This window comes from Helicobacter sp. 23-1048 (genome assembly GCF_053654545.1).
This window is the reverse complement of sequence record NZ_JBSIUT010000003.1, coordinates 1-57671: the sequence shown is the minus strand read 5'-3', so window position 1 is coordinate 57671 and position 57671 is coordinate 1. Positions and strand designations below refer to the sequence as shown.

Below are 57671 nucleotides of genomic sequence, written 5' to 3'. Positions count from 1 at the left end.
ACTCAATCGCCCTGCCAGCAGTGCGCCCAAGCGTGCTAAAAAGATGTGCAGGAGTTAATCCTGTCTTAGAGAGCAATGTCTCAACCACAGGTGTAATGTAAGGATTCTTACTTGCAAATCCCACTACCACGCTTGCAAGCGGTCCTACTTCCATAGGCTCATCATCATAACGCGGAGACTTAATCCACGAATATTTGCCCTTTTCATCAACGATTGGATTATTAACTTGCTTGCCATCAGGTCCGATAGATGGACCTTCAACAAACCCTGTATAATTTGGATTTGTCTTACCCTCATAAGGGTGGAATGGTCCATTATCAGCATACCAGCTATGTGTGGCATCTTCAGCGATTTTATCTGTATCCACTTCATACACCTTGCTTAAATCCCCGTCTTTAACGATACCACTACTTAGCAACCATTCATCTGCGCCGACTTGCATTTCTTTATAGCTTAAGAAATTTTTAAGTCCGCAACCTTTGAGCACAGAATCTTCTTCTTTGTATGCTTCAGCTGCCATTACAATGTCTGCCCAATACGCGCGATTGACAAAGTCGCCTACATCTTTAAACTTACTAAGCCACTCACCCAATCTACTTGGGTCTAAAATATCCATTACCGAAGTTACGCCACCAACGGTTAGGCTTTGTGGGTGTGGTTGTTTTGCACCAAAAATCGCCATCATTTGTGCCACTACGCGTTGAACTTCAAGCAAGTGCAAATAATGTGAAACAACAATAAGGTTTTGCTCTGGGCTAAAGCGGTAAGTCTTGTGTCCCCAATACGCATTAGCAAATGGTCCAAGCCCTGAAGTATCTTTAGCAAATTTCGTTACGCGCTCTTTAATGGCTTTAAGCTCATCTTGTCCTGTAAATATAGGATTGTTGGTATATTTAAAAGCAAGTTCGCTTGCCTTTTTCTCATCTGCGCTAAGCGCGCTTACTATATCGCACCAATCAAGCCCGTGCAATGTATAAAAATGCACCAAGTGGTCGTGTAAGAAAAGTGAAATATTCATTAGCGTGCGCACCAAAATCGCATTAAGCGGAGGAGTGATTCCAAGTGCTTTTTCTACCGCGACAATGCCTGCCTTGTAATGCGAGTAAGTGCAAACACCACAGATTCTTTGCACTAAGAATCCAGCATCGCGTGGGTCTCTACCTTTTACGATATTTTCTAAACCTCTCCAAAGCGTAGAGCTAGAAAACGCATCTTGAATGACATTATTCTCATCTACAACAACTTCAATCCGTAAATGCCCCTCAATCCGTGTAATTGGATCCACTATAATTCGTTTTGTCATCTATGCCTCCTTATTCGTCTTCTTTTTTCTTAGTTGCTGAGCTAAGCACCGCGTGCGCGGCGATACCCACCGCAGTTGCACCTAAAATCACGCCACCGATTATATCCGCTGTCTTATCCGCACCCATACCTGAAAAAGTGGTATCAAACAAACGATTGCCTATTGGCTCTTCAAAAGGTTTCATTGTGTCCCAGAAGTTTGGCTCTGAGCAGCCGATACAGCCGTGTCCAGCTTGGATAGGCCAGCTTGTGTGTGAGTTAAAGCGCAATTTTGAGCAGTTGTTAAATGTGTATGGTCCCTTACAACCAACTTTGTAGAGGCAATAACCATTTTTTGCACCCTCATCACCAAAAGATTCTACAAATTGTCCAGCATCAAATCGCCCTCTGCGCTCGCATAAATCGTGGATTCTCAATCCATACGCCCAAGTGGGGCGATTATACGCATCAAGTGTTGGTAAATCATCAAACAAAATAAAGTGTAGCACATTGCCCACAATGTTTTTCTCGCTTGGCGGGCAACCGGGCACATTGATGATAGGCTTTTCATTTGTGATGTTTGAGAGTGGTTGTGCGTTAGTAGGATTTGGATATGCCGCTTGCACGCCACCAAAGCTTGAGCAAGTGCCGACAGCAAAAACTGCTAGAGCATTTTTAACCGCTTGTCTCGCTTCTTGTGCGCCTGTCGTGCCTTGTGCGCCAATAGTGAGATAAAATTCGCTCTTGCCAGCTGGGATTCCACCCTCTACCATAAGGATATAGCCACCTTTATGGATTGCATCGTGTAATGACTTGCTTGCTTGATACCCCGCTGCTGCCATTACCGTCTCGTGGTAGTCAAGGCTAATGTAATCAAAGATAAGAGAATCTATGCTAGGAGATTCTGTGCGCAATAAACTCTCCGAGCACCCTGTGCATTCTGCCATATGGAGCCATACCACAGGTGTCCTATTTGCTACCTCTGCGCTTTTAGCCACAAGTGGCGTAAATGTAGCTGGCAAACCTAAACTTGCTGTCATAGCACCAGCCCATTTCATAAAATCTCTTCGGCTAAACCCTTTTGCTTCTAATTCTGCAACGAGATTCCTCTCTGCGTTATGAGCTGGGAGAGATTCTAATTCTTTAAGCCTTTGTTCTGCCTTCGCAAGCAAACTATCGCTCACAATTTGTGCTTTCATTGCTTCCTCCTTTTTCCTTCATTGTTATTACTTGTTGTATTTGACAATGCCACCTTAGCACCTTAGCAATGTAGCATTGAGACCTCCACCATCACCCCAAATCTACTCATTTTAAAGATTTTAAGCAAATAGACACCTACATAAAATCCTTAATAGCGATTCTACTACAAAAAACATATTTTTAGAATTTAAAGTTCTCAAAAACACTAACTTTTTACGAAAAGTAACCTGTAATTTTTGTCTAATTCTGCTTCATATATCAAGGTTATTTAACAAAATACAAGTCAAATGTCCCATTTTGTGATATTTATACACAAATTATTAGAAAATTATTGACAAACCACGAGTGTTTTTGGGTATCATAAGGCATAAAACGAAACTTTGGAGGGGGTTATGGATACAAAAATTCTCAAAAACATCGGCAAGGCAAATCGTGAGAATATCAATGATATTATCAAAATCGCGATAGTGCTTATATTCTTCTTTATTGCTTCGCTTATCGCTATATTCTTTGGCGCGAAACACAGCATATTGCTACTCGTGTTTGCTACGCTTGTGGGAGCATATATGGCGATGAATATCGGTGCAAACGATGTCGCAAACAATGTAGGACCAGCAGTGGGCTCAAATGCTATCTCACTTTTTGGAGCGATTTTTATCGCCGCCGTTTTTGAATCACTTGGCGCGATTGTCGCAGGAAGCGAAGTGGCAGACACAATTAAATCAGGGATTATCTCGCCTGATGCTATTGCAGATTCTAAGATATTTATTATGCTAATGCTTGGGACATTGTTAAGCTCGGCGGTTTGGTTGCACTTAGCCACTTTTATTGGTGCGCCTGTATCTACCACGCATTCACTTGTGGGTGGGATTTTAGGAGCTGGGATTCTCGCTGGTGGCTTTGGCGTGGTGAATTGGGGTGAGCTTGCGCGAATTGTCTCAAGCTGGATTATCTCGCCCGTTATGGGAGGTGCGATTGCGATGATATTTTTATTTGTCATTAAGCGCACCATAACTTACAAGGACGATAAGAATCAGGCTGCTAAAGTCGCTGTGCCTATCCTTGTATTTATTATGTCGTGGTCATTTATCGTGTATCTTGTGATTAAGGGATTAAAGAAATTTTTTCCTATAAGTTTTGGATTAGCGGCTCTTATAGCGTTTGGGCTAGCGTTGATTATATTTTTTGCCACGCGTCCATTCATTGTGAAAAAGGCTCAAAGTCTCTCAAACTCTAAAGAAAGCATTGGTGAGCTTTTCACCATACCGCTTATTTTTGCCGCAGCGATGCTAAGCTTCGCACACGGCGCAAACGATGTCTCAAATGCCGTAGGACCACTCGCTGCTATCAATGAAGCCCTCAATGACATCGCTACGCAAGCGAGTGAAGCCACAGAAGAAGTCATACGAAGTAAGGCGAGTGTGCCATTTTGGATTCTCCTTATAGGAGGGCTTGGAATCTCCATTGGTCTAGCATTATATGGACCTAGACTTATCCGCACGGTGGGAAGCGAAATCACTGAATTAGATAAAATTCGTGCCTTTTGCGTGGCGATGAGTGCAGCCATAACCGTCATTATCGCTTCGCAGTTAGGATTGCCCGTAAGCTCTACCCATGTAACCATTGGGGGAATCTTTGGCGTGGGATTCTTGCGCGAATATCTCAAAAAGCAATATTATCAAATGCAACAAACCATTATCCAAGCTCATAGGGGGAAAGATTCTCAAGAAGTGGAGCGATTTTTGGACGCCTTTAACAAAGCAAATATTAAGCGCAAGGGAGAAATTTTAGAATCTATAAAGCAACAAAAGATTAAAGTTACACTTAATTTCTCTAAAAAAGACAAAAAGGGACTGAAAAAAGCGTATAAAAATGAGCTTGTCAAACGCAGTGCGATTAACAAAATCGTAGCTTCTTGGCTCATTACTGTGCCTGTATCAGCACTTCTTGGAGCACTTAGCTTCTTTATGCTTACATTTATTGAGTTTGATATTTAATGCACCAAAAGATTCCCAATGTGGGAATCTAGCTCAAAAATTAGATATGAGAAATCGCTAAAACTTTTATTCGCTTAAGCAGTTTTTAAGGGGGGGGGGCAGTATCATTCCTTATTACATTTTAAAGGAATGCAAATGGAGCAAGAAATCAAAACCGCACTCAAACCACTCATCGAAAAGATAAAACAAAGTGACAAAGACAAGATTCACACCGAAGAGGAAGTCAAGCAATCTTTCGTCCTGCCATTTTTACACGCTTTGGGTTATAATGTCTTTGATACGAATGTCATAAAGCCCGAATACACCGCAGACATTGGCACAAAGAAAGGCGAAAAAGTCGATTATGCGATTTTAAGTAACGGCGCACCACTCGTGCTTATCGAAGTCAAGCACCACAAAGAAAATTTAGACAATCACAACAACCAGCTTGTGCGATATTTTCAAGTTTGCGCGGGGAAATATGGCTGTCGTTTTGGGATTTTGACAAATGGTATAGAGTATCGCTTTTTCTCTGACATTGAAAAAGACAATGTGATGGACAAAACACCGTTTTTAACAATCAACTTTGAAAAGCCAAAGGATAGAGATATAGCCGAATTGCAACGATTTGCCAAAGATTCGCTCAATGTCGATGAGATTAAAAAAGTGGCAAAGACAAATCTCTATCGTCAGCAGATTCAAGAGATTTTCAAAAAAGAGATAGAAAATCCTAGCGATGATTTTGTAGAGTTTTTTGCAAGGCAAATCATTGGCGAATCGCGCAGAGTTACGCAAAGTGTAAAAGATGAGTTTAAAGAACCCATTAAGAAAACCTTGCGAAACTTAATCAATGATTTAGCAAATGACAAAATCACAGAAATTAAAAACGAAATAGCCCAAGCGCAAAGTCAAGATTCAAGCGAAGTAGTTGAAAACGAGGAAAGTGGCATAGTTACTACAGAAGAAGAGCTACAGGCATTCTACATAGTCAAGGGTATTTTCGCCGAGCGTGGCGACATCGCACTTGAACAGATAAGCTACAAAGATACACGAAGTTATTTTGGTGTGCTCTTTGATAATAAAGTAACGAAATGGATTTGTAGATTTTACCTTGATGGTGGCAAAAAATACCTTGTAGTAAGCCTAGAGAGTGAAAAGCGAATCGATATAAATCACATTGATGAAATCTATAAATATAAAAAAGAGCTTAATGAAGCACTAGATAGGCGAATGAAAAATCTTTAGATTCACATAAATTCGCACTTCATTAGCTCGGGATTTGTTTAGGACAGAATTTTGTAAGTGCGTTTATGATTCGCGCCTTTTTACGATATTTGATTGCGATAAATCGCCTTTCAAATTCTTTGTATAACTACAATACGGATAGCCATTGCAAGAAATAAATTTGCCATACTTACCAAATCTTACGCGCAGATAATCCCCACAATCATGGCAAGACAAATCCCACAAGACAGAATCAATATCAAAAATCACATAATCGCAATATGGATAATGCTCACAACCATAAAATGGCTTTGTCGTGTCGCTGTTTCTTGTGCTTCGTAGTTTCAGTTTGCCACTGCAATGCGGACAAGTTTGCAACGCAGAATCTGCTTTGGCGTCCTTTATCGTGCTATCAATTTCTTTGACAAAGATTGATGGATTGTTTTGATTTGATAGCACATAGACAATACTTCTTGTGCGCGTCAAAGCCACATAAAATAACCGCCGTTCTTCTGCATACGGGTATGTATCCTTTTTGCCTAAGACTAATTCCAAAAGTTTATCGTCCTCTATGGTATTAGGAAATCCACCTCGCCCACCATCGCCGTTGAGTAAAATCACAAATTCAGCCTCTAATCCCTTTGATTTATGCACGGTTTTAAAATCTAGATTCAAGTTGGTATTGCGTTTTAAATGAAATAATGCTCGAGAGATTTTGTCCTCATCTTTATTATTTCTGCCTAGCACTAGCACTTGCGCATTTTTGTTTAGATTTAAAATCTCATCACAAGCCTTTTTAAAAGCGGATTCTATGTCATTATTATGATAGAGGATTCTTATGGGATTTTCTTGGCTTTTTTTAGAGCGGATATGTTTGCTGATTTGTTGCGTATTTGCTGTGATAAAAGGCTCGATAATATCTTGGAGTTCTTGTGAGTTTCTATGCGTAGAAGTGATATAGCAAATACTTACATCGCTAAAATACGCGCTAAAATCTAAAAAGATATTTATATCACAGCCTGCGAAGCGATAAATCGCCTGCCAATCATCACCCACAGCAAATAATTTAGAATCCCCATTTTTGATTAAGGTTTGCAAAAAGCGTGTCCTACTTTGTGAAATATCTTGAAATTCATCTACGATAATGTATTTGTAGCGATAATTTTGCAGATTTGGGATTATCTCAATAGCGCGCATTATCATATCATCAAAATCGATTTTCCCCTCACTTCGCAGATTTTCATAATAGCCCTCATAAAAATACTTGCAAATATCCAAAAACAACCGCGCTCGTTTGTTGTCATAATCTAAGCCTTGATTTTGGTTTTTGAGCGTTTGGAAATTTTGGGCGTTAGGATAACGAGCTTTATAAAGATTTAAAAAACTTGCAATGAGTGTAAAAAATGATTTTACATCATAGCTTTCATAAATGTCATTGAGTGCGTTTGAAATCTGCTCTTTATTAAGCGGTTTAAGCGTTACGCCATTATCTTGCAATTTTTGCTTTAATGATTCAAAGATTTTGCCTTCGCTAAACTCATACGAATAAGTCTCTATGCAAATCGTGCCATTTTCTTTATGCGTTTGTCGCTTCCACGCCATTGCTTCTTTATACTTTAAAGCATCTTTTGGTGGATATTGTGGCGTTTCGCCATTTTTGTCAATGCCATAATGCTCCAAATATATATCATAATCTTTAAGGTAAAAATCAGGCGTATATTGCCGTTTGTGCGGGGTGGCAGTGTCGATTTTATAGGGTTTTTCGTAGTCATATTCCACGCCATTTATAAAAAGAAAATTTGCGATGATTAGCTCCTCATAGCTTTTTACGCGCTCTTTTTGCAGAGTTTGGAGTCGCTTACTTGAATGTGTGGGCGTTGAGAGTATATCTTTTAGCGTAGTGAAATTTGCTTGTTTCAAAAAGGCAAATTTTTCGCCTAGCGTTTGATAAGTCATCTCGCTATTGCCAAGCGGATACAGCGTGCAAAATCGAAAAATATCCCATAATATATGCCAATTTTTAGATTCTGCAAAAATCTTGCGAATATATACAGATATATCTTGCTCCTCTATAAGTGGCTTTGTGGATAGATTTTGACTAAGGATTTCTAATCCTAGCGAATGAAAGGTTTTGACTTTTAGATTAGGATTTATCAAATGCGCTTTTTCTTGCAAATCTTTAGCTGAAGCGCGAGAATATGACAAAAGCAAGATTTCGTTCTCGCTTGCTTTTCCACGCGAAAGTAGCCATTTTAGCTTGCCACAAATGGTGAGTGTCTTGCCTGCCCCTGCCCCAGCGATTGTAAGAATTGAGCTACTATCAGTTAGCACAGCCCTCCTTTGGTCTAAATCTAAACTCCTGCCGTTAATGTTTTCAAAAATGCTATCTTTTATGTGCCTTTCTATAAAATCCTCATTATGTCGCTTGATTAGTGCTTCGGTGCATTTGGGCGTGGCGTAAAATTTTGTCCCAAAATCTTGTATATTTTTGATTAAATCAAGCATTTTTTTCGCATTTTTGCCATCGATAAATTCATCTTTTAAGCACAAATCAAGGTTTTGAAAATCTTTGATAAGACTATGTTGTTTTAATATCGTGTTGTAGTTATCAAAAATCTCGCCAATATCGCGCATATAACGCAAGTAACTATCTTTTTGTGTGAGTGAATTTGGCAATTTATATGTGGCGACTTGCAATGCGATTTCATTTATAGCGCGGATTCTCTCCAAAGGGTAGCTATCGATATTTTTTAAAATCTTCTTTGTGCTGTGCTTTGTGAGTGCCTCATTTAGATTTTGTGTTAATCGCGCGAATGCGTCATTATGGCTTTTGACAAGCAAAGTAGTGTGATTAAAGGCATTGAGCGTTTGCGTGGTTTTGGCATTATGTGGCAAATGCGTGGCTAAATCTTGCGCTAGAGTGTAAATCTTTTCATCAATTTCAATTCGTGCAAAGATTTTAAGATTGCTTTCTAATCGCGCTATATTTTTACGCAAAATCGCTCTTTTTCGCATAATCCCAAAGCCAAAGAATGCAAGTAGCGTGTCGATAAAATTTGTATTTATCATTAGCTTAACTTAATTTTCTCTAAAAAATCTTAAATCTACAAAAATTACCTATCCACTTCCCAAATGATTTTTACGATTTCATATAAAAGTTTTGTGCGCTCGTGTAGTGCGACTTTATCAAACTTTTGATATGGTTTAAATTTTATATCTTTGCTTCCAAAGACTTTATTGTTAAAATCTATAAAACCCTTGTGTGTCGAATGATAGAAATCATCGCAAAGTGAATGTCCCCAAACAAGTGAATTACTATAAGTTTTTAGTTTATCGGTATATTCCTCATTGCCCGATGATATATTTTCTTTTCCTTTTAGCAATAAAAGCCCACCAAGTAAATTTCTTTGCGCTTCAAATTCCTCATCACTTTCAAAGTAACCCCTATTTGTTTCATTGCGTGATAAAATATGCTCTATGTGGTAGCCCGTTTTGTCCCCTGTCTTTGTTGCAATATCAAAAACACTACTTTGTGGTGTTTGATTTATATTATCGCAAATGTATTTTTCAACCCTTGCAAACAAATATCGCAAGGAACGCGTTTTAAGGTTTGTATAGTTTCTGTTTTCAAAACTTTTATAATCCAGCAACGAATTAACTTCTATAACACCCTTTGTCTCTTTGATGGCTTCTTTTATCAAATCATCAAAGATATTTTTGTAATTTTCAATATCCACACCTTTTAGAAGTTCATTTAACTTATAAGAAATTTCTTGGAATTCATTGCTATCATAGATTCCATTAAGGTTTAGCAAAACCCACAATCTATCATATTCTTTGGCTATCAACTCAATTTTTTCTTGTTCTTGCTTGTCATTTATAACACAAGCAGAGAGTATATTTTGATATTGACCAGATAGCTCATTTATGTCAGTGTATTCTAAAAATTCATTGTCAATTTGAATAATTTTTGCATAAAGCTTTGCATAGTAGCAAATATCCTTGTCAATAAAATTTTTAATATTTTTTATGTAATTTTCATTTTGTTTGTGAAAACCTAATTTTTGAGCTATTTCATTATTATCAAAAATATATCTGTGATATTCGTTATTTATGGATTTTTCCATAGCAGAATTTCGCTTGAATACAAACTTTGACTTGATTAAATCGCTGAAAAAGTCATCTTCAGATTCAGATTGTGCCAATGGCGATAGTGCATTATCCCATTTTGCACAAAAACTCTCTACATCACTTTTTGGTAATGCGCCTATAAGTTTGCCTTTTAAAATTTCGAATGGTTTTAATGCTTCGCCTCTATCGTTAATAACTTCAAAAACCATAGGCGTGTCATTTTGACTAATGTCTAACTCAACCAAAACTAGCCTTTCTAAAAAATACAAAACAAACAAACGCAATTTCTTAGAATCTGCTTCATTTTTAAATTTATCATCAATATATTTTGATATATCTTTGTAGCGTTCAACAAGCGTTTCCTCTGTTTTGTTTTTAAATTCAGTTGGTAATTTTTTGTCTTTAGAGTTGTCAAATATACAATCCATAACCCTATGTCTTTTTTCATTATCCAAGTTAAAAATATCCTCAAAGCCGTCATTGCTAAATATGCAATCTTTTAGTAACGACTTGAAATTATCATTATCTTGCAATTTATGATAAAGTTTTGTAGCGATAAGCGTTAGCGTAGATAGTCGTTGCTGTCCATCGACAATATAAACCTTTCCTTCTACTTTATTTGTGATATATACATTAAGATAATACCAGCTGTATTTTTCCATAATATTTTTGCTTATTTCGCTGTCTTTGTGTTGATTGTAGCTTAACTCAAAAATATAGAAAATATCATTAAGTAAAGTTTGCGCTGTTTCCTTGCTCCAAACATACTCCCTTTGGTAAAAATCTATATAGTAAGATTTTCGACTCAAACAAACTTTTACACTTTGTTTTTCAGGCTCTATGGTTTTGCTCATTTTTTATCCTTTCAATTTTAAAATTTGCAAATGTTATCTAAAAAATAATAAATGCGTCATTTATTAAAATACTCACTATCCAAAACCGCTCCATTACTTGCATTACTTACGAGCTTTTGATATTGTGAGAGCCAGCGAGAATGCAGAGGCTTTTGTAAGGGCGTAAATTTCGCTTTGCGCTCCGCGATTTGCGCCTCGCTTAATCTCGCATTGATTTCATAGCTATCCACATCAATGTCGATTATATCGCCGTCCTCTAGTAGCCCGATAAGCCCTCCCTCTGCGGCTTCTGGGCTTATATGCCCTATGCTTAGTCCCCGTGTCGCCCCGCTAAACCGCCCGTCCGTGATGAGCGCGACATCAGCACCCAAGCCCATTCCCATAATCAAACTCGTTGGGCTTAGCATTTCTTGCATTCCAGGACCCCCCTTTGGTCCCTCATAACGAATCACGCACACATCGCCTTTTTGCACTCTGCCTTTGATTATGCCCTTTATGGCGTCTTCTTGGCTATCAAAGCACACGGCTTTTCCGCTAAATTTTCGCGCTCCTGTGATTCCCGCAGTTTTTATCACGCAGCCCTGCTCTGCGAGATTGCCAAATAAAATCGCTAGTCCGCCCACTTGTGAGTAGGCGTTCTCTACCTTGTGAATGACTTTTTCATCTTTGATATGTGCGTCTTTTACGCGCTCGCCCAAGCTCTCACCCGTGATTGTGAGCGCGTTTAAATCTAGCAGTCCGTTATCACGCCGTGAGATTTCTTTGATTACCGCGCTTATGCCTCCTGCGCTCCCAATGTCTTCCATCGCCACTTCGGGCAGACTCGGCGCGACTTTGGCGATATGGGCGATTTTTTTGCTTATGTCGTTGAGTTCTTTTATATCAAGCGGTGCGCCAGCCTCGCGCGAAATCGCAAGCATATGCAAAATAGTATTTGAGCTTCCACCCATAGCCATATCCACCACCATTGTATTGCGAATGGAGGCGCGATTGATGATATTGCGGATTTTAAATCGCTCCGCTTTGTCAGAATCTGACGCCGATTCTAGCGCGATTTCACAGATTCGCCTTGCCGCTTGTCGCAATAAATTTTCTCTCTCTTCACTAAGTGCTAACGCCGTGCCATTGCCACTTAACGCTATGCCTAATGCTTCACAGAGCGAGTTCATAGAGTTTGCCGTAAAAAGCCCCGAGCAAGAGCCGCCGCTAGGACAGGCTTTGCACTCTATGTCTTTGAGCTCAGATTCTGTGATTTTTTTGACTTCATACGCGCCCACCGCTTCAAAGACGCTATTTAGCGTGAGTTTCTCGCCTTTTGCGCTAAATCCAGCTCTCATAGGTCCCCCGCTCACAAAGATAGTCGGCACATTCACGCGAAGCGCACCCATAAGCATACCCGGCGTGATTTTATCGCAGTTTGGGATACAAATCAGCGCGTCAAGGGCGTGGGCGTTCATCACGGATTCTACTGAATTTGCGATGATTTCACGGCTTGGCAGGGAGTAGAGCATACCGCTATGCCCCATCGCTATGCCATCATCGACACCGATTGTGTTAAATTCAAAGGGCACACAGCCATTTTTGCGGATTTCATCTTTGATAATCCGCGCATATTCATTCAAATAAAAATGCCCGGGGATTATGTCAATGTAGCTATTTGCCACGCCGATAAAGGGCTTATCAAAGTCCTCTTCGCTTAGCCCACACGCGCGTAATAAAGAGCGATTTGGGGCTTTTAAGTAGCCTTTTTTAATCACATCACTTCGCATTTTCTCTCCTTTTGTTTTTGGTGTTTGGAAAGCAAAAGTATAGTGAAAATTTTATTAAAAAGCCTATATGATTTATCAAAGCGCGATTTGCGAATAAATTTTGACTATTTATCAAATTTAAGTGCTAAAATGCACAAAACTCCACGCCCATAGCACACAAATCGCTACGAAAATAAGCGCACAGATAAGTTTTTTGCGTTTAAAAAGTGTGTAAAGTCCTGCCAAACTTAATGCCACAAAAAGCCCTGATAGTGTGCGCCAGAGATAGATTTCATTATCGCCTACGAAAGTGCCTTTGTCGCGCGGTGCTTCATTAAAAAACGAAAAAATATTAGACGCTGCAATGCCGATAAAAAAGCACACATAAGGATAAAAAAGCCAAAAATTTGGGAATTTTTTATGCAAAATAAGACTTGCCAAACCCACGATACAAAGCATTATCGCAAATGTAAGGGCAAAAAAGTCCCTTAAATCTAGCCCTTTAAGCGGAATGACTAAAAATGTCTCAAACAACGCGTAGTCAAAAATGCAAAGCCAAAAGACCCAAAAAATGCCAAGTAAGATTTTTGCGCTTCGCCCTTGCGTGTAAAGCGTCCAAGCCCCAGCGACAACGAAAAATAGCAAAAAAATTAAAGCTAATAAAAAATCCATAGATTCGCCTTTATCTTAGCACTCGCATTTGTTATTTTTCATTGTTAAAATTTTGAAAGACAAATTTTATCAAAAATTAAACTAAAATCTTGCTTGATGATGTGCAAACATATTTTAGAGAATCTTAAGATTCTCTAATCTTTTTGCTATTGACATCTTCTAGGATTTCATCAGCTATATCATTTACGCGTTTAGCGATTTCGTTTGTGCTATGGACTACCTCGACATTTTCTTGTGTGGCACTCTCTAGTTGTGCGATTGCATCATTGATTTGGCTTAACCCGCTAGTTTGCTCTTGGATAGATTCACTCATTTCATTGACAGATTGCACGAGGACATTGATGTTTGCTTCGATTTCACCGAGTGAATGTCCTGTGCGCTCCGCGAGCTTACGCACTTCATCAGCCACTACGGCAAATCCTCGCCCGTGCTCGCCCGCCCGTGCTGCCTCAATGGCTGCATTAAGTGCAAGCAAATTCGTCTGGTCGGATATTTCTCGTATCACGCTTACGATGTTTCTTATATCTTGGGCTTGTTGTGTGCATTCATCAGTTTTCTCACCCACTACTTGCATAGAGGAGCTTATCTGTCCCACAGCAGCGGCAGATTCCTCAAGTGCGGTGGCTTGTTTTTGTGAATGCTCGGTAAGAGTTTGCATAGAAGATTCTAACTCATTGCTTTGTGTTTCTAACTCTTTAGCAAAGCTCGCAGAGTGCTTGAGCATATCTGTGATAGAATCTCCAAGCTCATTTATATCATTTTGGATTCCTTGAGGATTGTCTATGCGTGTGCTAAAGTCATTTTTGCGATAGGAGGCAAATGCTTGTGTGGCGATTGAAAGTCTTTCTCCCACGAGATTACAAAGTGTTTGACTCATTTCATTTAGCCTCTCTTTAAGGGAGTTTGTTTGTGGATTTGGACTGCTTAGCGCGATAGTCTTGCCAAATCGCCCTTGCTTTGCTTCATTTACCACTTGGGTTACTTCACTCACAAGCGCGGAATCTTGCTTAATGATTTCTTGTGTGCGTATGATATTTTTATCAATCTCCCCGCCCATTATGCCAAATTCATCTTTGCTTGTGAGTTTGAGTGGCTTTGGTGCTTGGTTTATCTCATAGTTTAAAAATGCAAAGAATTTATGCAAACTATGCTGTATCGCGCCAAGTGGCTTAAAGAAATATTTAATGGCAAAAAACAACCCCGCCCCGCCAAATCCTAACAAAAGGAGTGATAAAATGCTAGAAGCAATGAAATTTTCATTGATTGCCTTTGTGAGGTCAGATTCGTTTGCTTCTGCAGCGATTACCCAACCAAAAGGCATTTGCCTATAAAATATGATTTTATTCTCTCCCATAAAGTTTGTATAAAACTTGCCATCAGGGCTTTGCTTAACTTTAGATACGATAGCATCGCCAAGTGGCTTTAACTTATCCTTGCCAAGTTTCTCTAAATCCTCGTGGGAAAACACCTCACCATTAGAATCTATAAGCAAAACTTGCAAACTTGGCAACTCCTCACGGCGGAAGTTTTTAAACCTATCTTGGAATCCATCTACCGCAATATCCACCGCAATCACACCCTCAAACTTGCCATTACGGAAAAATGGCATAGCCGCAGTGGCAGAAATGGTCGCTTCCATTCCTGCGACTTTTGACTCATAGGGCGCAGTTACGAAAAATTCCTGTGTGTTTTTAGCTGCTTGATACCACCCCCGCGTGCGGAAATCAAATGTGCCATCATCAGGGGAGCTTGATAGGCGATTTATATCGCTTGTGGGCATACCTGAAATCATTCTGCCATCGCCATTTTCATACACGATAAACGCCGCGTCATATTGCACAAATTTAGCAAGACTTGCAAGAATCTTTCGTTGTGCGATAAGGTCGTTTCTATCTATACTCGCAAGCAAGCTGGCAAGCTCGCTTAGATGTTGTTTGGATTCCACGCCCATTGTGATGTTTATAGTTGTATAAGAGGAGTTGAGCGCAAGCTGCTGTAAGCCTCCATACACATCAGTTATCTCTTGGGAAGTTCGCTGATAATTTACCACACTCACAATCCCAATCATAATGACAAATATGCCAATAGCCAGCGTGAGAATCTTTGAAGCAACGGTTTTAAACATTGTTGTGTCTCCTTAGTTTTATTTTTTCTTAAGATTGAATTATAGCACAAAAATCGTTTTTTTTTTTTTTGTATTGTGCGAAAATCCTAAAAATTACATATTTTTTGCGTAGCAAAAGAGATTTTTTGATGAAAATCTCGCTTTTTCTATCCTTAATGATTCCCCATAATGGCAAGATTAGAGGGGATTTGATATGTGAGTTTGCGTATGCAATAACAATGTGATACTTTTTTACAATTTCACTTGCCAAACTTACTCAATTCTTTAAAGCCTGCTATAATTGCCAAAATAAAATCACGCAAAATTTGCAAAACGGAGTAAGCGTATGTGTGGAATCGTTGGCTACATTGGCAATAATGAAAAAAGGGAGTTTCTCTTAAGTGGGCTAAAAGAATTGGAATATCGAGGCTATGATAGCGCGGGAATCGCTGTGCTAGCAAATGATGAACTCAAAAACTTCAAAGCCGTTGGCAAACTCATAAACTTAGAGCAAAAGTGCAAAGATTTTAGCTCAAGTGGGTTTGGGCTTGCTATTGGGCACACGCGCTGGGCGACACACGGCAAGCCAACTGAAGTCAATGCTCACCCACATTTTGCCGAGTTTAGCTCAATCGTGCATAATGGCATTATCGAAAATTATGCCACCATTAAAAAAGAATTAGAATCTAAAGGACATCAATTCATCAGCCAAACGGACACCGAAGTCGTTGTCCGTCTTTTTGAGGAGAATCTCAAAAATCTCACACCCATAGAAGCCTTTAGTAAAACGATTCAATCACTAAATGGAGCGTATGCGATTTTGCTTATCACAAAAGCTGATAAAAACGCTATTTATTATGCTAAAAAGGGCTCGCCACTTATCATTGCTAAAGGCGATAATGGCGTGTATTTTGCGAGCTCTGATGCACCGCTCATTGGACTTGCAAACAAAGTGCATTACCTTGAGGATGGCGACTTTGGGCGAATGGATTTGCAATCTTTTGAGAATCTACCAAGCACACAACCCTTAAGCACGACAAAATCCTATGCTCAAAAAGACGGATTTAGATTCTTTATGGAAAAAGAAATTTATGAGCAACACAAAGTCCTACTTGAGACGATGATGGGTAGAGTAAGTGATGAATTTATCGGCTTTGAGGAAGTAGATAAGGGCTTCTTTAATGGTGTTGATGAGATTATTATTTGTGCGTGTGGGACGAGTTATCACGCAGGACTTAGCGCGAAATATTTACTTGAACGGGTAGCAAAAGTGCGCACAAATGTGGTTTTTGCTAGTGAATTTCGCTACGCTAATCCTGTGCTACGAAAAAATGAGCTTTTTATTTGCATTTCTCAAAGTGGCGAAACGGCTGACACACTCGAAGCTCTCAAACTTGCTAAAAAAAATGGCTTAAAAACGCTAGCGATTTGTAATGTCGATAACAGCTCGATTGTGCGTGAAAGTGATAGAGTGATTCTCACGCGAGCAGGGATAGAAAAGGGAGTTGCAAGCACCAAAGCCTTTGCCACACAAGTTATGGTGCTGTGGATTTTAAGCGTGCAAATTGGGAATCTTAATGGTGAAGTTACGCAAACCCAAATCAAACAATACGCCAAAATTATGCTAAATGCAAGCAAACTTACCAAAGTAGATTCCACTCTGCACGATAGAATCAAGCGATTATCCAAGCGATATTTACACGGGCACGGATTTTTCTTCATCGGGCGGGATATTTTTTACCCCCTTGCATTAGAGGGCGCACTCAAACTTAAAGAGATTAGTTACTTGCACGCAGAGGGCTATCCAAGCGGAGAGATGAAGCACGGACCAATCGCGCTTGCAGATTCTTTGCTTTTTTGCGTGGCATTGATGCCCAAACACTTGCTTTTTGATAAAATTAAAAGCAATGTCGAAGAATTAGGGGCGCGTGATAGCACGATTTGTGCGATTTGTAGTGAGAATGTCGAGGGGGCTGATGATATGATTTATCTCCCAGAGACTTCGCATTATATGGAGGAATTTTACTCTATGATGATAGTGTTACAACTTTTAGCCCTAGAGATTGCTATAAAAATTGGCAATGATGTTGATATGCCAAGAAACCTCGCAAAATCCGTAACGGTAGAATAAATCATAAAGGACACACAATGAATAACACAAATGATATAGAAGTTACACTGCTCCACTACACGCCACTTGAAGTCTGTGTGAATGCCATAAGAACCTGCTGGCAGAGCTTTGATAAAAGTGATAATTGCGGGGAAAAAGACCTCGCTCTCATTGATAGAGTGGGAAACAAAAATAAGCACAGCTCGACTTTAGAGCATTTGTATTACAACTTTTACATCAAAGGCATTTCTCGGGCCTGCCTCCAAGAGCTCGCGCGTCATCGTATCGCTTCATACAGCGTGAAATCATCGCGCTACACGATTAAAGAACTTAAAGATGAGGCGAGCTTTTTACCGCTAGATTCCCACAATATAGAGCGTGCGCGTAAGTTTATAGTGCTATGCAAAAACGAGCGCGTAAATGAAGCAAGCATAAAGGCCTTAGAAAATTTGAGAATCTTGACCGCTGAGGGAATAAGCAATGATTTGGTAAAATTTTGTATGCCAGAATCCTATAAGACTGAGCTTTCTTGGAGTATTAACGCGCGAAGTTTGCAAAATTTCCTTTCACTAAGAAGTCCAAAAACCGCGCTTTGGGAGATTAGAAACTTAGCAAAAGCCATATTTGAAGCCCTACCACAAGAACATAAATATATATTCACACCGCATTTATGGCAGGAATCAAACGACTAAACTTCTATGAAAGAGGATTCTCTACATAGAAGTTGTGTGGTTTTGACTCTCTCCAAATTTTGCTTTGATGATTTCGCCAAGCTGGGCGATGAAGCTCCAAAATAGCGGGATAAAAAAGATAGCGATAAATGTCGCAGCGAGCATTCCGCCGATGATACCCGTGCCGATAGCGTGGCGTGCTGCCGCCCCTGCCCCGCTTGATAGCGCAAGGGGAAGCACGCCTATACTAAATGCCAAAGAAGTCATCACAATGGGGCGAAATCGTAGTTTGGCTGCTTGTATGGCGGCTTGCAGTATGCTAAGTCCGCCCTCTTCGCGCAAATGCTGGGCAAACTCCACAATCAAAATCGCATTTTTCGCACTAAGCGCGATAAGCGTAACTAAGCCCACTTGGAAATAAATGTCATTTTCTAGCCCCCGCACAAACACCGCCGCACTCGCACCAAACACCGCAAAAGGCACAGCAGTAAGCACGGCTAATGGCATAAGCCACCGCTCATATTGCGCACATAAAATCAAAAACACAAACACGAGCCCTAGCCCAAATGCCACAAACGCACTACCGCTACTTGCCTTTTCTTGGTAGCTCATTCCAGAATGTGCAATGGTATATTCGCTTGGCAGGATTTCGCGGGCGACTTCCTCGATTGCCCTTAGCGCGTCTCCGCTAGAGTAGCCCTCATTTGGGCTTCCTGTGAGCTTGGCTGCGGGGAAAAGGTTAAACCGCTCGATAATATCTGTATTTACGATTCGCTCAAAATCCACAAGCGCGCTTATGGGGATAAGGTTGCCATCGTTTGATTTGACAAAGACGCGGTTAAAATCCTCTGGGCTTTCTCTAAATTCGCTTTGGGCTTGGAGTTTGACTTGATAAGTGCGCCCATAGAGGTTAAAATCATTGACATAATAGCTCCCAAAAGTGCTTTGCAAAGTGGTAAAAACATCGTTGATATTGACATTAAACGCTTTTGCTTTTTCTCTATCTAGCGTGATAAAGTATTGGGGAATCGTAGCGTCCAAATAGCTTCTTACCGTCATTGGATTTAGCTCTGGGCGTTTGCGTGCTTCAGCGACAAGCATATCCGCATTTTTTTGTAGCTCTTTTATATCGCCGTTGCCACGATTTTGCAGATAGACTTCAAAGCCCCCTGCTAGCCCCATACCCATTATCGCAGGGGGATTTAGCACAAAGCCACTTGCTTCTAGCTTGGCATTAAACTCCCCTGTAAGCATTCCAGCCACACTAAAAGAATCCTGCCCCGCACCTTTGCGCTCACTCCAAGGCTTTAGCTGTATAAACGAAGTAATCACATTGCTACGCACTGATGAAGAGAGCATATCATAGCCGATAATCATCATCACAGAATTGACATTTGGGTTGTTTTGTAAAATCTCTAGCTCTTTGTCTGCTACGATATTTGTCCGCCATAGCGCACTCGCAGGAGGCAAGCGCACAGAGGCTATCACATCGCCTTTGTCCTCATTTGGCACAAGTCCTGTGGATAGAGACTGAAATAGCCCAAAAGTCGCCACCAAAATCGCCACAAAGATAGCTATCATCATAACCGCCCTGCGCATCGTAAAAGCAATCGTTTCCCCAAATCTATGCGTGAGTCTATCAAAGACTTCGTTAAATTTGCGCACGGCTAGAAATGGCGTTGGCTCTTTTTTCTTTAGAATCGACACGCAAAGCGCGGGCGTGAGTGTGAGCGCGACAAAGCCAGAAATCACCACTGAAACGGCAATAGTAATGGCAAATTGTTTGTAGATTTCGCCACTAAAGCCCCCGATAAATGCCACAGGGATAAACACCGCGCACAGCACTAGCACGATAGCAATCACAGGGCTTTGCATTTCGCCCATAGCTTTTATCGTGGCTTCTTTTACGGTTAGATTTTCAGCTTTATCGTGCAAGATTCTCTCCACATTTTCTATTACGATGATGGCGTCATCTACCACGATTCCGATGGCTAAGATAAGCCCAAACAAAGTTAGCAAGTTGATTGAAAATCCTAGCGCGTATAGCCCGCCAAATGCCCCGATAATCGACACAGGGATAGCAATCACAGGGATAATCGTAGCGCGGAAATTTTGCAAGAAAAAATACATTATCACCACGACTAAGATTATCGCTTCGATGAAAGTTTTTGCCACTTCTTTAATTGAAATTGAGACAAATTTAGTCGTATCATAGCTTGTGGTGTAGTGCAATCCATCAGGGAAATTTTTAGATAACTCTTGGAGCTTTTCCTCTACGGCTTTTGCGGTGGCAAGCGCGTTTGCCCCGGGCTGTAAAAACACCCCAAAAGATTCCCCTGCTTTGCCATTGATTTTGGCATCGACATCATAATACTTCGCTCCTAGCTCGATAGTAGCGACATCTCGCACGCGCAACGCGCTCCCATCAGAATTTGAGCGGATAATGATATTGCCAAATTCATTTGGATTTAGAAACCGCCCCTGCGTGCTTATAGAGTAAGTGAAAGCGACTTTGTTTTTCATAGGCTCTTGCCCAAACTGCCCTACGGCAAATTGCGCGTTTTGCTCTTTGATGACTTGGGCGACTTCGGCGGGAGTGAGGTTGTTTTGGGAAAGCTTGTCTAAATCTAGCCAAATCCGCATCGAATACGCCGACTCCCCAAAGGTGCTCGCATCGCCCACGCCCTGCACGCGCTTAATCTCATCGACAATATTTATCGCGGAGTAATTATAAATAAAAAGCTGGTCGTGCGCGGGATTATCCGAATACATCGTATAAACTGCGAGTATGGTAGAGCTTCGCTTGCGGACATTTACGCCTAGTCGCTGGACTTCTTCTGGGAGCTGGCTAAGCACTGCTTGGACGCGGTTATTGACATTGATAGTCGCCATATCGGGGTCAGTGTCGTTAGAAAAAGACACATTGATAGAAAAACTCCCGCTAGAAGTCGAGGTGGAGCGCATATAGAGCATTCCCTCCACGCCGTTAATGGAATTTTCTAGCACGCTGGCCACTGTGTTTGCGATTACCTCCGCACTCGCCCCGCTATAAGTGGCTGAAACCACCACTTCCACAGGGGTAATCTGCGGATACTCCTCCACACCTAGCTTAAAAATGCTAATAAGCCCTGTAAGCGTGATAATGATAGAAATCACCATAGCAAGCACAGGGCGATTGATGAAAAATTTGGAGAACATTATTATGCCTTTATTTTTGTATTTTTACTCACTTTTTTCTTTAGAAACACTCACTTGCAATGCGTTCTGTGCCGAAGTAGCGACAGGGGTATCTTGGCTTAGCTTTGTAAGATTTGTAGTGATAAGTGTATCGCCTGTTTGTAGTCCGCTTGGGACAAGCACTAAGCCATTTTTAAGCGACTTACCAAGACTTACGCGCGCGATACTCGCTTTGCCGTCTCTTACTACATACACATAGCTCCCTACTGAATCTTGTAAGATTGCACTTTGTGGAATCGCTATGGCATTTTGTGCTTGAAATCCTTTGATATTCACCCGCATAAACTCATTTGGCACAAGCACAAAACTTTCATTATCAAAAATCGCGCGCGCCTTGACCGATGAAGTTTGAGAATCAAGCACAGAATCAATAAAATCAATTTTACCCTTTTTTTCATACACCACGCCATTACCCATAATCGCCTCGACTATCATATTTTCATCACGCAAATTTCGCATATAATAAAAGTCATTGCTAGGGATTGCAAACTCCGCATAAATGGGACTTAACTGTGTGAGTGTGGTAAGGATACTATCATTGCCCTTACCCACGAGATTCCCAACATCATAACGGCGCATTCCAACTCTCCCTGTAAAGCTTGCCACTACATTAGTGTAATCCAAATCGATAAGCGCGTCATCTAGGCTTGCTTTTGCGCTATCGACATTTGCCTGAGCGGATTGGTAGTTATACAGTGCGTTATCATAAGCATCAACGGTGAGCGCACCTTGCTTATATAATCGCTCCGTGCGCTCCCAATCTTTTTTTGACTTTGAAAAATTTGCCCGTGCAGTATCATATTGCGCTCTAGCCATAGTTACGCGTGCTTGATAGCGTTTAGGGTCGATTTGAAATAATGGCTGTCCCTCTTGGATAATATCACCTTCTTTAAAATTTTGACTAAGCAAGATTCCCTCTACGCGTGCATACACATTCGCACTTTGCACACTTTTAAGCCTTGCGGGGTATTCAAACTCTAGTGGCGTATTTTGCTCTTTAATTGTTATGACACTCACAGGGACTTGTGGCTTTTTGTTGCCATCTTCCTCCGAGCCACAAGCAAGAAACAATAATGCTAGCACGCCAAAAAATAGTATTTTACTTTTGTTATAATATGCTTCCATTCATTCTCCTTAAAAGCTAGACTAAGATTCTAAAATCATCATTGATAAGCGATTTTAATGCCATAATGCTTTGTATCAAACCTGACAAATCAAATTATGGGAGCGCATTATAGTATAAAAATATTACTATACCATTTACTTTACTATTTTTGCTCTATAACCTCTTTAATTTTTTCGATAAAGTCCATTGGGTCAATGATTGTGTTGTTAATCACTATACCAAAATGCAAATGCGCTCCACTCGAACGACCTGTATTTCCGCTTAATGCAATTATTTGCCCCTGCTTTACGACATCGCCCACTTTCACTTTAAAACTCTCTAAGTGAAAATACACACTATACACACCCTCTCCGTGGTCTATCATCACACTATTGCCAGATAAATATCGTTCTTTTGCGAGCACTACTACACCATCATTACTCGCTGGCACGGGTGTATTCATCGCCGCACGAAAGTCTGTGCCCGTATGGAAACTTTGCAATTTTCCGTTGAAGATTCTCGCATTGCCATACGCACTTGTAATCACAGAATCAAGTGGTGCGACAAATGGTTTGCTCCAATAGCGTGTGGGCGTAAAAGTATTATAAATTTTAGCAGATTCTTTGCGCTCAGATTCTATGCGATTAGCGATTTTTTGGTTATATTGGACCTTATTTGGTGGGACAGAGATTTTCTCTTGATTATAGGGTTTTTGTGTGATAGCGATTTGTCCGATGGGTTGCTTTTTGGCTTTTTTTTCATTTTCTTTTGTGTAAAGGATTATATTGCTCTTTTGACGATAGGGAATGGGAATCATAGCGATAAACTCGCCATCTTTACTCGGGTGAGAAAGCCACGCATAAGTTTTATGCTCGCTAAAAATTGGGATTTGGTGTTTGCTTTGTAAAATAAAGGTCGTGCCATTATGCACGACTTTATCCGTAATAAAAGGCAAATCCTTTTTTTCACTCTCCTTTGACGCGCCAAGACACACGCCAACACACAAAAAAAATGTGTAAAGAATCTTTAAATTGGGGGATTTTTTCATTTTATCGCTCCTTAGGAATGAAATTTTTTTAATCAAATTATACAATATAAAGCGTGATTTAAGATTTTTTAAGGTAGAATCGCATTTTACTTTAAACCAAATTTTGATTAGGAAGGATAGGCGCAATGTATGCGATATTTAAAAATGGTGGCAAGCAGTATAAAGTCGCGCAGGGCGATATTTTGCTACTTGACAAACTTGGCAAAGAGCCAAAAGACAAGTTAGAATTTGACGAAGTGCTAGCCTTGCATAATGGCAAGGAGCTAAGCATTGGCACGCCTTTGCTAAAGGGCGCGAAAGTGCAAGCAGAAGTCATAAACGAGGGTAGAGGCAAGAAAATCATCGCCTTTAAGAAGCGCAGACGCAAAGATAGCAAGACAAAGCGCGGATTTCGGCGAGATTTTACGCGAGTGAGAATCGTAGCAATCGCGGGATAAAATCCTTAGATTCTATGAAGTGGTGCATTTGTGGGATTTAAATTTTAAAAGCACAAATGCAAAAAGTGCAACCAAAGCACACAAAAAAGATAAATAAGACAAACGAGTTTTGTCAAAGCAAATGCAAGCGCGCGAAGGATTTGCGATGAGAAATCGTAGCTTTCAAGCGTAGAGCGAGGGCGCATACTAAAGCGTATGTAACCGAAGCCCTACGCGCAGAATCCACGATTTATCGCGCAAAGTCAAGCGCAAGCAACCAAAACTATAACATAAGGAGCAAAAATGGCACACAAAAAAGGACAAGGCAGCACCCAAAACAACCGCGACTCAGCAGGACGCCGACTAGGGATTAAGAAATTTGGCTCACAATTTGTGCGAGCGGGCAATATCATAGTCCGCCAACGAGGGACAAAAATCCACGCAGGCGATAATGTCGGCATTGGCAAAGACCATACGATTTTCGCGCTTATCGATGGCGTGGTGAAATTTAGCCAAAAATCAAAACTTCGCAAAAAAGTCTCTGTAATAGCCCAAAGCCAAGCAAAGCTAGCCCAAAGCACGCAGACTACCAAGACAGCACAAGGCACAAAAGCCACTCCAGCCAAAAAGCCAGCGACAAAGAGTGTGGCAAAATCAAGCGCAAAAGCGACAAAGGCGTAAAACTCGCGCCAACGCATAATGAAAAAGCGTAAAATCTTAAGTGTTATTTGTCTCTTTCGCGCATTTGTATGTGGTGTGTTGTTTGCGGGGCTTAGCGCAAACGCGCTTGTAGCCGATGAATACCAAGACGCGCTAATGCGATTTCTCAATGTCTCGCAGGCTAATGCCGCGCTAAACCAAATGCTTAGCGATAAACAAGCCCTAAACGCGCTCTATGCGGAGTATGGCAACAAACTTAGCAAGGCACAAAAAACCCAAATCGCCCAAGCCTACAACGAATATATGAGTGGCGCGTATAATGATATGCTAGCCGTCCTCCCAAACATTTACAAAAAATATCTCTCTCTTAGCGACTTAGAAGAGCTTATCAAATTTTACCAAACACCGCTTGGGCGTAAGCTCGCCAAAATGCAAGTCGCAATGGTAAATGAAGACTTAACCCCGCTAATGATACAAATCCTCCAAAAGCACCTCCCAATCTTCCAACAAAAATTTCAAGCGATTTTGCAACAATAGATTTTAGAATCTAGACGCGCAAGCAAGCGAAAACACGAGCAAAATCAAAAAGCACAATGCAAAATTTTATCACGGCACAGGATTTTAAATGTTTGTTGATAGCGTAGATATTTTTATTACTTCGGGCAATGGTGGGGCTGGGTGCGTGAGCTTTCGGCGCGAAAAATTTGTCATACAAGGCGGACCTGATGGTGGCGATGGTGGCAGGGGTGGTGATGTCATCTTTGAAGTGGATAATAACGCCCATACGCTGGCAAACTTTCGAGGCAAAAAGCACCATAAAGCACACAATGGTGAGGCTGGCAAGCCTAAGAGGTGCGCGGGCAAAAGTGGGGCGCATTGTATCATCAAAGTCCCGCTTGGCACGCAGATTAGCGATTTTGAGAGCGGGGAGGTTTTGTGTGATTTTGACAAGGATTTTAGCAATGCGACTAAAGGCGAAAACGCGCAATTTGTCGCGCTCAAAGGTGGCAAAGGAGGCTTAGGCAATGCACATTTTAAAACCGCGACAAACCAAGCCCCAACCTACGCTCAAAAAGGCATAGCAGGGCAATCACGCCACATAAAACTAGAACTAAAACTTATCGCTGATGTGGGGCTGGTGGGCTACCCAAATGTCGGTAAATCTACGCTCATATCGGTGCTTTCAAACGCTAAACCCGAAGTGGCAAATTATGAATTTACCACGATTACGCCACATTTGGGCGTAGTAGAGGTTGGTGAATTTTTTGAAAGTTCGCGTAGGAGCGTAGATTTTGTAGATACGGATTTCACACCACACGCAAACAGAGAATTTTTCAACGCAAGTCGCGGAAGTATTTGTGAGGAAAAATTGGGGTTTTGCGAGGGCGTGAGCGTGGATAAGACACTAAAGTCTATCGAGCGAAACACCCGAAGCAATCCACAATTTTTGCCACAAAGACAACGCGAGCAAAAAGACAACGCGATAGAGTTAGATTCTTTTGTGATAGCTGACATTCCGGGCATTATCGATGGGGCGAGCGAGGGCAAGGGGCTGGGCTTGCAGTTTTTGCGACACATTGAGCGCACGAAATTTTTGCTTTTTGTGCTTGATTGCACACGGGCGGAATTTGATGGGGGATTAAGCGTGGAGGCGCAGTTTGCAAACCTAAGGCGCGAGCTAGAATCCTACTCAAGCACGCTCGCCACGCGCCCCTATGGAATCGTGCTTAGCAAAATTGACGCCCTGCCAAACCCACAAAATCTAGCGCAAAATAAAACACAAAATCCGCAAAATAAGTCGCAAAAGCAAGCGCAAAACACAAAATCTAGCGCGAACAATTTTGGGCTAGCTTTTAGCAACGCGGATTTTACTAATGCAGATTTTGCCAAACCTGCGTTTATTTTGCCCATTTCTGCGGTTACAAGGCACAATCTCAATGCGCTTGTTAGTGCGCTTTGTAGCGCATTGCAACAAGCCAAAAAACTGCTAACCCTTAACTGCTAGAAAGCTTATATGTCAAAATAGGATTGGGTCTTGTTGCATATTCTAAGTCTGGTAGAATTGGATTTTTTGGGAAATGTTTGCTTACGATGTTGTTTTACAAAAACATTTTTTTAGCGACCCCAATTTTACACGAAGCTATGTTATGATAAGATATGGCACGGCATTAGGGTTACGCATTAGAATCTAAAGTCCTTGTGGAATGCGTAAAATCAACTCTCTATTATACAAATACGCGCTCACTCGCGTGGGTTTAATCTCTAATAATGCCGTGCTCCTTGCCCTGCCCTCGCGCCATAAACCATATTCTTTTATCTTTACTTCGCCTTTATAAAGGCATTCAAGCACTTGCTCTTGCTCTTTTTTGAGTAAATCAAGGATAAAAAAACTCATATCATCTAAAATATCATAATCGCCCACATCAATGCTACACGCGTAAGTCTTGGGTGTATTTTTGGGTGTATTCATCGCTACTGATACTCTGTAACGCTCTGCTTTAGCCACCTCATCTTGGAGTTCAAGTTTGTATGAGATGATTGCCTCTAGGCTCTGTCCATCGCGCCATTCATCATACGCAAGCTCATCTAGCCAACTCGCGCCAAACACGCTTATATACGCGCTAAAAAGCACAAAAACCACGCGCACTAATGCTTCACTCATCGCTACTCTCTTGACTCGTTTGAATTGTTTAACTGATGAGAATCGCTCTGCGCTTGGTTGAGCATTTTTTGTGTGTCTTTGAGCTCTTTTTCTAGCACCACTACGCGATTGTGTATGCCCTCAGTGGAGCGAATCTGCACGATAAGCACATAAATATTGATAAGCCCTAGCACGACCACCACAAACACACATAAAATAGCGATTTTAACCCCACGCTTTGAGATATTAAGCGCGTTATCATCTTGCAACTGCATAGCCAATCCTTACAATAAATCTTGCCAAAGGTATGCAATAAATGTGCCTTTAGACAATGTTATTGAAAGTCCAAGTAGAAATTCTTTTATAATAAAATTATTTCTCATTATTTAAGCTAGATTTAAGATTTTATGTGTTAGATTCTTGCCTTTTATTTTATATTTTGTAGGAATTGATAATGAACGCTAGAATCTTATGTGTTGCATTTGTGCTCTGTGGCTTTGCATTAAGCGATGAGTTAGAGCAATCATCAAAGAGTGCAATTACCCCCCCCCCCCGAAACACAAGATAACAATCAAGTAGAAAATAAAAAGGATTTGCAAAAAGTCCAATTAGACAAAGTAACTGCTACGGCGGAGAGAGAATTTGAAGCCTATCAAAGTGGAGCACAAATTGGACGAGAAATGTTAGATTCTAATCCAAGTGGGAATGGAGACATTGGCTCGATTCTTAGAATCCTCCCAAATGTGCAGTTTGATAATGCACAAAATCGCTCTACTACACCGGGCGAGATTGACCCTGCGAGAATCAGCATTAGCGGGGGATTGCATTATCAAAATCTCTTCACTCTTGATGGTGTGGGAATGAATAACACGCTAAATCCCGCAGCAACTGCCAATGATAATAGCTGGTTAGGAATGGGCAAGGGACAATCTCAAGGCTTAGCGGTGGATACCTCACTTTTAGAATCTATCACCGTGCTTGATTCTAATATAGGCGCAAGCTATGGAGGATTCACAGGTGGCGTAGTGGAGGCAAACACACGGCGTCCCACCAAAAAATACGGCGCAAATATTTCTTATCAATTCACGCAGGGTAATGCCGACCCAAAGGCATTTAGCCTTACAAATTATCATCTTTATGAGGGCACAGATATAACATCTTTTCTAGGGAGTGCAGATGCAAACAATCAACCAAACTTCCACAAGCACTTAATCCGTGCAAGTGTAGAATCAAAAGTCAATGATAAATTTGGCATAATCGCTAGCTTTAGCTCCACACTTAGCTTTATCCCCTTGCTTCCAAATGCAAAGAGCAACTACACGGGGAACTACGCCACGCCCATTACTCGCCCCGATATAGAGAGCTTTAAACAAACTCAAAAGCGTCAAATTTATAACTACTTTATCAAAGGCTACTATGATGTGAATGAAGCCACTCGCTTAGAGCTCAGCTACACTTACGCGCCACAATATGACTATCGCTTTATGTATGGCACGCAAGGAGATTGGTTTAATTATCAATCAGGCGGACATAACCTCGCCTTTAAGGCACATTTTTCAAATCCATTAGGAATGCTTACCTACACAGCGGGGTATCAATTTTTAGAAACTTCCTCTAGGACAAACTACAACGCAAGCAAGGCGTGGCAGATTTCAGAGGCTAAAAATTGGGGGAATTATCTCACTTGGGCGCGTGAGGGTGGGCAACCCCCTGTGGAATCCACCCTACACACTTTTAGCAATAAACTCGTGCAGGATTTTACACCATTTGAGTTAGCAAAAATGGAGCATAAATTCCAAATTGGACTAGAAACAAACTATCAATACGCGCAAAGTGCGTATTACAAAGAGCATTACTACTCACAACAACAAACCGCATATAAATCCTATATGACACAAGCCCAACAAGAGCTCTGTCGCCAAGCCGACCCAAACCAAGAATGGTGTGATGTTTCTAAAGTCTATGACCCTAGAGGGCTTATCAAAGACACAGGCACAAATGGTGCGGTGATAAAGCAGACTTGGAATGGTAGGGATTTATACATTTGGCAATATGGGCAGTTTTTTCAACAAACGAGGCATTTTGGCACAAAGCCAGCATTTGTAAGTAATGGAATCTTCGCGCTATTTGCCCAAGATGATATAGCTATCCCTCTATACAAAGTAGGCAAATTAAATGCACGAGTGGGCGCAAGAGGGGATTATGATACTTATATGAGTAAGGCGACTTTTGCGCCCAGATTCTCGCTTAACTACGAGGCTATGTGGAATGAATGGGATAAGGGGCATAACTTCGCTACACAAATCACATTTGGCGCAAACCGCTACTACGCACAAAATCTCTACGCCTATGCCTTGCAAAATATCCAATACAGCACGATGAATGCGCTATGGCGAGATAGCCCTGATAAAAGCTGGCAGAGTATTTTAGCAAGCGGGGTGAAATGTAGCACCACTATTAAGACAAACTGCATTGAGCCTTATGGAAACTCAACTAAATTTAACAAACTAAAAATACCCTATACTGATGAGCTAATGGCTGGAATCGCTCAACGCATATTTGATATAAGTTTGGGGCTTAAATACATTTATAGAGAGGGCAAAGATGATATTCGCTATGTCAGTAGCCAAACAGCAAAGCTCCCCACAGACCCAAATTATCGCCCCACTTATTATACTTACACCAATGCAGGCAAATCGTGGAGCAATATTTTTACGCTAAGCATTACGCACGATACACCTCTAGAATCTGGAGGTGTGAAGCATTATGCAAGTTTTAATGTGGATTGGACGCAAGTAAGGCGCAATTATATTGATTATGCTTCTGCAATTAGCGCATCACAGCTCGAAGATTCTGATATTTTATATGAGGGCAGAGTCGTGCCTTACTCTCAACGCCCTGCGAGTAACTTTGTCCGTCCTTTTACGCTACGACTAAATACCACGCACAGCTTTAACATTGGCAAATTTAAGTGGCTCTTAAATAACTTTTTGCGCTATCGCTCCGCATATCAAGCAATCACTAGAATCCACACCGCAGGCACACAATATACAGGAACTAGAGTGCCAAATGCTGCATATAATCCCGCACACAATGACAAAGACCAATATGTGGCTCAAACACTAAGAAATGCTTTTACTTGGGATTTTCGCACAGGATTTGAAGTAGATGTGCGCAATGGACATACGGTGTATGTAAATATGGATATTTTTAACTTGCTTGATGCCAAAAACCCTACGATTTTAAGCGCGAATTACGCAGGCACTAGCTCTGCGCCTACGATTGGCTATGAAGTAGGGCGACAATTTTGGCTACAAGTGGGGTATAAATTCTAGGGTTCGTCATTGCGAGACTTGCCTAAAAGGTAAGTCGTGGCAATCTATATGTTGTCATATTGAGCATTAGCGAAATATCTCTATTTTTTGATTGTCGTTTGAGATACTTCGGCTAACGCCTCAGTATGACAATATAACAAATATATTTGGATATTTCAGCTTTTGTAAAGCTTCAATAGACAACACGGATTGTTCGCTTGATTATGAAGCTATGCGCAAGGAAGTGCGGATTTTCTCATAGGCTTGCTGAATGCTTCTAAATCGTTCATTATAGCTCTCAATCACCTGAGAATCTTGCCCAAATACCTTATCGGGGTGGTATTCTCGCGCAAGTTTTAAATACCGCTTTTTCACCACCTTAAAGTCATCTTGGTAATGAGATTCTAAAAGCATATAACTTTGGCGCAATTCTATTTCATCTTGAGTGAGGAAGCTCTCAGTATGGCTTGGATTTTTAAAGCTATCATAATCAAAATCCAAAATTACATTATGCACAACCTTAAAACTCACAATGTTAATAATCATATCCCAAAAATAAGACTTCGTGCTATCTAGGTAAATCTCATCGCCATCGCTCCCCATATAATAATCACAAAAGAGTTGAGCGATATAACGGCGAGCAGTGGCGTTTTTATGACTCATTTTAAGCACAACGCGATTGGCGTTTAAGATTCTAAGAGAAATTTTCACGCGCTGGACAATGGGATTTTTCCCAACGATTTTGATACGAATAGGCAAATAAGTAAATTTTAGCAAATATTCAAGCTCTTGCTTTTTATTTAAGCTTGTTTTAGACATATCATCTTGCACGCAAATATGATACGCCCAATTTACTAAATAATCTTTTTTAAATCGCTCGCCATCATCGAGGATTAACACCGTGCTTGATAATCGATAACTTTTGGAAAAATATTTTTTGGCATAGTCCAATGCCTTATCCAAAAATGCGTTACTTTCTTCTACGGTGATTTGAATATACTTTTGACTAAGAGATATTTTCACTTGCCATCCTATACAAACATAAAAATTCTAAGCCAAAATCGACTATACAATAAAAAGGTTAAGTGTAATGTTATTTTGTTGTGCTAAACTCGCCTAATCTTGCGTAAAATAAAAGGGATACATTTATGGAAGAGTTGATTTTTGCTCTCATAGGCTTCGTAAGTGGCATTGCAGCGGGATTCTTTGGTATGGGTGGTGGGACTATCATCGTGCCTTGTTTGCTTTATATGGGCTATGGGATAGAATACGCCATTGGAATCTCCATTATGCAAATGGTGTTTTCATCTACTTTTGGAAGCATTATAAATTTTTGGCGTAAAAATCTTGATGTAAAAATAGGCGTGTATGTTGGCATTGGTGGGCTTTTTGGTGCGTCATTTAGCGGACTTATCGTGTCTAGTTTGCCCTCGCAAGTCTTGCTTTTGCTATTTATCCTCCTCACGCTTATAGGACTAAAAAAATATATCTTTAACACCAAGACTACCGCTAACCCCAATCCACCTATCACAAATCCCCTCCACCAAAAGTTTGTTTTAATCGGTGTTGGTGCGCTTACAGGAGTTTTTGCTATTTCACTTGGCATTGGTGGTGGGCTTATGATTGCCCCGATGCTTGCGTATTTTTTGGGATTAGATTCTAAAAAGGTCGTGCCTATCGCGCTATTTTTTGTGATTTTTTCTTCATTTTCTGGGAGCATTTCGCTTTACTCGCATAATTTGGTCGATTTACACAAAGGCCTTATTATTGGGCTTAGCGCAATGCTTGGAGTAGCCATTGGTATCAAAGCCATAGAAAATACCAGCCTCAAAAATCACCGCTATGCACTTATCATCGTATATGTGCTATCACTTTTGGTAAGCGTGTATAAACTTGTAGAGCCATATTTGAAAGGATTGGAGTAGTGTGGCATTTTTGAAACATTGCGCTAATACCCTATTTTAAGCAATTATAAAACTTAAAAAGTAAAGATAAAAAAATTTTAACCAAAATTTTGCCTTAAATGTAATCAAATTCTAAGAAATTGCGATTACAATATAAGGGATTTATATAAATTGCTAAGGATAAAAGATGAACGAAGAATCACAGGTAGTTCTTGTTGGCGGCGGGATTATGAGTCTTACACTAGCGACTTTGTTAAAGGAGATTAAACCAGATTTACACATTAACATTTATGAACAGCTTGATGATGTCGCATTGGAATCTAGCGATGCGTGGAACAATGCTGGCACAGGTCATCAAGCTCTTTGTGAATTGAATTACACTCCTCAGAGCAAAGACGGAAGTGTGGATATTAAAAAAGCACTTACTATTAACCAAGAATTTGAATTAAGCAAGGAATTTTGGGCATATTGCGTGAAACATAAAATTTTACAAAATGCTTCGAGCTTTATCCACCCTGTGCCACATATGAGCTTTGTAACTGATAACAATGTCGCGTTTTTAAAGGCGCGATATGAAGCATTGCATAAGATTCCGTTTTTTCATAATATGCGCTACACACAAGACAAAGACCAAATCTCACAATGGACGCCACTTCTCACAGATGGGCGAGAAAGCAACCAAGAAATAGCCACAACTTTTATGAATGGTGGAAGTGATGTGGATTTTGGTGCGATTGTGCGACAAATGGCACAAAGTTTAGCACAAAAAGAAGGGGTAAATGTATTTTATCATCACAAAGTTGTCGGTATTAAGAAAGAGGGGAGCGAGTGGCACTTAAAAATAAAAGATGATACTCGCGGACAGGCAAAAAATGTCCGCACAAGATTTGTATTTTTAGGAGCTGGCGGAGCGACTATACAGCTCCTGCAAAAATCTGGTGTGCAAGAGAGCAAGGGATATTCTGGGCTTGCTGTAAATGGATTGTGGCTCGTGTGTAAGAATAAAGATATTATCCAAAAACATCACGCAAAAGTCTATGGCAAAGCATCTGTCGGTGCGCCTCCTATGTCTGTGCCACACCTAGATACGAGATTTATGAATGGCAACAAAGAGCTTATGTTTGGTCCTTATGCTGGTTTTAATACGCGTTTTTTAAAAAATGGAAGCCTGCTTGATTTCCCATCTGTTATGCAAAGTGATAACTTTATCCCTATGATGCAAGCGGGGATTGATAATATCCCGCTCACCATTTACCTGCTTAAAGAGGTTATGCTAGGGAAAAGGGGTCGCATTCAAAGACTTCAAGGCTATATGCCAAGTGCTAACTCTGCTGATTGGGAAATTAAAATGGCTGGCGTGCGTGTGCAAATCATCAAAAAAGATGCTAATAATCGTGGATTCTTACAATTTGGCACAGAAGTCATAGTCTCTCAAGATGGCTCACTAGCCGCCTTGCTTGGAGCTTCGCCCGGTGCTTCTACTTCGGTCAATATTTTGCTTGAAGTGTTAGAGAAGTGCTTTAAAGATGAAGTGGCTAGTGCTAGAGAGAAGCTAAAAGAAATGATTCCCTCATATCAAAATACTTTAGAGCAAAACATTGCAAACTTTAATGAAATTCGCTCAAAGACTGCGGAGTTGCTTGGATTGCCATTTGAAGGCATTTAGATTCTAAGTGTTGGTGCAAATGGCATTAAGCAATGTCAAAAATTAAGGCTTTTATGTCTTTTATCGCCTTTTGCCAGCCATTTTGGCTTCGTATTCTCTTTTGAGCTTTTCTTCTTGTTCGCGTGCGCTTTGCTTGGCACGCTTTTTTTCCTCTAGTCGCTCTTTTTCAAGCATTACCTTGCGCTCACGCGTATCACGGATTTTTTGCATATATTGCTCCCTGCGTTTTGGGTCTTGATAGCGAATGGGCTTCATAAACATCACACAAAGCACAATAATAAACAACACCAAAGCCATTGCTGAATCATTATCACCAAAGTGAAACCACAGCGCACCAATAAGCGCAGCGGTAAAAAACTGCAAAAATAATTTCATCTCTTTTACCCTATTAACTCTTCAAACGCAACCTTATGGAATCTTTTTTCTAGCGGTTTATCAAGTGCTAGCAAACACAATTCCGCAAGGTTAAAAACAGGGATTTTGGGACAATCACGCGGTGGCGAAAAGCTCCCCTGCAATCTATCAAAAACAAAAAATTGCGAAATACTTAACGCACTAAAAAAATCAATCCCCAAATCAACGAGCGTAAAAAATTGCTTGTGCAAACTTTGCTTGGCTAAAGTTGCATTGCTCTCAAGCAAGTGGCAAAAATACGAATCAGTGCTTGGCACAATAGCGAGCTCAAGTGCGCGAAAAATAGTGGTTAAATCTAGTGGCACAAAGGCATAAGTGCGCAAAAGCGCGGATTTATATTGCTTAAAACTTTTAGCAAAGACACAATGTCCCTCTGCACTCTTTTTAGCAATAAGCCAATCAAGCGTAACAAAACTAGGTTTATTAGGGTCAAAGCTAAGATTATGGGAGTGCAAAAAATCAATAAGTAGTGCTTGAGTGTCAGGCTGTAAAAATGCCTCCAAAGTAAGTAATGCCTGCGTGCAGACATCTTCCTCAACAAAAAGAAGCACACAATCTTGGCTTTGAGCAATGGCAAAGTTATACGCCATATTTTTGAGCGCGTTCGTGGAATCTTTAATGCTAGCAAAATACCCACTATAAGGTTTAAGTGGGATTTTTGGTGCGACATTTTGCACACCAAAAGATTCTAAAAGTTCCTTGCTTGGGGCAATAAATCTTGCTATATCGTCTTTTTTAACTCCACTACACACAATCTCATCATACACATCAAAAAGCATTATTCCCTGTGATTGATAGGGGAAATTCAGTGTTTTAGAATCTAACATTTCTCCTCCTTAATTCGCACCAGAACACTCTTTAGCAAAATGTTCTTTAATGATAGTAAAAAATGGCTTGCTGTTGTGCCAACCAAAAGGATACATCGCCCTATCAAGGCTAACAAAATTCAAAATCCCACTAGAAGCATTACAAATAAAATCCAAAAGCTCTTTTTTATGGGTGGGATAAAGCTCGCTCAAATGCGCGACATAGAGGAAAAATCCATCGCCCAAATACTCATCAATAAAATCCTCACATTCACAAAGTGCGGAGAGAAAATTATATTTTAAAAAACCTCTTAATTCACTTTTGTGCTCCTTTGTGATAAATGGCATTTGGGCAAAAAATTCTGCATATCTTTCATCATACACGCTAAAATCAAGCACAAAATCCTTGAGTGCGAATTTCTCACAAAGCGGGCTAAGAATCCACGCATTCCCAAACTCGCCCACTAATTCACTAATGGGCAAATCCTCCAATACACTCACGCTATTGACGCGCAAACACACTTCATCTAAACCCAAATCGCGTAAATTATGCGTCAAAAACTCGCACAACTCGCTAAGCGTGCTGGATTGCTTATAGGGAAAATCTATCTTTTCATAATAAGGGAGATAATCCCTGCCCTGATGGAATCTAAACACTTTAAGTGCTATGGTATTTGGTGGAATATGTGGAATAAAACTACTCATTTTTATCTCCTTTTTTTTTGCTAAAAAGATAAGAGTTTTCAGGATTGCTTGAGAGCATTTGCATAGAGAAATCTAAATCTCTAAAATCTTCTTGTATGCTATCAAAATCACTATAAAGTTGCGCATTTGCGACATTGACAAAAAGTGAAATTTCTTTTAAAAGTTGCTCATCTTGGAGGAGAATCTGCACGATTCCCTCATATTCAATACTTACCAAACTCCCAAAGTTTTGCTCGCCAAAGCCCGCTTCAAAACTTATCCCGCTCACTCCAAAATCAATACTCTCAAATGTATAACCAGCCAAAATAAACAAAGTCAAATCATTTAGTCCTTTGGCTATATCCTCTGGCAATGGAGGATTAAAATCTGTCTTGCTAATGTCGCATAAGATAGAAAATGAGATTTTTTGCTCCACCAACAGGATTAAAAACTCCTTTGCGTGCTTTGTCAATAAATGTCGTAGTTTTGCGTTTTTTATAATCATAAAAGTTCCTCAAACTCACTAAACATTTTTTTAACTTCATTCATACCAATGTCCCAAAACGCACAATCATCAATATCAAAGCCAAACTCCTTAATAAGTTCTTTTGGGCTTAAACTTCCACCACGAGACAAAAAGCCAATGTATGTTTGGATAAATTTTTCCCTTTTGGCTTTATTGCCCTGTGTCATTTTATAGAGCCCAAAGAGTGCGAGCACAAGCAACTGCCCATAGCTATACGCATAGCAATAAAATGGCGAGTGAATAAAATGCGGTATATAGCACCACCAACCTGCATAATTTTTGGTGAGTCGCAAGGAATCACCAAACATTTTAGCGTTTTGCTCCTCCCAAATTGTATCAAAATCCTCTGGGCTTAACTCACCATCTTTGGCGTGGATGGCGCGTTCAAAATTTGTCATCACAATCTGGCGAAACAGCGTAGAAAAAATGTCCTCTAATTTACCCGCATAAAGCTCTAAAAGCTCCGTTTTATTAAGCTTTTGCTTCATTGAATCAAAAAGCAACATTTCAGCAAACACTGATGCTGTCTCTGCGGTAGTGAGTGGCGTGTCTGCGTTAAGATAGCCCACTTGCTTGCTTAACTCTTGGTGTATCATATGCCCAAACTCGTGCGCTATGGTAAAAGTATCCCTGCGATTACCCGTCCAATTTAATAGCACATAGGGATGCGCGCGCGGGATAGCACTATGGCTAAACGCTCCGCCTCGTTTATTTGGCGTTGGGTGAGAATCTACCCAGCCCTCTTTAATCGCCTTGTAAGCGATTGAAGCAAATGTGGGAGAAAAATTACTAAAAGATTCTAACACTTCACCAAGCGCACTTTGATAGGTAAGTGTGGCTTTTTGTTTTGGATACTTAAACTCTAAAGGAGCGTATCTATCGTAATCTTTAAGTGTTTTTATATTCATTAGTTTTGCTTTGATTGCATAATACTTATGCACGACTTTATAATTTGCATTCACACAATCCACAAGCGCATCGACACTTTTTTGCGTAATGCAATTTGCAATATGCCTAAAGCTCTCTGGCTTTTCATACCCGCGTAATTCCTTTGTGATTGCGACATCTTTTCGCACAATGTTTAAAATATAGCTTAATAAATGGCGAGATTTTTTTAACCCCGCGCTAAAAGATTTCTGTGCCTGTTTGCGTGTGATTCTATCAGGGTTATGCAGAAGTGCTAATATTTGCTCCTCGTTGAGTTTTTTACCCCTGCATTTAAAGCGTGCTTGAGCTAAATGCTCATCAAAGAGTCGCGAAAAAGCATTTGTGCTAATGGGAGAAGTTTTTAAAAGCACTTGTTCTTCTTTAAGGCTAAGGGTGTATTTCGCCTGCTCGCTGATTTTTTGCACATAAAAGGCATATCTTGGCGCGCAATTGGCGATTTGTTCTATAATTGTGCTATCGAGCTTGGCAAGCTCCAATTCAAAAAATAGCAATTCATTTTGCGCTTTATTTACGCGTTGCTCAAAATCCGCATAAAGCGCACCATTATTAGTGTCTTTAGCAAAAAGCAAAAACGCATAAGTCATCACTCCACCAAGATTCTCGCAAAGTTGCTCATATTGGGTTAAAACACGCTCAAAATCCTTTGGAGCAATGCTGCCTAGCTTGCCTTGATAGTGTTTATTGAAGTTCTTTGCTGCTTGTAGTGTATCTTCGCAAGCAGATTTTGCATTTTGGCGTGAGGTAAAAAGTGCATTGAGATTCCACTCATTTTGTTTTGGTAAATGTGTGTTTTTTAGCGGTTTTGGTGAGATTGTTGCATTCATTGTTTTTCCTTAGAAGTTTTTTATAATTTTAGTCTTGTTTTAGCAATTCTAATGCTTTTAAAAAGCTAATTTCTTCCATTTGCATTCCACTTGTCATATTTTTAAGTGTGATAGTCTTTGTGGCAAACTCACTCTCTCCAACCACCAACACAAACTCGTGTCCAAGTGCATTAGCATAGCTAAATGGCTTTTTTAATCGCGTAATATCTGGATATACTTCGACAGAGATTCCAGAGCGGCGCAACGACTCTGCTAATGCGTGCGTGTAAGCAAGATACGCATTATCCATACACACGAGCAACGCGCGTGCCGAAGTGGAATTGTTTTTCATCATTTCAAGCTCTTTCATCGCGCTTAATAATCTATCAATACCGATAGACGCGCCCACTCCACTCATCTTTTGCTTAGAAAAAGTCTTGGTTAAGTCATCATACCGCCCTCCAGAGCACACACTCCCTACACTTGGCAAGCGCGTCAAAACGCTCTCATACACAATTCCTGTGTAATATCCAAGCCCGCGTGCAATGGAAAAATTCACGCGATAGCAATCCTTATCCATTTGCAACAAACTAAGAATCTCATACAGCTGCTCAATATCCTCAATCCCGCTTTTTAACTCATCATTCCATTCTTTTAAAAATGCGATACTTTTAAAAAACTCTCCACTCTCGCCATTTTGCTTGATAGAAGTGTAGTGTAAAATATTCTTTGCTGTTTTTTGGGTTATCCCAACTTCAGATTCCAACTCGGCGACTACACTCTCTTTGCCAATTTTATCAAGTTTATCAATCACGCGCAGTGTAGCATTTATCGCCTTAGATTCTGTAATGCCAAAATGCTTGCAAATGCCATTTAAAATTTTTCTATGATTTATCCAAATACTAAACTCATCAATCCCAATCGCACACAACGAAGCATAAATCACTTGCACAATCTCAGCATCACACGAAAGAGATTCACTCCCAATAAAATCAAAATCACATTGTGTAAATTCCCTATATCTACCCTTTTGTGCCCTCTCGCCGCGAAACACATTGCCAATGGCATACCGCTTAAATGGTAGTTGCAACTCGTTTTGATATTGAGAAATAAAACGCGCTAAGGGAACGGTCAAATCAAAGCGCAATGCCACATCACGCCCGCCTTTATCGTTGAAACGATAAAGTTCTTTTTGAATCTCCTCGCTGCCTTGCTTCACCAAAATGTCTGCATACTCAATATGCGGTGTCTCAATGGGCACAAAACCAAACTTCAAAAACACTTCACTCACCTTCCCTAGAAGCATATTTTTTGTCATTGATTCTTTTGGTAATCTATCTTTAAAGCCACTTAAGACACGCGGAGTAACCAGCATATCAACTCCTAAATTTTTTTCTTAGCATTATAACAAACTTAGCGCGCATTTTGGTGTTAAAATTTCTCATACAAGCCATTTTGTCGCAATGCCTCATAAAGCACTGCTCCCACACAGGTAGCTAAATTGATGCTTCGCGCAATTTTACTCATAGGAAGTTTGTAAATTGCATTGATGTTTTGGGTTAAAATACGCTCATCAATCCCCGCATCCTCACGCCCAAAGTATAAATAACACTCTTTACCAAAACTTGCTTCATAATGGAGTTTTTGTGCCTTTGTGCTAAAGAAAAAGTGCTTTTGGGCTTGCTCTTTGGTATTTGCAATAGGGTGAGATTCCCAAAAATCCTCCAAATTCTCCCATTCTTTCACGCTTAAATGCTGCCAATAATCTAATCCTGCGCGTTTTAACTCTTTTTGCGAAGTTAAGAATCCAAGCGGTTTGATTAAATGAAGCATTGCGTTAGTTGCCACGCACAAACGCCCTATATTGCCCGTATTTTGTGGAATCTGTGGCTCAACGAGCACAATATGAATCATTATAGCACCCCCATCATACTTAACCCATTTACAACGCCATACACACCAAATCCCATCATCGCTCCCGCAGCCAAATAAGCAAACACTGCCTTATTAGCGTGAAAAAATCGCATAAACACACTTGAAAAAAAAGCAAAAGGATACATCACAACTATTGTAGCGAGCCCAAAAGCACCCATTACTAACGCTCCATTAAGTGCTCCACCACTTGCCAAAGCAGTGAGTAAAAAATAATACACAATGCCACAGGGCAAGATTCCATTTAATGCTCCAAGCAAAAAAAACGACACGCTCAAACGCGAATGTAAAAGCGCACTAAAAATGGGCGCAATGGTGCGAAACACAAGAGAATCTTTGTTGATATTGGGCTCAAATACTCGTATAATATGGGGCAAAAACGCCAAACAAAAGCCAAAAACTATAAGCAAAATATTCACGCCCAACAAGATAGGAATCTTCAAATCCAACACTGCATTAAAAATGATACCAATCCCCCCAGCAATAGCACCTAAAAGCATATACACGCTCACTCTGCCAACCACATACAGCAAGTGCGCAAATGCCACTTTTTTAGGAGAAGATTCTTTGATAAGTCTTGTGTTTGCAAGCGAAATCACAATCCCACCGCACATTCCAACGCAATGACTAAAAGAGGCTAAGAGTGCTATGCCAAATACACTGCTTAACTCAATATACCCCATATCTTTCCTTTCAAAATTTGCAATGAATGTGCAAAATTTTAACACTTTTTAATAGATTTTTTGTTACAATGCCACGCTTATCCCAATAAAGACATCTAATCATTTAAGGAATCACAATGAAAAAAGATATTCACCCACAATATGTGCCTTGCAAAGTTACTTGCGTAACAAGTGGCAAGGAAATCGAAGTGCTAAGCACAAAGCCAGAATTAAGGATTGATATTTCAAGTTTTTGCCACCCGTTTTATACAGGGAGTGATAAAATCGCTGATGCGACAGGGCGCGTAGAGAAATTTCGCCAAAAATACAACCTTAAATAGCTCGCATTTATACACTCCAACTCGCTATAAATGCTTATTTTACTCCCCACCCCCATCGGCAATCTCTTTGATATAAGCCTGCGGGGCTTGGAGATACTCTTAAACGCGCAAATTGTGCTTTGCGAAGACACAAGAGTAGCAAAAAAGCTCTACACGCTCTTAGAATCAAAAAATCTATTTGCTAAAATTACTTCCACACCACCCACGAATATCTTAGAAAATAAAAAATTTCTCCCATTTCATTCGCACAATCAACGGGATTTTATCGCCACACTTAAGCCCGCGTTTTTTGATAGTAATGTCATTTATATAAGCGATGCGGGAATGCCTTGTATTTGCGACCCAGGAGCAAAGTTGGTAGAGTTTTGCATACGAAATGCTATTCCTTATGAAGTATTGCCCGGCTCAAGTGCGCTTAATGTATGCTTTGCAAGTAGCGGGATAGAATCAAATGCGTTTTATTTTGGGGGGTTTTTGCCACACAAACAATCACAAAGACAAGAAATTTTCTACCAGTTGGCACATTATAATGTGCCTTGTGTCTTTTATGAAAGCCCACATAGACTTATCCAAAGCCTACAAGATATTCAAAAGTGCCTACCAAAAGCATATTTGTGTGTGTGTAAAGAGATAAGCAAAATGTATGAGGAGCGATTTTTTGGGGTTGCACGAGAGGTTTTAGCACAACTAGATTCTAAAAAAATCTGTGGGGAGTGGGTTTTTTGTATTTATAACGCAAAAAGCGATTCTCAACATTTGATTTTTCCAAACGCTGGGAATCTCAGTGTAAATGATATTTTAGAGCTTGACATTACCCCAAAAATTAAAGCAAAACTTCTCTCAAAGCTCACTAATAAGCCCATTAAACAATGCTATGAAGAACTCATAAATACCACACCCAAAGCAAAAGAAGATTCTCAACTCACACACAAGGCAATGCGATGATAATATTTGGCAAACAACCCGTGCTCTATGCAATCACACACCACAAAGACAAAATCCAAGAAATCTATGTCGCTAAACAACTACCAAAAGAGATATTTAGCATACTAAAGAGCGCAAACAAGCCAATCATAGTCCTTGATAACAAAAAAGCCCAAGCCCTCGCACACGGACGCAATCATCAAGGAATCTTTGCTAAAATCACCCCGCTTAATCCTACGCCACTTAGTATGATGAAAGGTTTTGAGAATCTCTTAATGCTCGTTGGGTTGAGTGATGTGGGTAACATTGGCTCGATTGTAAGAAGCGCGTATTGTTTAGGTGCTTGTGGCGTTATCTTAGCGCAGAGTAACCTCCACCAAAATGCCATTGAGGGCATCGTGCGCTCTAGCAGTGGGGCACTACTAGATATGCCTTTTTGCATTATCCCTAATGCGTTTGATTGTTTAAATGAACTTAAAATGGCAAACTTTACACTTCTTGGAGCGGATATGGCTGGAGAAAATGTGGTAAAAATTCGCCAAAGTTTAACTCAAGTGTGCAAAAAGAACGCACAAAAATTACCAAAAATAGATACAATAGGCATTTTACAAAGCACACCATTACAAACAGCACAAGATGAGCGATTGCAAAAGTGGGTTTTATGCGTGGGTAGCGAGGGAGATGGACTCTCAGAGAAATTTTTGCAAAGAATGGACTTGCGTGTATGTGTTCGCATTAAGCGGGATTTTGATTCGCTTAATGTCGCACACGCAACGATAATCTTGCTAGATAGACTACTTAATTAAAGGACGAACAATGGCGCAAAAAACATTAGATGAGGTTTTAGAGGAGTTAAAACAAATCGGAGCGAAAGACATTAGCAAGACCACAAGACTCACTATAAATCGTATTGAAGATATTTTAAACAAGCGATTTGAAAAGATTGACAGAGTGCGAGCGCAAGGGTTTATTCACATTTTAGAGCGTGAGTATAGTGTCGATTTGACTGAATGGCTAAGACTTTATGGGAAGTTTCATAATCAAGAACCTTTGGATACCCAAGATACCCCACAAACCGAACAACAAGTCCAAAAAGCAAAGCAAGCTGAAGTGATTGATGAGATTGATATAAAAAAGAAAGCTGCTAAGGCACAAAAAGATAAACCCATACAAAAGGTTAAAACAAATATCGAATCGCTTAAGCTCCCCAAATTGGAATCTTATAATACGCCTGATGAAGAAGATTCCCAAAAAGGTGGGAACTTCGCTTTTTTCATCATTCTTATAGTCATCATTATTGGCATTGTGGGCGTATTAGGATATAAAATGTTTTTCCAAGAGGGTGTGGGTTCAAACACGCCATCATATACTTTCACTAACACTCCCTCACAAGAATCACAATCTAACGAGCAACCACAAGAGCAAAACCCACAAGATTCCGAACAAACACAAGATATTACAGATGAGACAAACCAACCACAAGAAACACAAGAAACAGACCAACCAAATGAGCAAGAAACGCCAAATCTTAGCCTTAATGATAGACTAAGCGACTCAAACAACGAAGAAACACAAACAAACCACAATGAATCCAATACATTAGAGCAAGAATCTCAATCCGAGCAAAATACCCAAAATGCGCAAAATGAGCTCTCTCAAAATCAGCCACTAGATAACACTCCTATTCCAGCAAATGTCGCAAGAGTCGTGCCAAGTGTCGAGCTTTGGGTTGGCGTGGTAAATTTAGAAACAAAAACTTCAAGTCAAATGACACTTCGCAACGCACACGATTTCACACTTGATAAGCCTATGGTGTTTGTCTTTGGACATAATGATTTTACTTTGACATTTAAAGGACAAAGGATTACTTATAAGGCGCGACAATTTGTGCGCTTATACTTTGATGGAAACGAAATCAAAGAAATCAACTATACCACTTATAGACAGCTTAATCCTGTGGATAGATGGTAGAATCGTAATCGCTAGATTCTATGGAATTTTATAACTTTGGAGTGTTTGATTAAAGAAATGAAAAGAGTTGTGTTTGTGTTGTGTTTGTTGTCAAATGTGTGCTTTAGTGATGTCTTAAGCGACAAGGTAAGGGGGCTTATGGGCGAGCGTGAGTATTCGGCTAATAGTAATTTTATCAATAAAATTTTTGCCGATAAAAATTCCTTTTACACCAATGGTAGCCTCAATATTGCCAAAATTGTCCAATCGCTTAAAAATAATGGTTTGCTTCATTTGAAATTTTCTGCTCCAGCTGAGGTTAATCTCACATTTTCTGCGCGCACAAGTCCTATTTTGCTTAGTCGCACTACTAATGATATTTTAACCACAATGGGCTACACCTACTTTAATGTCCAAAAGGCTCAATACAATAACGGCTTGGCTTCTATCACCTTTACCTTTAGCACCGAGCACGCTCCAGACCCATTAGTCATCGTATCCGCAGCACAGAAGCGTGGGCTTAACTGCATTGACATTAAGCGTGTGAGTTTGCAAAAATGGGAGTATCTCCTCGAGCTTGAATCGCTCCAGATTCCAAACTCCACCACACTCACCCCAGCTCAAAGCACACCATTGCGTGATGTCAGCGGGCAATATTGGATAAATATCCAAACACAAGGCACGCTTCAAATCTCCAACCCACAAAAGTGGTATCCACGAATAGTGCTCTATGATAGAAATTTAGTCATTGTTGATACGATTTTAGAATCCAAAAGCCCACAAAATAACACAAGCGTTAAAATCCCTCAGGGCGTGAGCTTTGTATATATTACTGATGCAAACAACCCAAGCAATCTTAAAAAGGGTATAACCGCGCAATTTAACTAGGGGGAAGCGATGTTTGATGAAATTGAGTTTGAAAAAATTAAGCGACTGCCAAAATATGTCTTTGCCGCCATCAACGAAATTAAGCTAGCAATGCGCCAAAATGGCGAAGATGTCATTGACTTTAGTATGGGCAACCCAGATGGAGCGACCCCGCAACACATAATCGATAAACTCTGTGAAGCTGCAAATAAACCAAAAAATCACGGCTACTCAGTAAGCAAGGGGATCTACAAGCTCCGCCTTGCTGTGTGTGATTGGTATAAGCGCACTTACAATGTGGATTTAGACCCAAATTTAGAAGCCTGTGTAACAATGGGAAGCAAAGAGGGATATGCGCATTTGGTGCAGGCGATTACCAATCCGGGCGATACTGCTATAATCCCAGAGCCAGCCTATCCTATCCACTCTTATGCCTTTATCTTACAAGGTGCGAACGCACTTAGTTTCCCTATCTCGTGGAATGAGAATATGGAGATTAACGAAGAGGATTTTTTTAGCAAACTTAATGTATTGTTGCGTGAGAGCTTGCCAAAGCCAAAATTTGTCGTGGTAAATTTCCCTCACAACCCAACCACCGTGATTGCATATAAAAGTTTTTATGAGCGGCTAGTCGCACTTGCAAAACAAGAGCGATTTTACATTATTAGCGATATTGCGTATGCGGAGCTTTGCTTTGGAGAGTATAAAACGCCAAGTATTTTTGAAGTTGCAGGGGCAAAAGATGTCGCTGTGGAATGCTACACACTAAGCAAGACTTACAATATGGCTGGTTGGCGCGTGGGCTTTGTCGTAGGGAATAAAAAAATGGTAGAAGCCTTACAAAAGATTAAAAGCTGGCTAGATTATGGAATCTACACGCCTATGCAAATTGCTGCGACTATCGCACTCAATGAAGACCAGTCGTGCGTGCAAGAAATAAAGGCAAAATATGAAAAACGAATGGAAGTGCTTATCAAATCCTTTGGCGAAGCTGGCTGGAAAATGAACAAACCAAAAGCAAGTATGTTTATTTGGGCAAGGTTGCCAGAATGTATGGCGCATTTGGGCAGTATGGAGTTTAGCAAACAACTCTTAGAAAAAGCAAAAATCGCTGTTAGTCCGGGCGTTGGCTTTGGGCATAATGGTGAGGGATTTGTGCGCATTGCCCTCATTGAAAACGAAAACAGAATCCGCCAAGCAGCAAAAAATCTCAAAACATTTTTAAAAGCCAATGCAAACACTTAACATAGGGATTATTGGCGTTGGTGTAGTCGGCAGCGCAGTAATAAGAATCTTAGAGCAAAACAAGGAGCTTATTCGTGCTCGCTGTGGTGTAAATTTCATCATCAAAAAAGCCATAACGCGCAACATAGAAAAGTCAAAAAAAGCCCTCAATGGCATTCACATTCCTTTGGAAAACGACATAGATTGCGTGCTCAATGATGAGAGCATTGATGTGGTTATCGAGCTTATGGGCGGAGTGGAACTCGCATATCAAGTAGCACAAAGGGCACTCACGCAAAAAAAGGCATTTATCACAGCAAATAAAGCAATGCTCGCCTATCATCGCGCTTCTTTAAGGCAAATTGCCAAAAGCACACCCATTGGCTTTGAAGCAAGTGTAGGTGGCGGGATTCCCATTATTCGCGCACTCAAAGATGGGCTTTGTGCGAATGAAATCCTTGCAATTCGTGGCATATTAAATGGCACGAGCAATTATATCTTAACGCAAATGTTTGAAGAAAACAAAAATTTCCAAGATGCACTCAAAGAAGCACAAAATCTCGGCTATGCCGAAGCCGACCCAACGCTTGATATTAACGGAATGGACGCTGGGCACAAGCTCCTTATCCTTGCCTCACTTGCCTTTGGGATTGATGCTCTGCCACAAGATATTGTCATTGAGGGGATTGAGGGGATTACGAGTGATGATATGGACTTTGCAAAGGAGTTTGGCTATGTGATTAAACTTCTAGGCATTGCCAAACGCGACAAACAAACACTTGAATTGCGCGTGCATCCCACACTTATTCGCAAAGATTCTATGATTAGCAAAGTGGGTGGCGTGATGAATGGCATTAGTGTGGTTGGGGATTGCGTGGGAGAATCTATGTATTATGGAGCGGGAGCGGGAGGTGAAGCTACGGCAAGCTCCGTGATTGCTGATTTAATGGAGATTGCACGAAATTGGCGTGGCAAGCAGGAATCTTGCGCCGACATACTCCCTCAAAACAAAAATACCAAATCCACTATCACACTAAAAAAGCCAAATGCAATTCTCTCGCGCTACTATATTCGTCTCTACACGCAAGATAAGCCCGGTGTGCTTAGCAAAATCACACAAATACTCGGTCAAAATAACATTTCTATCAAAGTGTTTTTGCAAAAGCAAGGCGATGAAGTGGGCGTGGCAAAGCTCCTTTTCTCTACTCACACAAGCAAAGAATCTGACATTAACAATGCGCTTAAAGCATTAGAGGACTTAGATTCTATCCTGCAAAAACCCTACAAAATCCGTATGGAATAGCCAATGAGCAAACAAAAAGGACAAGAGGCAGAGCAAGAGGCTTGCGTATTTTTGCACTCTATGGGCTTTGAGATTATTGAGCGCAACTTTTTCGCACGATATGGAGAGATTGACATCGTGGCAAAAAGAGCTGGAATCTTGCACTTTATCGAAGTAAAAAGCGGGCAAAACTTCGAGCCAACCCAAAACCTCACACATACAAAAATCAAAAGACTTATTAAAGCTATCAATCTCTATGAGCTTAAAAATCCTAGCAAACTGCCCTATTGCCTCGATGCACTCATCATTAGGTATGACAAGCAACCGCGCTATGAGTTATTAGAAAATATCACACAAATATGAGAATCTAACGCGCAAGTGGCTTGGGACTTTGCAAAATTTTCTCTCGTATATGGCGTAGATTGCTCATCGCACCAATGCGAAGCAAAAGTGAATTTTCTTTCCCGCCAATGTGTAAATCTGTGATAACTATCCCACCAAGCACTTTTTTGCTTTTGCCCTCATTGATTGCCCACGAACTATGCGCAACCATCGCCTTGCCCTTATATGTGCCAATATAAATCGCAATGTGCCCTTGCAACCACAAAATCGTATAAAAAGGTTCGCCATTAGTGATGATATACTCCTCTTTTTCCTCTAAGCTAAGTGCGCTTATATCTTGGTGCATTTTGCCAAAAAACCCTTGCGCCTTAGAATTGCGTGGCAAAAAAATGCCATTTAGCGCGTATATATCACGCACCAATGCCGAGCAATCACGCTCCTCATAAAGCCCACCCCAGCCATATTGCTTCCCCATTACTTGACTAAGAAGTGTGGCGATTTTTTCTTTGTTAAAATCCTGTGGAAAAGGCGTAAAATTACTCTTTTTGCTTTTTGTAGTGATAATTTTTACATAGCCATTATCTTGGCGGATATAGGTGTAGAGCTCATATTCTTTTGTGTTGCTCCCTTTTTGGTTGAAGGCAAAGACTTGCCCAAGCCTCGCAGTGGTGATATAGCCATTTGTAGAATCTAATAAATGCGTAGATTCCACATTCGTAGCGACATAATCGCTAAAGTCGCGTATCTTTTTTTCATCTTTTTCACTGACAAAGGCGACATCACTTGACTCCACCCAACCATACACAAAGCCAGATTGGATATGCAAAAATCGCCTTGAGCTATCAAAATGCGTTACAAGCACGGGCGTGCCCGCAAAGATAAGCGAATTTTGCCACCTATCAATGGGATAGCCATATTGCGTGCTAAATCGTGGCAGAATACTAGGCACGACACGCACGCTCGTGGTTTTTGTGATGATTGCTTTTTTATTTACGCTTGGATAGGCGTTTAAACGCATAGAATCAAGCAAATCTTGGGCTTGCTTTTGTGTGTAGGGCTTAAGATTCTCGCCATAGCTACTCATAAGGAGTTTGACAAAATTAGGCGTTATCCAAAATACCTCTTTTTTGTTTTTGTTTGGTTTTTCACTCCAAGGCAAAAAAAGGCTCTCCAAATATTGCTTTTTAAGCCTTGTGATTTCCTCCTTGCTTAATTTTTCATCTGTTAGGAAGTCTTGTTGGCTTTGAAGTTTGTAATAAAAAAGCGGGTCTTGAGAAAATTCACGCAACTCTTTTGGCTCTATAATGACAGCCAATCCATCGGAATCTACCCTCACACAAGCACTAAAAAGCAAGGCTAGTAGTGCAAAAATAATGATTCGCAAAATTTATCCCTCGTTAAATAAGGTGGTTTTTATAGAGTTTGGCGAACTCTTTTGCCACTCTGGCATTACGACTGCCCTTTTGAGTGGCGTAGTTCAGTGCTTTTTGACGCAGAGCTTCATCGCTAATGCCCGCATTAAAGGAAAGCTCGCTATTAACAATACGCATAAAATCCTCACTACCAAGCGAATACAACCCCATAGAAATCCCAAATCTATCGCTTAGTGCGATAATCTCATCTTTTTTATCATCTAAATGGAGCGTATCTTGGGCATATTCCTCCAAAAGCAAATGACGCATATTAGAAGTCGCATAAAAAAGCACATTGCTTGCGCGTGCCTCAAATCCTCCATCTAAAATACTTTTTAACGCCTTATAGCTCTCATCTCCCGCACCAAAAGACAAATCATCACAAAAAATAATAAATTTATACGGCAGGGAACGGACGAGGTCCAGCGTCATTGGCAAAATCTCAATCCCGATTTTAGGAATCTCAATCACGCGTAAAAGGCATTGAGGATTTTGCTCTTGACTTGCACTTTTGGGATTATCAGCAAGCAAACAATGCGTTAAAACAGCGCGGATACTTGAGCTTTTCCCACAGCCTCTAGCTCCCCAAAGTAAGACATTTGAGGCGTCATTACCAGCCAAAAAATTATCTGTGTTGTTTTGGAGTGTTTGGAGGATTTCATCAATGCCTAAAAATGATTTAAGGCAAAGATTCTCAAACTCTACTATCGGGTGGAAATACCCACCATAGCCATCATATTCGCTTCTATATACGCAGGCTTTTACGCGCTCAAAGTCAATCTCAAAGCACTTCATCAAGTAACTTATGAGCGTTTTTTGGAGAATCTTTTGCCACTACTTTAAGACTTAGGGCGTTATTTTTGACGCTAATTTGCACATCGCCACCTCTTTTAAGCGCGCCAAACAAAATCTCATCACTCAGTGGCATTTTAATTTGTGCATCAATAAGCCGTTTAATTTCGCGTGCGCCCAGCGCATTATCCACACTACGCGTTGCTAAAAACTCCAATGCCTTATTATCAGGGATAAGGGTAATGCGCTTTTGAGCGAGTTGCGCACTCAAATCTGCTAAAAACTTCTTCGCGATAAGTTTGTATTGTGCGATTCCAAGTGGAGCGAAATGCACCACGCCATCAAGGCGTGAGCGAAACTCTGGTGAGAAAAGCTCTTTAATCGCGCCCTCACTCTTGCCCTTATTATCCATATTAAAGCCAAGTGTATTGCCCTCTTTGCTCCCTGCATTGCTCGTCATAATGACAATGACATTTTTAAAATCCGCCTTATTGCCCGCATTATCAGTCAAACTTGCAGAATCAAGCACTTGCAAAAGCACATTATAAATATCACTATGCGCTTTTTCAATCTCATCAAGCAACAACACACAATAAGGCTTCTTGCGAATGCTATCTACCAGCAATCCCCCCTGCTCAAAGCCCACATATCCAGCGGGTGCACCGATTAAGCGCGAAATCGAATGCGCCTCCATATACTCACTCATATCAAACTTCACAAACTCAATACCCAACGCCTTAGCAAGCTCTATGCTAAGCTCCGTTTTCCCCACGCCACTTGGTCCTGCAAACACAAAACTTCCAATGGGTTTATTGACTTCGCCAAGCCCCGCTTTGTTTTTCTTAATCACACGCACCACTTCGCTAATGGCTTTATCTTGGGCGAAAATACGCTCTTTTAGTTTCTTATCAAGATTTTTGAGAATCTTGCCCTCATCATTGTTAATGCGAGATTTTGGAATATGCACGGTTTTTGAAATGATAGATTCTATATCTTTGGGCGAAATGAGTTTCTTGCCACTCTCTTTAATCTTAAAAAACGCCCCACTCTCATCAAGCAAATCAATCGCCTTATCAGGCAAAAACTTATCACTAATGTAGCGATGAGATAAATCCACACACGCTCTCACAGCACCTTGTGTGTATTTCACGCCGTGATATTCCTCATAAATAGGCGCAAGCCCGTCTAAAATTTTATAACAATCCTCTAAGCTGGGCTCTTTTACCTCGATTTTAGAAAATCTACGAAGCAATGCCTTATCCTTATCAAAAGTCTGCTTAAACTCATTAAAAGTAGTCGCACCAATGCAACGAAGCGTGCCATTTGCTAATGCTGGTTTCAGCAAGTTTGACGCATCAAGGCTTGAGCTATTTGCCGCGCCCGCGCCCACGATTGTGTGAATCTCATCGATAAACACAATGCTATCTTTAATGCCCTCTAACTCCTTTAACACGCCTTTTAGTCGCTTTTCAAAGTCGCCTCGATACTTGCTCCCTGAGACCATTGACGCTAAATCAAGCATAAACACTTGCGCGTTGTGCAGGGTCTTTGGCACGCGCCTTTGGCTAATCTCTAATGCCAAGCCCTCTGCAATCGCGCTTTTACCCACGCCAGATTCCCCGATTAAGATTGGATTATTTTTCTTGCGCCGACACAAAATCTCACTAATGCGTAAAATCTCCTCATCGCGCCCGATAATGGGGTCAATCTTGCCGTCTTTTGCCGCTTTTGTGAGGTTTTTGGCAAATTGTGCGAGATAGCTCTCTTTCTTTTGAGAATCTGGGCTGTTTTTGACTTCAAACTCCACGCCCTCAGTCTCTTCGCTCTCGCCTTGCATTTGGTTTAAGCAAGCGCGAATGCTATAATGGTCAATCCCTTGTGCGTGCAAGATTCTCGCGCTAAAGCAATCCTCCTCTAAAACCGCCACGACAAAATCACTCACTTCATTTTGGCGATTATTGGTGCGTTGGGATTTTAAATGATACATTAGTGAAAACACGCGCTTGAGAGCTGGCGTATGGATAGGATTGGCATTTAAGCGCACAGAAGTTGGGATATATTTTTTGAGGTAATTTGAGATATTCTCGCCCATCCACACAGGATTCCCACCGCAACGCGATAAAAAATCGCTCCCGCTTTGCTCGCATAAAATCGCTAAAAAAATATGCTCGGTGGTGAGAATATTATGTTTCATTTCCCTTGCGATGTCTTGGGCTCTTTTGATGATGTGATTAAGGCTATCAGTCATAGGCTTCCTTAGATGATTTCTTCGATTTCTACGCGGAGCGGGTAACCCTTTTGGCGTGCGATTTCTACCACTTGATTGGCTTTAAGCTCAGCCACATCATAAGTATAAATCCCGCACACTCCAGAGCCCTCTTTATGGATTTGAAGCATTACTTTGATAGCCTCATCGCTAGTTTTATCAAAGATTTCTACCAGCACAAATACCACAAATTCCATTGTTGTCTTATCGTCATTGAGTAAAAGCACGCGAAAGAGGCTTGGCTCTTCTAAAAAAATCTCGGTTAAACTCTCTTGGCTTATTTGTGGCATTTGCCTAATCCTTTGCGTAGGTATTTTTGCTAAGCATTTTACCACAAGCAACGCAAAATTATGCTATCAAAAAACGATTTTATACAAACTTAAGGCAATATGCCACCTTAAATCAAAAGCACGCTCTATGTCGTGGATATTTTGAGCAAAAATCCTCACTGCTTTGAGGTCTTAGAGGGTTTTCATTGCTTAGTGATGAGAGTATCGTATTTCCTAGTATAAAATACTCCGCCACAAACAACACCCCAATAAAAAGTCCTAAAAAAATGATAAACTTTTTTGTCATTACATTCCTTTGTTTATTGTATATATTCTTTAAGTCTTATATTTCATAAGAGAGTGAAATATCGGTAATGATAAAATAACTTTATAAATAAATATTATTTATAAGCTTTATACTCTCCACTTTTGCCACCACTTTTTTCCAAAAGCCTTATATCGCTTATCACCATTGCTTTATCAATGGCTTTAAGCATATCATACATCGTAAGAAGTCCAATGCTCACCGCGTGCAACGCCTCGATTTCCACGCCTGTCTTACCCTCGCATTTCACCACCGCTTCCACGCTAAATCCACACGCGCGTTCCAATGGTGTAATCTCTACATTAACCTTGCTAATAAAAAGCGGGTGTGCCATTGGTATCACGGTTGGTGTGTTTTTTGCCGCGCTGATTGCCGCGATAATGGCAGTTTGAATCACAGGACCTTTTTTAGCCGTGTTTTGCACCACCGCGTTATAGGCGTCCTCGCTCATTGTGATTGTGCCACTTGCGCGTGCAAGCCTGCTTGTTATGTTTTTTTCACTCACATCGACCATTGTGGGATTGTTGTTTTGGTTTAAATGCGTAAGCTCTGCCATTTCACTTCTCCTTAAAACTTCATAATTCTAGCCCTTGCGCGCGATGAGCGTGCCGAAATTCACCCATTTAAAGAGCACTTCCACGCTCTTAAACCCCGCGTCTTTAAGCAACGCGACATTTTCCTCCAAGCTATAAGGCACAAGCACATTTTCTAACGCCTCGCGCTTTTTGGCGATTTGAGTTTGCGAGTAGCCATTGCGCGCTTTATAATTATGATAGAGTGTAATCATTTGGGAATCAAAAAGCCTATCAACGCTTGCCATTTTTTCACTCATTATAAAGATTCCCCCGCTATGAAGCGCGTTATAAATCTTTGTGATAAGCCCTGCACGCAAAGGCGGGCGGATAAATTGCAAAGTGTAATTACTCACTATCGCGCTACATTCTAAAAGTTTGCTTTGCAAGCAATCCACACATTCAAAAGTAATTTTTGCGTTATAGGCTTTGGCTTTGAGTTTGGCAGATTGTATCATCGCCTTTGAGTTATCAATGCCGATACACTCGCTTTTAACTCCTATCTCGCACAATTTTTGGGCTAAGCCAATAAGCAGATTCCCATTTGAACACCCAATGTCATACACGCGCGGGGTTTTCACGCCATTAAGCCCGCTCAGGTGCAGTGCTAAGAACTCCACGCACAGCTCCAAAGTCTGCTTATAAAAGGGCACAGAACGCGTAATCATATCATCAAACACGGTTGCGACTTGCTCATTAAAGCTAAATTTTTCGCTCACGCTTTGTGTGAAAAGTGTATCTTTGTGAGCGTTGTATCGTTTATTTGGCATCAAAGGAGCTTAGCACTTTATTAAGGGCTTCATCGCTTTGTGCCAATCTATCTCTACGCTTGGTTACATAGGTGATGACTTCAAAAATCTCTTGGAGGAGTTTATTGATTTCATTAAGCTCGTTGATAATGTCTCGCGTTTGCGTGCCTAAGCCTATGGAACTTTCGCTTTGTGCCTTGATAGATTCGATGACTTCTGCCATAAAGCTTTGGATAGATTCAATGTTGCTCTTAGAGACTTCGGCTTCGTGGTTGAGCTCGTTGAAGTTTTTCGTGCTTGCTTTGATAGATTCTCCGATTTCGCTTAGGTTTTGCACCACTGTGTTAATGCGTGCTTCGATTTCTTGGAGTGAAGTTTGAGTTTTCTCTGCGAGCTTTCTCACTTCATCAGCCACCACGGCGAATCCTCTCCCGTGCTCGCCCGCTCGCGCAGCTTCAATGGCGGCATTGAGCGCGAGGAGGTTTGTCTGGTCTGCGACATCATAGACTAAAGAGCTTACATCTTTAATTTGCGTGATAGATTCTGAAAGTCCCTCTAATCGCTCGTTGAGCTCATCTTGGTTTTGCACGGCTTGCTCTAGCTCGCCTAGTAGCGTATGGAGGTGCTCGGCAGCTTGCTCGAGTGAGTCGCGACTTTGCATTACCTTACTTTGGGAATCATTTGCCAAAGAGACATTGTTATCAAGTCCCGTGTTAATCGCACCGCCCACTTCCACATTGGCATTAGTCTTTTGGATTATCTTTGTGATATTTGTTTGGAGAGCTGAGACAGAGCTATTGAGTTTGCCGATTTCTCGTGTGGCACTCCCAGAAATGTCGATAGTTTGTTGCATTTTAGCGATAAAGACATTGATAAAGTCGCTTATCGTTTGCACCTCATCGCCATCTTCACGCTTGATTTCTAATCGCTTGGCGTTTTTGATAGAATCTGCATCTTTGCTCGTGCGTTTTAAATAATCCACGATAACCTTAGAATCCGCACTAAACTTGCGTAATATCCGCAAGAAGAAAAAGATATTTACCGCGGTTAAGAAAAATATCGCTATAAACAAATACAGATACACGGTAAGCTGTGTAGCCGTGCTAGAGCCGATACTCTCAATCTCTTCCACCGCTACGCTCATCTTTTGGTTAATGGTATCGACATCTGTAGAAGTGTATTCTATAAGTCTATTATAAATCTCAGCAAAGATATTCTCCACATCGATGAAGCCCTGTCGTATGTTGTTTGTCTGTAATGCGCTTTGAATGCGCGGATAAAACTCTTGCAAATTTTCATTATTTTTGATAAAGCTCTCATTCCAGCTTTGTGTCATTTGCATAATGATTGCTTTGTTTTCCTCATCGGGGTTAAGTAGGAATTTGATAACGCGCTCGTTAATCGTGCCGATAAACTCAAACTGCTCCATAAAGTCTGCGTAGGATTGCGTCCCTCCTTTGGCTTCTATGACAGATTCATTGAGTGAATCTATCTTATCTAAGAGTATCTCTGAAGTGATTTTAATACCCAGAAATGCCCCGCCAAGTAGCACGATATGCGCACCGAGCACTACAAGTCCAATGCTTAGTCGTGCGGCTAAGCTACTAATTCTCTTTGCCTTTTTGGGCGTGAGCGAAGTTTGTGGCAGAGCTTGTGGCTCTGCTTGATTTGAGGATTGTTCCATTTCACACCCCTAGTGATGATTATTTATTTACCAGCGACTTGCTCTCTATTTGGATTATCCGCAGCGCGAGCCTGCATACAAGACTCCAGCTCTTTAGCGTCTTTTGCATCAGTTACCTTTTGCTTTACCCAGCGAGCCACTTGACTCATCGTCTTTTGGGCGGGGTCTGGTGCATTATACTTCTGCATCAAATCCGCGCACGCACCAAGAGAGAGACTTGGCAAACTTACCACTACTAACATCGTCAAAATTGTCGTTTTTAGCATTACTTTTTTCATTCTATTCTCCTCATTTAATATATATATATATATCGCTTTTAGAAGCGTAAAGTATAGCTTAGCGCGATATTTTGCCTACTTTTTAGCCCATCAGAGCGCACAGATACGGTTGGAAACTTTGGCGTATCATACTCGGTGTATTGATAAGTATAGCTTAGTCTAAAGAATTGGTATATATCGATTGGGAAAAGCATATACACATCGTGCACATCACCGCGAGTGTTGCGGATATTAAACGGGTCGTTGATAGAGACGCGTGAGAACGCATACCAGTTTTTGTTTCCGTGGAAGTATTCATAGCCTAGCTTAAAGTGGCTAGAGAAGTCGTATCTCACACCGATATGTGCTGCCCAGCCTTGATTAGTGTTAAGTTGAACCTGAGGAACCATTGCTATCATTTGTGTATATGCACCAAGCTCACCAGCTGCGCCACCATTATTCATAGAATAAGACACAAACCAATGGAAATTCGAGCCAAAGGCGTTGTTATGCTCTAAATGGAGGTTAATATATTGCAAATCTCCAAGTCTGCTCGCCCTCCCTGGAGTATTATTGTTTGTAGCGACTGTGCCTAGCGCAGCATTTAAGGTTGTATCGCCTGTTACTATGTTTGCTAGCGCAGCATCTGGTATAGAATAGTTACTTAAATAAATATAGCCAAGCATTAGCAAACTTTTCCCTGCACTACTTGGGAGGAATGGAGTCTCAATCCCTGCATACCATAAATCCATATCAGCACTCTTATTGATACCAACACCACCAAGGATAGACCCACCAGATTCTGTAGCCGCTCCATACACAGCTTGATAGGCTTTAGCCACGCCCACTCGCACATACACATCACTTGCACTATGTGGCAATGGCTTATAAGTAAGCACCGCACCATCGCCCAGCGCATTTACCATAAGCGCGGGATAAGTCGATAGACGCGCAGAGCCATTACGAAGTAATGAGCCCGGTCCATCAGTGCTCGGCAATCGCCCAAAAGTAAGCGCGAAATAATCACCTAAGAATAAATCCACATACGCTCGCTCTACATACACTGCCGAGCTCCCGCCTACACCGCGCCCAGCAGAGAATGGGTCTGCATAAATATTTGGATTCCACGCTAAGTCGCCAAAGGCTTTAGTCATTGAGAGGCGTCCTGTGAATTTGGTGTATTTATTTACATTGGCATTCATATTAAGATAAAGCGAAGCCGCCCATTTGAGTGGCTCGGCACGAGATTGCCCCACACGAGAACTATCTGTTTGGAAGTTATTAAGAGCTGTGTTAAACTCTAGGCTAAACTTTACCTTTGAACTCTCTGCCTCTACCTCTACGGCGTCCATTCGCTCCTCTAAATCTGCTACTCTACTCTCTACATTCCCAAACACAAAGCCAAAGGCTAGAGGGAATATCAGTGCTAATTTTTTCATTGTGACTCCTTGAAATTTAAGATTAAAGCCACCGATTGTAGCAAAAAATTTCTTAGATTCTGCTAAAAATTATCAATTTGGCATTATTTTTGATTGCTTAAGTTTTTAAAGATTGCTCTTTGTAAATAAAGTAGTTTGCGTTTGTTATTTGTCGCAAAGCTACTTTGTCATACTGAGGCTTTTAAGCCGAAGTATCTCAAAACTTAAAGAGATATTTCGCTATCGCTCAATATGACAAT

At 40.8% G+C, this 57671-nt stretch carries 49 protein-coding genes and 1 pseudogene (1 of these 50 running past the window's edge); 19 read left to right on the top strand and 31 right to left on the bottom strand.

Translation table 11 applies throughout. The annotated features are described in order from the left end of the window. A protein-coding gene (locus tag ACWIWK_RS08405) for a nickel-dependent hydrogenase large subunit (RefSeq protein ID WP_454152354.1) crosses the window boundary here: on the bottom strand, nucleotides 1-1303 show its 5' portion. 428 nt of this gene lie to the left of the window's left edge; 1303 of the gene's 1731 nt are visible here — the first part of the coding sequence; the start codon lies at nucleotides 1301-1303; the stop codon falls past the left edge of the window. Nucleotides 1304-1313: 10 nt separating this feature from the next. Then, entirely contained in the window at nucleotides 1314-2480 is a 1167-nt protein-coding gene (locus ACWIWK_RS08400; RefSeq protein ID WP_454152353.1) for a hydrogenase small subunit, read from the bottom strand. Between the two features lie 393 nt (nucleotides 2481-2873). Between ACWIWK_RS08400 and ACWIWK_RS08395 the strand changes: the two genes are divergently transcribed. Together ACWIWK_RS08395 and ACWIWK_RS08390 are read left to right on the top strand one after the other, a co-directional pair. After that, nucleotides 2874-4478: an inorganic phosphate transporter gene (locus ACWIWK_RS08395; RefSeq protein ID WP_454152352.1), complete on the top strand. Its 1605-nt coding sequence runs from the start codon at nucleotides 2874-2876 to the stop codon at nucleotides 4476-4478. A gap of 135 nt (nucleotides 4479-4613) precedes the next feature. Then, nucleotides 4614-5702 (top strand): type I restriction endonuclease, encoded by a 1089-nt coding sequence (locus ACWIWK_RS08390; RefSeq protein ID WP_454152351.1) that lies wholly within the window; start codon nucleotides 4614-4616, stop codon nucleotides 5700-5702. 63 nt (nucleotides 5703-5765) lie between these two features. Here the strand turns inward: ACWIWK_RS08390 and ACWIWK_RS08385 are convergent, their stop codons facing one another. From ACWIWK_RS08385 to ACWIWK_RS08365, 5 genes are all read right to left on the bottom strand, one after another. Then, nucleotides 5766-8750, bottom strand: coding sequence for a UvrD-helicase domain-containing protein (locus ACWIWK_RS08385; RefSeq protein WP_454152350.1), 2985 nt, complete (start codon nucleotides 8748-8750; stop codon nucleotides 5766-5768). Between the two features lie 44 nt (nucleotides 8751-8794). Next, complete coding sequence (locus ACWIWK_RS08380; protein WP_454152349.1) at nucleotides 8795-10666, bottom strand: DUF262 domain-containing protein; 1872 nt, start codon at nucleotides 10664-10666, stop codon at nucleotides 8795-8797. A 56-nt stretch (nucleotides 10667-10722) separates the two neighbouring features. Next, nucleotides 10723-12435 carry a dihydroxy-acid dehydratase gene (gene ilvD / locus ACWIWK_RS08375; protein WP_454152348.1) on the bottom strand — a complete coding sequence of 571 codons (1713 nt, stop codon included), beginning with the start codon at nucleotides 12433-12435 and terminating at the stop codon, nucleotides 10723-10725. 117 nt (nucleotides 12436-12552) lie between these two features. Further along, entirely contained in the window at nucleotides 12553-13086 is a 534-nt protein-coding gene (locus ACWIWK_RS08370) for a hypothetical protein (protein WP_454152347.1), read from the bottom strand. Nucleotides 13087-13210: 124 nt separating this feature from the next. Beyond that, a complete protein-coding gene (locus ACWIWK_RS08365; protein ID WP_454152346.1) occupies nucleotides 13211-15211 on the bottom strand; it encodes a methyl-accepting chemotaxis protein in 2001 nt (666 codons plus the stop codon). 325 nt (nucleotides 15212-15536) lie between these two features. Here ACWIWK_RS08365 and glmS point away from each other — a divergent pair, with 325 nt between their 5' ends. Both glmS and thyX read left to right on the top strand, forming a co-directional pair. Continuing rightward, nucleotides 15537-17321, top strand: coding sequence for a glutamine--fructose-6-phosphate transaminase (isomerizing) (glmS, locus tag ACWIWK_RS08360; protein ID WP_454152345.1), 1785 nt, complete (start codon nucleotides 15537-15539; stop codon nucleotides 17319-17321). A gap of 17 nt (nucleotides 17322-17338) precedes the next feature. Beyond that, complete coding sequence (thyX, locus tag ACWIWK_RS08355) at nucleotides 17339-17992, top strand: FAD-dependent thymidylate synthase (protein WP_454152344.1); 654 nt, start codon at nucleotides 17339-17341, stop codon at nucleotides 17990-17992. A gap of 21 nt (nucleotides 17993-18013) precedes the next feature. Here thyX and ACWIWK_RS08350 read toward each other — a convergent pair whose 3' ends face one another. From ACWIWK_RS08350 to ACWIWK_RS08340, 3 genes are all read right to left on the bottom strand, one after another. Further along, on the bottom strand, nucleotides 18014-21169 hold the full coding sequence (locus ACWIWK_RS08350) for an efflux RND transporter permease subunit (RefSeq protein ID WP_454152343.1): 3156 nt from the start codon (nucleotides 21167-21169) through the stop codon (nucleotides 18014-18016). A 24-nt stretch (nucleotides 21170-21193) separates the two neighbouring features. Next, entirely contained in the window at nucleotides 21194-22333 is a 1140-nt protein-coding gene (locus tag ACWIWK_RS08345; RefSeq protein WP_454152342.1) for an efflux RND transporter periplasmic adaptor subunit, read from the bottom strand. A gap of 143 nt (nucleotides 22334-22476) precedes the next feature. Next, entirely contained in the window at nucleotides 22477-23361 is an 885-nt protein-coding gene (locus ACWIWK_RS08340; protein ID WP_454152341.1) for a M23 family metallopeptidase, read from the bottom strand. A gap of 125 nt (nucleotides 23362-23486) precedes the next feature. Between ACWIWK_RS08340 and rplU the strand changes: the two genes are divergently transcribed. The 4 genes and pseudogenes from rplU to obgE all read left to right on the top strand — a co-directional run bounded on the left by rplU (nucleotide 23487) and on the right by obgE (nucleotide 26442). Next, nucleotides 23487-23798, top strand: coding sequence for a 50S ribosomal protein L21 (gene rplU / locus ACWIWK_RS08335; RefSeq protein WP_454152340.1), 312 nt, complete (start codon nucleotides 23487-23489; stop codon nucleotides 23796-23798). A gap of 282 nt (nucleotides 23799-24080) precedes the next feature. Beyond that, a pseudogene (gene rpmA / locus ACWIWK_RS08330) lies at nucleotides 24081-24335 on the top strand (50S ribosomal protein L27); the annotation flags it as partial. A 141-nt stretch (nucleotides 24336-24476) separates the two neighbouring features. Next, nucleotides 24477-24974, top strand: coding sequence for a DUF2059 domain-containing protein (locus ACWIWK_RS08325; RefSeq protein WP_454152339.1), 498 nt, complete (start codon nucleotides 24477-24479; stop codon nucleotides 24972-24974). An 88-nt stretch (nucleotides 24975-25062) separates the two neighbouring features. Beyond that, on the top strand, nucleotides 25063-26442 hold the full coding sequence (gene obgE, locus ACWIWK_RS08320) for a GTPase ObgE (protein WP_454152338.1): 1380 nt from the start codon (nucleotides 25063-25065) through the stop codon (nucleotides 26440-26442). A 183-nt stretch (nucleotides 26443-26625) separates the two neighbouring features. On the opposite strand, the gene ACWIWK_RS08315 is transcribed toward obgE, so the two are convergent. Both ACWIWK_RS08315 and ACWIWK_RS08310 read right to left on the bottom strand, forming a co-directional pair. Further along, nucleotides 26626-27099: a hypothetical protein gene (locus tag ACWIWK_RS08315; RefSeq protein WP_454152337.1), complete on the bottom strand. Its 474-nt coding sequence runs from the start codon at nucleotides 27097-27099 to the stop codon at nucleotides 26626-26628. A 2-nt stretch (nucleotides 27100-27101) separates the two neighbouring features. Then, entirely contained in the window at nucleotides 27102-27353 is a 252-nt protein-coding gene (locus ACWIWK_RS08310; RefSeq protein WP_454152336.1) for a DUF5408 family protein, read from the bottom strand. A 318-nt stretch (nucleotides 27354-27671) separates the two neighbouring features. Between ACWIWK_RS08310 and ACWIWK_RS08305 the strand changes: the two genes are divergently transcribed. Further along, nucleotides 27672-30413, top strand: a complete 2742-nt coding sequence (locus ACWIWK_RS08305; protein ID WP_454152335.1) for a TonB-dependent receptor plug domain-containing protein — start codon at nucleotides 27672-27674, stop codon at nucleotides 30411-30413. Between the two features lie 201 nt (nucleotides 30414-30614). Here ACWIWK_RS08305 and ACWIWK_RS08300 read toward each other — a convergent pair whose 3' ends face one another. Next, nucleotides 30615-31415, bottom strand: a complete 801-nt coding sequence (locus ACWIWK_RS08300) for a J domain-containing protein (protein WP_454152334.1) — start codon at nucleotides 31413-31415, stop codon at nucleotides 30615-30617. 125 nt (nucleotides 31416-31540) lie between these two features. On the opposite strand from ACWIWK_RS08300, the gene ACWIWK_RS08295 reads away from it, so the two are divergent. Continuing rightward, the gene (locus tag ACWIWK_RS08295; RefSeq protein WP_454152333.1) at nucleotides 31541-32317 is read left to right on the top strand and encodes a sulfite exporter TauE/SafE family protein; all 777 of its coding nucleotides are present in this window, start codon (nucleotides 31541-31543) and stop codon (nucleotides 32315-32317) included. A gap of 166 nt (nucleotides 32318-32483) precedes the next feature. Then, a complete protein-coding gene (mqo, locus tag ACWIWK_RS08290) occupies nucleotides 32484-33962 on the top strand; it encodes a malate dehydrogenase (quinone) (protein WP_454152332.1) in 1479 nt (492 codons plus the stop codon). A 60-nt stretch (nucleotides 33963-34022) separates the two neighbouring features. Here mqo and ACWIWK_RS08285 read toward each other — a convergent pair whose 3' ends face one another. Genes ACWIWK_RS08285 through ACWIWK_RS08250 form a run of 8 tightly spaced genes read right to left on the bottom strand, consistent with a single transcriptional unit; the run spans nucleotide 34023 to nucleotide 40758 of the window. Next, nucleotides 34023-34337 (bottom strand): hypothetical protein, encoded by a 315-nt coding sequence (locus ACWIWK_RS08285; protein WP_454152331.1) that lies wholly within the window; start codon nucleotides 34335-34337, stop codon nucleotides 34023-34025. A 5-nt stretch (nucleotides 34338-34342) separates the two neighbouring features. After that, nucleotides 34343-35203 (bottom strand): HdrB C-terminal domain-containing protein, encoded by an 861-nt coding sequence (locus ACWIWK_RS08280; protein WP_454152330.1) that lies wholly within the window; start codon nucleotides 35201-35203, stop codon nucleotides 34343-34345. Nucleotides 35204-35212: 9 nt separating this feature from the next. Continuing rightward, entirely contained in the window at nucleotides 35213-35887 is a 675-nt protein-coding gene (locus ACWIWK_RS08275) for a DUF5644 domain-containing protein (RefSeq protein ID WP_454152329.1), read from the bottom strand. Then, on the bottom strand, nucleotides 35880-36371 hold the full coding sequence (locus tag ACWIWK_RS08270) for a hypothetical protein (protein WP_454152328.1): 492 nt from the start codon (nucleotides 36369-36371) through the stop codon (nucleotides 35880-35882). Before ACWIWK_RS08270 ends, ACWIWK_RS08275 begins: the two co-directional genes overlap by 8 nt. Continuing rightward, nucleotides 36368-38164 (bottom strand): M3 family oligoendopeptidase, encoded by a 1797-nt coding sequence (locus tag ACWIWK_RS08265; RefSeq protein WP_454152327.1) that lies wholly within the window; start codon nucleotides 38162-38164, stop codon nucleotides 36368-36370. The genes ACWIWK_RS08270 and ACWIWK_RS08265 overlap by 4 nt, the downstream gene beginning before the upstream one ends. Before the next feature lie 28 nt (nucleotides 38165-38192). Further along, nucleotides 38193-39515 (bottom strand): histidine--tRNA ligase, encoded by a 1323-nt coding sequence (gene hisS, locus ACWIWK_RS08260; protein WP_454152474.1) that lies wholly within the window; start codon nucleotides 39513-39515, stop codon nucleotides 38193-38195. Between the two features lie 59 nt (nucleotides 39516-39574). Beyond that, nucleotides 39575-40057 carry a tRNA (cytidine(34)-2'-O)-methyltransferase gene (locus ACWIWK_RS08255; RefSeq protein WP_454152326.1) on the bottom strand — a complete coding sequence of 161 codons (483 nt, stop codon included), beginning with the start codon at nucleotides 40055-40057 and terminating at the stop codon, nucleotides 39575-39577. Next, the gene (locus ACWIWK_RS08250; RefSeq protein WP_454152325.1) at nucleotides 40057-40758 is read right to left on the bottom strand and encodes a sulfite exporter TauE/SafE family protein; all 702 of its coding nucleotides are present in this window, start codon (nucleotides 40756-40758) and stop codon (nucleotides 40057-40059) included. Before ACWIWK_RS08250 ends, ACWIWK_RS08255 begins: the two co-directional genes overlap by 1 nt. Nucleotides 40759-40874: 116 nt before the next feature. Here ACWIWK_RS08250 and rpmE point away from each other — a divergent pair, with 116 nt between their 5' ends. From rpmE to ACWIWK_RS08210, 8 genes are read left to right on the top strand one after another with little or no spacing between them, the layout of a single operon-like run. Further along, nucleotides 40875-41078: a 50S ribosomal protein L31 gene (rpmE, locus tag ACWIWK_RS08245; RefSeq protein ID WP_454152324.1), complete on the top strand. Its 204-nt coding sequence runs from the start codon at nucleotides 40875-40877 to the stop codon at nucleotides 41076-41078. Nucleotides 41079-41108: 30 nt separating this feature from the next. After that, nucleotides 41109-42023, top strand: a complete 915-nt coding sequence (rsmI, locus tag ACWIWK_RS08240) for a 16S rRNA (cytidine(1402)-2'-O)-methyltransferase (RefSeq protein WP_454152323.1) — start codon at nucleotides 41109-41111, stop codon at nucleotides 42021-42023. Next, on the top strand, nucleotides 42020-42808 hold the full coding sequence (locus tag ACWIWK_RS08235) for a TrmH family RNA methyltransferase (protein WP_454152322.1): 789 nt from the start codon (nucleotides 42020-42022) through the stop codon (nucleotides 42806-42808). The genes rsmI and ACWIWK_RS08235 overlap by 4 nt, the downstream gene beginning before the upstream one ends. A gap of 10 nt (nucleotides 42809-42818) precedes the next feature. Then, nucleotides 42819-43973, top strand: coding sequence for a hypothetical protein (locus tag ACWIWK_RS08230; protein WP_454152321.1), 1155 nt, complete (start codon nucleotides 42819-42821; stop codon nucleotides 43971-43973). A gap of 57 nt (nucleotides 43974-44030) precedes the next feature. After that, complete coding sequence (locus ACWIWK_RS08225; protein ID WP_454152320.1) at nucleotides 44031-44840, top strand: hypothetical protein; 810 nt, start codon at nucleotides 44031-44033, stop codon at nucleotides 44838-44840. 9 nt (nucleotides 44841-44849) lie between these two features. Next, entirely contained in the window at nucleotides 44850-46064 is a 1215-nt protein-coding gene (locus tag ACWIWK_RS08220; RefSeq protein WP_454152319.1) for an LL-diaminopimelate aminotransferase, read from the top strand. Next, the gene (locus ACWIWK_RS08215) at nucleotides 46051-47346 is read left to right on the top strand and encodes a homoserine dehydrogenase (RefSeq protein WP_454152318.1); all 1296 of its coding nucleotides are present in this window, start codon (nucleotides 46051-46053) and stop codon (nucleotides 47344-47346) included. Before ACWIWK_RS08220 ends, ACWIWK_RS08215 begins: the two co-directional genes overlap by 14 nt. Before the next feature lie 3 nt (nucleotides 47347-47349). Next, complete coding sequence (locus ACWIWK_RS08210; protein ID WP_454152317.1) at nucleotides 47350-47688, top strand: YraN family protein; 339 nt, start codon at nucleotides 47350-47352, stop codon at nucleotides 47686-47688. A 4-nt stretch (nucleotides 47689-47692) separates the two neighbouring features. Here the strand turns inward: ACWIWK_RS08210 and ACWIWK_RS08205 are convergent, their stop codons facing one another. From ACWIWK_RS08205 to ACWIWK_RS08160, 10 genes are all read right to left on the bottom strand, one after another. Then, nucleotides 47693-49051 (bottom strand): SH3 domain-containing protein, encoded by a 1359-nt coding sequence (locus ACWIWK_RS08205; RefSeq protein ID WP_454152316.1) that lies wholly within the window; start codon nucleotides 49049-49051, stop codon nucleotides 47693-47695. Between the two features lie 13 nt (nucleotides 49052-49064). Continuing rightward, on the bottom strand, nucleotides 49065-49874 hold the full coding sequence (locus ACWIWK_RS08200) for a DUF815 domain-containing protein (protein ID WP_454152315.1): 810 nt from the start codon (nucleotides 49872-49874) through the stop codon (nucleotides 49065-49067). Next, nucleotides 49861-52119, bottom strand: coding sequence for an AAA family ATPase (locus ACWIWK_RS08195; RefSeq protein WP_454152314.1), 2259 nt, complete (start codon nucleotides 52117-52119; stop codon nucleotides 49861-49863). The genes ACWIWK_RS08200 and ACWIWK_RS08195 overlap by 14 nt, the downstream gene beginning before the upstream one ends. Before the next feature lie 8 nt (nucleotides 52120-52127). Continuing rightward, nucleotides 52128-52427 carry an ATP-dependent Clp protease adaptor ClpS gene (locus ACWIWK_RS08190; RefSeq protein WP_454152313.1) on the bottom strand — a complete coding sequence of 100 codons (300 nt, stop codon included), beginning with the start codon at nucleotides 52425-52427 and terminating at the stop codon, nucleotides 52128-52130. Between the two features lie 112 nt (nucleotides 52428-52539). Next, entirely contained in the window at nucleotides 52540-52713 is a 174-nt protein-coding gene (locus ACWIWK_RS08185; RefSeq protein WP_454152312.1) for a hypothetical protein, read from the bottom strand. 94 nt (nucleotides 52714-52807) lie between these two features. Beyond that, nucleotides 52808-53287 carry a cyclic pyranopterin monophosphate synthase MoaC gene (moaC, locus tag ACWIWK_RS08180; RefSeq protein WP_454152311.1) on the bottom strand — a complete coding sequence of 160 codons (480 nt, stop codon included), beginning with the start codon at nucleotides 53285-53287 and terminating at the stop codon, nucleotides 52808-52810. A 27-nt stretch (nucleotides 53288-53314) separates the two neighbouring features. Further along, entirely contained in the window at nucleotides 53315-54073 is a 759-nt protein-coding gene (cmoA, locus tag ACWIWK_RS08175) for a carboxy-S-adenosyl-L-methionine synthase CmoA (protein ID WP_454152310.1), read from the bottom strand. Then, nucleotides 54063-55736 carry a methyl-accepting chemotaxis protein gene (locus tag ACWIWK_RS08170; RefSeq protein WP_454152309.1) on the bottom strand — a complete coding sequence of 558 codons (1674 nt, stop codon included), beginning with the start codon at nucleotides 55734-55736 and terminating at the stop codon, nucleotides 54063-54065. The genes cmoA and ACWIWK_RS08170 overlap by 11 nt, the downstream gene beginning before the upstream one ends. Before the next feature lie 23 nt (nucleotides 55737-55759). Then, nucleotides 55760-56014, bottom strand: a complete 255-nt coding sequence (locus tag ACWIWK_RS08165; protein WP_454152308.1) for a hypothetical protein — start codon at nucleotides 56012-56014, stop codon at nucleotides 55760-55762. 38 nt (nucleotides 56015-56052) lie between these two features. Then, nucleotides 56053-57432, bottom strand: coding sequence for a DUF3373 family protein (locus ACWIWK_RS08160; protein ID WP_454152307.1), 1380 nt, complete (start codon nucleotides 57430-57432; stop codon nucleotides 56053-56055). Nucleotides 57433-57671: the final 239 nt, after the last annotated feature.

Excerpts from the sequence above, each read along its gene's own strand:
- ACWIWK_RS08210 (WP_454152317.1), top strand. The coding sequence starts at position 47,350 with ATGAGCAAACAAAAAGGACAAGAGGCAGAGCAAGAGGCTTGCGTATTT.
- ACWIWK_RS08340 (WP_454152341.1), bottom strand. The coding sequence starts at position 23,361 with ATGAAAAAATCCCCCAATTTAAAGATTCTTTACACATTTTTTTTGTGT.
- ACWIWK_RS08200 (WP_454152315.1), bottom strand. The coding sequence starts at position 49,874 with ATGAAGTGCTTTGAGATTGACTTTGAGCGCGTAAAAGCCTGCGTATAT.
- ACWIWK_RS08230 (WP_454152321.1), top strand. The coding sequence starts at position 42,819 with ATGGCGCAAAAAACATTAGATGAGGTTTTAGAGGAGTTAAAACAAATC.
- ACWIWK_RS08185 (WP_454152312.1), bottom strand. The coding sequence starts at position 52,713 with ATGACAAAAAAGTTTATCATTTTTTTAGGACTTTTTATTGGGGTGTTG.
- ACWIWK_RS08285 (WP_454152331.1), bottom strand. The coding sequence starts at position 34,337 with ATGAAATTATTTTTGCAGTTTTTTACCGCTGCGCTTATTGGTGCGCTG.
- ACWIWK_RS08345 (WP_454152342.1), bottom strand. The coding sequence starts at position 22,333 with ATGGAAGCATATTATAACAAAAGTAAAATACTATTTTTTGGCGTGCTA.
- ACWIWK_RS08195 (WP_454152314.1), bottom strand. The coding sequence starts at position 52,119 with ATGACTGATAGCCTTAATCACATCATCAAAAGAGCCCAAGACATCGCA.
- ACWIWK_RS08350 (WP_454152343.1), bottom strand. The coding sequence starts at position 21,169 with ATGTTCTCCAAATTTTTCATCAATCGCCCTGTGCTTGCTATGGTGATT.
- cmoA (WP_454152310.1), bottom strand. The coding sequence starts at position 54,073 with ATGCCAAATAAACGATACAACGCTCACAAAGATACACTTTTCACACAA.
- ACWIWK_RS08325 (WP_454152339.1), top strand. The coding sequence starts at position 24,477 with ATGAAAAAGCGTAAAATCTTAAGTGTTATTTGTCTCTTTCGCGCATTT.
- ACWIWK_RS08190 (WP_454152313.1), bottom strand. The coding sequence starts at position 52,427 with ATGCCACAAATAAGCCAAGAGAGTTTAACCGAGATTTTTTTAGAAGAG.
- ACWIWK_RS08390 (WP_454152351.1), top strand. The coding sequence starts at position 4,614 with ATGGAGCAAGAAATCAAAACCGCACTCAAACCACTCATCGAAAAGATA.
- ACWIWK_RS08270 (WP_454152328.1), bottom strand. The coding sequence starts at position 36,371 with ATGATTATAAAAAACGCAAAACTACGACATTTATTGACAAAGCACGCA.
- ACWIWK_RS08275 (WP_454152329.1), bottom strand. The coding sequence starts at position 35,887 with ATGAGTAGTTTTATTCCACATATTCCACCAAATACCATAGCACTTAAA.
- ACWIWK_RS08160 (WP_454152307.1), bottom strand. The coding sequence starts at position 57,432 with ATGAAAAAATTAGCACTGATATTCCCTCTAGCCTTTGGCTTTGTGTTT.
- rsmI (WP_454152323.1), top strand. The coding sequence starts at position 41,109 with ATGCTTATTTTACTCCCCACCCCCATCGGCAATCTCTTTGATATAAGC.
- ACWIWK_RS08385 (WP_454152350.1), bottom strand. The coding sequence starts at position 8,750 with ATGATAAATACAAATTTTATCGACACGCTACTTGCATTCTTTGGCTTT.
- mqo (WP_454152332.1), top strand. The coding sequence starts at position 32,484 with ATGAACGAAGAATCACAGGTAGTTCTTGTTGGCGGCGGGATTATGAGT.
- ACWIWK_RS08365 (WP_454152346.1), bottom strand. The coding sequence starts at position 15,211 with ATGTTTAAAACCGTTGCTTCAAAGATTCTCACGCTGGCTATTGGCATA.
- ACWIWK_RS08310 (WP_454152336.1), bottom strand. The coding sequence starts at position 27,353 with ATGCAGTTGCAAGATGATAACGCGCTTAATATCTCAAAGCGTGGGGTT.
- ACWIWK_RS08265 (WP_454152327.1), bottom strand. The coding sequence starts at position 38,164 with ATGAATGCAACAATCTCACCAAAACCGCTAAAAAACACACATTTACCA.
- glmS (WP_454152345.1), top strand. The coding sequence starts at position 15,537 with ATGTGTGGAATCGTTGGCTACATTGGCAATAATGAAAAAAGGGAGTTT.
- ACWIWK_RS08400 (WP_454152353.1), bottom strand. The coding sequence starts at position 2,480 with ATGAAAGCACAAATTGTGAGCGATAGTTTGCTTGCGAAGGCAGAACAA.
- ACWIWK_RS08225 (WP_454152320.1), top strand. The coding sequence starts at position 44,031 with ATGAAAAGAGTTGTGTTTGTGTTGTGTTTGTTGTCAAATGTGTGCTTT.
- thyX (WP_454152344.1), top strand. The coding sequence starts at position 17,339 with ATGAATAACACAAATGATATAGAAGTTACACTGCTCCACTACACGCCA.
- ACWIWK_RS08235 (WP_454152322.1), top strand. The coding sequence starts at position 42,020 with ATGATAATATTTGGCAAACAACCCGTGCTCTATGCAATCACACACCAC.
- ACWIWK_RS08295 (WP_454152333.1), top strand. The coding sequence starts at position 31,541 with ATGGAAGAGTTGATTTTTGCTCTCATAGGCTTCGTAAGTGGCATTGCA.
- ilvD (WP_454152348.1), bottom strand. The coding sequence starts at position 12,435 with ATGCGAAGTGATGTGATTAAAAAAGGCTACTTAAAAGCCCCAAATCGC.
- ACWIWK_RS08250 (WP_454152325.1), bottom strand. The coding sequence starts at position 40,758 with ATGGGGTATATTGAGTTAAGCAGTGTATTTGGCATAGCACTCTTAGCC.
- obgE (WP_454152338.1), top strand. The coding sequence starts at position 25,063 with ATGTTTGTTGATAGCGTAGATATTTTTATTACTTCGGGCAATGGTGGG.
- ACWIWK_RS08370 (WP_454152347.1), bottom strand. The coding sequence starts at position 13,086 with ATGGATTTTTTATTAGCTTTAATTTTTTTGCTATTTTTCGTTGTCGCT.
- moaC (WP_454152311.1), bottom strand. The coding sequence starts at position 53,287 with ATGGCAGAGCTTACGCATTTAAACCAAAACAACAATCCCACAATGGTC.
- ACWIWK_RS08315 (WP_454152337.1), bottom strand. The coding sequence starts at position 27,099 with ATGAGTGAAGCATTAGTGCGCGTGGTTTTTGTGCTTTTTAGCGCGTAT.
- ACWIWK_RS08165 (WP_454152308.1), bottom strand. The coding sequence starts at position 56,014 with ATGAAAAAAGTAATGCTAAAAACGACAATTTTGACGATGTTAGTAGTG.
- ACWIWK_RS08215 (WP_454152318.1), top strand. The coding sequence starts at position 46,051 with ATGCAAACACTTAACATAGGGATTATTGGCGTTGGTGTAGTCGGCAGC.
- ACWIWK_RS08170 (WP_454152309.1), bottom strand. The coding sequence starts at position 55,736 with ATGGAACAATCCTCAAATCAAGCAGAGCCACAAGCTCTGCCACAAACT.
- ACWIWK_RS08380 (WP_454152349.1), bottom strand. The coding sequence starts at position 10,666 with ATGAGCAAAACCATAGAGCCTGAAAAACAAAGTGTAAAAGTTTGTTTG.
- rpmE (WP_454152324.1), top strand. The coding sequence starts at position 40,875 with ATGAAAAAAGATATTCACCCACAATATGTGCCTTGCAAAGTTACTTGC.
- ACWIWK_RS08280 (WP_454152330.1), bottom strand. The coding sequence starts at position 35,203 with ATGTTAGATTCTAAAACACTGAATTTCCCCTATCAATCACAGGGAATA.
- ACWIWK_RS08220 (WP_454152319.1), top strand. The coding sequence starts at position 44,850 with ATGTTTGATGAAATTGAGTTTGAAAAAATTAAGCGACTGCCAAAATAT.
- rplU (WP_454152340.1), top strand. The coding sequence starts at position 23,487 with ATGTATGCGATATTTAAAAATGGTGGCAAGCAGTATAAAGTCGCGCAG.
- ACWIWK_RS08395 (WP_454152352.1), top strand. The coding sequence starts at position 2,874 with ATGGATACAAAAATTCTCAAAAACATCGGCAAGGCAAATCGTGAGAAT.
- ACWIWK_RS08255 (WP_454152326.1), bottom strand. The coding sequence starts at position 40,057 with ATGATTCATATTGTGCTCGTTGAGCCACAGATTCCACAAAATACGGGC.